At 41.1% G+C, this 57,671-nt stretch carries 59 protein-coding genes, 1 tRNA gene and 1 pseudogene (2 of these 61 cut by a window edge); 34 read left to right on the top strand and 27 right to left on the bottom strand.

Features of this window, described 5'->3' with window-relative positions; translation table 11 throughout:
- The 3 genes and pseudogenes from NSTC731_RS04500 to NSTC731_RS04490 form a co-directional block, all read right to left on the bottom strand.
- Window positions 1-57, bottom strand: the 5' portion of a protein-coding gene (locus NSTC731_RS04500; protein WP_445629800.1) for a type II toxin-antitoxin system RelE family toxin. The gene continues 207 nt to the left of window position 1, outside the view; the window shows 57 of its 264 coding nt (coding positions 1-57); it begins with the start codon at window positions 55-57; its stop codon lies off the left edge, out of view.
- Entirely contained in the window at window positions 58-267 is a 210-nt protein-coding gene (locus NSTC731_RS04495; RefSeq protein WP_445629799.1) for a hypothetical protein, read from the bottom strand.
- Between the two features lie 117 nt (window positions 268-384).
- Window positions 385-592, bottom strand: a pseudogene (locus NSTC731_RS04490) (type II toxin-antitoxin system RelE family toxin); the annotation flags it as partial.
- Between the two features lie 308 nt (window positions 593-900).
- On the opposite strand from NSTC731_RS04490, the gene NSTC731_RS04485 reads away from it, so the two are divergent.
- Window positions 901-1,164, top strand: coding sequence for a hypothetical protein (locus tag NSTC731_RS04485; RefSeq protein ID WP_445629798.1), 264 nt, complete (start codon window positions 901-903; stop codon window positions 1,162-1,164).
- Window positions 1,161-1,358 (top strand): hypothetical protein, encoded by a 198-nt coding sequence (locus NSTC731_RS04480; RefSeq protein WP_445629797.1) that lies wholly within the window; start codon window positions 1,161-1,163, stop codon window positions 1,356-1,358. Before NSTC731_RS04485 ends, NSTC731_RS04480 begins: the two co-directional genes overlap by 4 nt.
- A gap of 41 nt (window positions 1,359-1,399) precedes the next feature.
- Here NSTC731_RS04480 and NSTC731_RS04475 read toward each other — a convergent pair whose 3' ends face one another.
- Window positions 1,400-1,900 carry an acyl-CoA thioesterase gene (locus NSTC731_RS04475; RefSeq protein WP_322697481.1) on the bottom strand — a complete coding sequence of 167 codons (501 nt, stop codon included), beginning with the start codon at window positions 1,898-1,900 and terminating at the stop codon, window positions 1,400-1,402.
- A gap of 116 nt (window positions 1,901-2,016) precedes the next feature.
- Between NSTC731_RS04475 and NSTC731_RS04470 the strand changes: the two genes are divergently transcribed.
- Window positions 2,017-4,086: a CHAT domain-containing protein gene (locus tag NSTC731_RS04470; protein ID WP_445629796.1), complete on the top strand. Its 2,070-nt coding sequence runs from the start codon at window positions 2,017-2,019 to the stop codon at window positions 4,084-4,086.
- A gap of 188 nt (window positions 4,087-4,274) precedes the next feature.
- On the opposite strand, the gene NSTC731_RS04465 is transcribed toward NSTC731_RS04470, so the two are convergent.
- The 5 genes from NSTC731_RS04465 to NSTC731_RS04445 form a co-directional block, all read right to left on the bottom strand.
- Window positions 4,275-4,763, bottom strand: a complete 489-nt coding sequence (locus tag NSTC731_RS04465; protein WP_445629795.1) for a hypothetical protein — start codon at window positions 4,761-4,763, stop codon at window positions 4,275-4,277.
- Between the two features lie 919 nt (window positions 4,764-5,682).
- Window positions 5,683-6,027 (bottom strand): DUF1815 family protein, encoded by a 345-nt coding sequence (locus NSTC731_RS04460; RefSeq protein WP_094350113.1) that lies wholly within the window; start codon window positions 6,025-6,027, stop codon window positions 5,683-5,685.
- Between the two features lie 1,030 nt (window positions 6,028-7,057).
- Window positions 7,058-7,273: a DUF2839 domain-containing protein gene (locus tag NSTC731_RS04455; protein ID WP_445629794.1), complete on the bottom strand. Its 216-nt coding sequence runs from the start codon at window positions 7,271-7,273 to the stop codon at window positions 7,058-7,060.
- Between the two features lie 21 nt (window positions 7,274-7,294).
- Window positions 7,295-7,429 (bottom strand): hypothetical protein, encoded by a 135-nt coding sequence (locus NSTC731_RS04450; RefSeq protein ID WP_445629793.1) that lies wholly within the window; start codon window positions 7,427-7,429, stop codon window positions 7,295-7,297.
- 216 nt (window positions 7,430-7,645) lie between these two features.
- Window positions 7,646-9,196, bottom strand: a complete 1,551-nt coding sequence (locus NSTC731_RS04445) for a helicase C-terminal domain-containing protein (protein WP_445629792.1) — start codon at window positions 9,194-9,196, stop codon at window positions 7,646-7,648.
- Window positions 9,197-9,328: 132 nt separating this feature from the next.
- On the opposite strand from NSTC731_RS04445, the gene NSTC731_RS04440 reads away from it, so the two are divergent.
- Window positions 9,329-10,291: a M48 family metallopeptidase gene (locus NSTC731_RS04440; protein WP_445629791.1), complete on the top strand. Its 963-nt coding sequence runs from the start codon at window positions 9,329-9,331 to the stop codon at window positions 10,289-10,291.
- 221 nt (window positions 10,292-10,512) lie between these two features.
- Here the strand turns inward: NSTC731_RS04440 and NSTC731_RS04435 are convergent, their stop codons facing one another.
- Both NSTC731_RS04435 and NSTC731_RS04430 read right to left on the bottom strand, forming a co-directional pair.
- Window positions 10,513-11,397: a lysostaphin resistance A-like protein gene (locus NSTC731_RS04435; RefSeq protein ID WP_445629790.1), complete on the bottom strand. Its 885-nt coding sequence runs from the start codon at window positions 11,395-11,397 to the stop codon at window positions 10,513-10,515.
- A 148-nt stretch (window positions 11,398-11,545) separates the two neighbouring features.
- The gene (locus NSTC731_RS04430) at window positions 11,546-11,983 is read right to left on the bottom strand and encodes an AbrB family transcriptional regulator (protein ID WP_094350106.1); all 438 of its coding nucleotides are present in this window, start codon (window positions 11,981-11,983) and stop codon (window positions 11,546-11,548) included.
- A 1,471-nt stretch (window positions 11,984-13,454) separates the two neighbouring features.
- Between NSTC731_RS04430 and NSTC731_RS04425 the strand changes: the two genes are divergently transcribed.
- A complete protein-coding gene (locus NSTC731_RS04425; RefSeq protein ID WP_445632015.1) occupies window positions 13,455-14,459 on the top strand; it encodes a succinate dehydrogenase/fumarate reductase iron-sulfur subunit in 1,005 nt (334 codons plus the stop codon).
- 79 nt (window positions 14,460-14,538) lie between these two features.
- On the opposite strand, the gene NSTC731_RS04420 is transcribed toward NSTC731_RS04425, so the two are convergent.
- The 4 genes from NSTC731_RS04420 to psbX form a co-directional block, all read right to left on the bottom strand.
- The gene (locus NSTC731_RS04420) at window positions 14,539-15,063 is read right to left on the bottom strand and encodes a TolB family protein (RefSeq protein ID WP_445629789.1); all 525 of its coding nucleotides are present in this window, start codon (window positions 15,061-15,063) and stop codon (window positions 14,539-14,541) included.
- A gap of 75 nt (window positions 15,064-15,138) precedes the next feature.
- Window positions 15,139-15,699, bottom strand: coding sequence for a TolB family protein (locus NSTC731_RS04415; protein ID WP_445629788.1), 561 nt, complete (start codon window positions 15,697-15,699; stop codon window positions 15,139-15,141).
- Window positions 15,700-15,746: 47 nt separating this feature from the next.
- Window positions 15,747-16,664, bottom strand: a complete 918-nt coding sequence (locus NSTC731_RS04410; protein ID WP_445629787.1) for a Ycf66 family protein — start codon at window positions 16,662-16,664, stop codon at window positions 15,747-15,749.
- A 248-nt stretch (window positions 16,665-16,912) separates the two neighbouring features.
- Window positions 16,913-17,032 carry a photosystem II reaction center X protein gene (gene psbX, locus NSTC731_RS04405; protein WP_013189728.1) on the bottom strand — a complete coding sequence of 40 codons (120 nt, stop codon included), beginning with the start codon at window positions 17,030-17,032 and terminating at the stop codon, window positions 16,913-16,915.
- Between the two features lie 289 nt (window positions 17,033-17,321).
- Here psbX and NSTC731_RS04400 point away from each other — a divergent pair, with 289 nt between their 5' ends.
- Window positions 17,322-17,615 carry a YggT family protein gene (locus NSTC731_RS04400; protein ID WP_094350101.1) on the top strand — a complete coding sequence of 98 codons (294 nt, stop codon included), beginning with the start codon at window positions 17,322-17,324 and terminating at the stop codon, window positions 17,613-17,615.
- Window positions 17,616-17,693: 78 nt separating this feature from the next.
- Here NSTC731_RS04400 and accC read toward each other — a convergent pair whose 3' ends face one another.
- Window positions 17,694-19,037 (bottom strand): acetyl-CoA carboxylase biotin carboxylase subunit, encoded by a 1,344-nt coding sequence (gene accC / locus NSTC731_RS04395; RefSeq protein ID WP_445629786.1) that lies wholly within the window; start codon window positions 19,035-19,037, stop codon window positions 17,694-17,696.
- 474 nt (window positions 19,038-19,511) lie between these two features.
- Between accC and NSTC731_RS04390 the strand changes: the two genes are divergently transcribed.
- The 5 genes from NSTC731_RS04390 (at window position 19,512) to NSTC731_RS04370 (ending at window position 24,537) form a co-directional block, all read left to right on the top strand.
- Window positions 19,512-19,592: transfer RNA gene (locus tag NSTC731_RS04390), tRNA-Leu, on the top strand.
- Between the two features lie 182 nt (window positions 19,593-19,774).
- Window positions 19,775-20,404 (top strand): chorismate lyase, encoded by a 630-nt coding sequence (locus tag NSTC731_RS04385; RefSeq protein ID WP_445629785.1) that lies wholly within the window; start codon window positions 19,775-19,777, stop codon window positions 20,402-20,404.
- A 479-nt stretch (window positions 20,405-20,883) separates the two neighbouring features.
- On the top strand, window positions 20,884-22,653 hold the full coding sequence (locus NSTC731_RS04380; protein WP_445629784.1) for a DUF3352 domain-containing protein: 1,770 nt from the start codon (window positions 20,884-20,886) through the stop codon (window positions 22,651-22,653).
- Window positions 22,654-22,894: 241 nt separating this feature from the next.
- On the top strand, window positions 22,895-23,956 hold the full coding sequence (ccsB, locus tag NSTC731_RS04375; protein ID WP_445629783.1) for a c-type cytochrome biogenesis protein CcsB: 1,062 nt from the start codon (window positions 22,895-22,897) through the stop codon (window positions 23,954-23,956).
- 272 nt (window positions 23,957-24,228) lie between these two features.
- Window positions 24,229-24,537: a KGK domain-containing protein gene (locus NSTC731_RS04370; protein ID WP_322697496.1), complete on the top strand. Its 309-nt coding sequence runs from the start codon at window positions 24,229-24,231 to the stop codon at window positions 24,535-24,537.
- 85 nt (window positions 24,538-24,622) lie between these two features.
- On the opposite strand, the gene NSTC731_RS04365 is transcribed toward NSTC731_RS04370, so the two are convergent.
- Entirely contained in the window at window positions 24,623-25,966 is a 1,344-nt protein-coding gene (locus NSTC731_RS04365) for a TMEM143 family protein (RefSeq protein WP_445629782.1), read from the bottom strand.
- Between the two features lie 353 nt (window positions 25,967-26,319).
- Here NSTC731_RS04365 and NSTC731_RS04360 point away from each other — a divergent pair, with 353 nt between their 5' ends.
- Window positions 26,320-27,069, top strand: coding sequence for a Uma2 family endonuclease (locus NSTC731_RS04360; protein ID WP_445629781.1), 750 nt, complete (start codon window positions 26,320-26,322; stop codon window positions 27,067-27,069).
- Between the two features lie 603 nt (window positions 27,070-27,672).
- Here NSTC731_RS04360 and NSTC731_RS04355 read toward each other — a convergent pair.
- The 3 genes from NSTC731_RS04355 to NSTC731_RS04345 form a co-directional block, all read right to left on the bottom strand.
- Window positions 27,673-29,313, bottom strand: a complete 1,641-nt coding sequence (locus tag NSTC731_RS04355; protein WP_445629780.1) for a tetratricopeptide repeat protein — start codon at window positions 29,311-29,313, stop codon at window positions 27,673-27,675.
- A gap of 105 nt (window positions 29,314-29,418) precedes the next feature.
- A complete protein-coding gene (locus tag NSTC731_RS04350; protein WP_445629779.1) occupies window positions 29,419-29,715 on the bottom strand; it encodes a hypothetical protein in 297 nt (98 codons plus the stop codon).
- A gap of 78 nt (window positions 29,716-29,793) precedes the next feature.
- The gene (locus NSTC731_RS04345; protein WP_445629778.1) at window positions 29,794-30,687 is read right to left on the bottom strand and encodes an ATP-binding protein; all 894 of its coding nucleotides are present in this window, start codon (window positions 30,685-30,687) and stop codon (window positions 29,794-29,796) included.
- 162 nt (window positions 30,688-30,849) lie between these two features.
- Between NSTC731_RS04345 and NSTC731_RS04340 the strand changes: the two genes are divergently transcribed.
- Window positions 30,850-31,434 carry an Npun_F5749 family FMN-dependent PPOX-type flavoprotein gene (locus NSTC731_RS04340; protein ID WP_445629777.1) on the top strand — a complete coding sequence of 195 codons (585 nt, stop codon included), beginning with the start codon at window positions 30,850-30,852 and terminating at the stop codon, window positions 31,432-31,434.
- A gap of 114 nt (window positions 31,435-31,548) precedes the next feature.
- Here NSTC731_RS04340 and cysE read toward each other — a convergent pair whose 3' ends face one another.
- The 3 genes from cysE to NSTC731_RS04325 all read right to left on the bottom strand — a co-directional run bounded on the left by cysE (window position 31,549) and on the right by NSTC731_RS04325 (window position 34,984).
- Complete coding sequence (gene cysE, locus NSTC731_RS04335) at window positions 31,549-32,313, bottom strand: serine O-acetyltransferase (protein ID WP_322697504.1); 765 nt, start codon at window positions 32,311-32,313, stop codon at window positions 31,549-31,551.
- A gap of 200 nt (window positions 32,314-32,513) precedes the next feature.
- The gene (locus tag NSTC731_RS04330; protein ID WP_445629776.1) at window positions 32,514-33,005 is read right to left on the bottom strand and encodes a hypothetical protein; all 492 of its coding nucleotides are present in this window, start codon (window positions 33,003-33,005) and stop codon (window positions 32,514-32,516) included.
- A gap of 317 nt (window positions 33,006-33,322) precedes the next feature.
- The gene (locus NSTC731_RS04325; protein ID WP_445629775.1) at window positions 33,323-34,984 is read right to left on the bottom strand and encodes a DUF3352 domain-containing protein; all 1,662 of its coding nucleotides are present in this window, start codon (window positions 34,982-34,984) and stop codon (window positions 33,323-33,325) included.
- Between the two features lie 158 nt (window positions 34,985-35,142).
- Here NSTC731_RS04325 and NSTC731_RS04320 point away from each other — a divergent pair, with 158 nt between their 5' ends.
- The 7 genes from NSTC731_RS04320 to NSTC731_RS04290 all read left to right on the top strand — a co-directional run bounded on the left by NSTC731_RS04320 (window position 35,143) and on the right by NSTC731_RS04290 (window position 41,112).
- On the top strand, window positions 35,143-35,475 hold the full coding sequence (locus NSTC731_RS04320; RefSeq protein WP_322697507.1) for a rhodanese-like domain-containing protein: 333 nt from the start codon (window positions 35,143-35,145) through the stop codon (window positions 35,473-35,475).
- A 466-nt stretch (window positions 35,476-35,941) separates the two neighbouring features.
- Window positions 35,942-37,114: an HrcA family transcriptional regulator gene (locus NSTC731_RS04315; protein ID WP_445629774.1), complete on the top strand. Its 1,173-nt coding sequence runs from the start codon at window positions 35,942-35,944 to the stop codon at window positions 37,112-37,114.
- 119 nt (window positions 37,115-37,233) lie between these two features.
- Entirely contained in the window at window positions 37,234-37,908 is a 675-nt protein-coding gene (locus tag NSTC731_RS04310; RefSeq protein ID WP_445629773.1) for a DUF2834 domain-containing protein, read from the top strand.
- Between the two features lie 254 nt (window positions 37,909-38,162).
- Window positions 38,163-39,245 carry a photosystem II q(b) protein gene (psbA, locus tag NSTC731_RS04305; RefSeq protein ID WP_445629772.1) on the top strand — a complete coding sequence of 361 codons (1,083 nt, stop codon included), beginning with the start codon at window positions 38,163-38,165 and terminating at the stop codon, window positions 39,243-39,245.
- Between the two features lie 174 nt (window positions 39,246-39,419).
- Window positions 39,420-40,508, top strand: a complete 1,089-nt coding sequence (gene aroC, locus NSTC731_RS04300; protein WP_445629771.1) for a chorismate synthase — start codon at window positions 39,420-39,422, stop codon at window positions 40,506-40,508.
- 159 nt (window positions 40,509-40,667) lie between these two features.
- Window positions 40,668-40,877 carry a DUF29 family protein gene (locus NSTC731_RS04295; RefSeq protein WP_445629770.1) on the top strand — a complete coding sequence of 70 codons (210 nt, stop codon included), beginning with the start codon at window positions 40,668-40,670 and terminating at the stop codon, window positions 40,875-40,877.
- Window positions 40,852-41,112, top strand: a complete 261-nt coding sequence (locus NSTC731_RS04290; RefSeq protein ID WP_445629769.1) for a DUF29 domain-containing protein — start codon at window positions 40,852-40,854, stop codon at window positions 41,110-41,112. Before NSTC731_RS04295 ends, NSTC731_RS04290 begins: the two co-directional genes overlap by 26 nt.
- A gap of 30 nt (window positions 41,113-41,142) precedes the next feature.
- Here NSTC731_RS04290 and NSTC731_RS04285 read toward each other — a convergent pair whose 3' ends face one another.
- Both NSTC731_RS04285 and NSTC731_RS04280 read right to left on the bottom strand, forming a co-directional pair.
- Window positions 41,143-41,895: a Swt1 family HEPN domain-containing protein gene (locus tag NSTC731_RS04285; protein WP_445629768.1), complete on the bottom strand. Its 753-nt coding sequence runs from the start codon at window positions 41,893-41,895 to the stop codon at window positions 41,143-41,145.
- 272 nt (window positions 41,896-42,167) lie between these two features.
- A complete protein-coding gene (locus NSTC731_RS04280; protein WP_445632276.1) occupies window positions 42,168-42,317 on the bottom strand; it encodes a hypothetical protein in 150 nt (49 codons plus the stop codon).
- Between NSTC731_RS04280 and NSTC731_RS04275 the strand changes: the two genes are divergently transcribed.
- From NSTC731_RS04275 to NSTC731_RS04260, 4 genes are read left to right on the top strand one after another with little or no spacing between them, the layout of a single operon-like run.
- Entirely contained in the window at window positions 42,244-42,441 is a 198-nt protein-coding gene (locus NSTC731_RS04275) for a SemiSWEET transporter (protein ID WP_445632014.1), read from the top strand. The genes NSTC731_RS04280 and NSTC731_RS04275 overlap by 74 nt on opposite strands.
- A gap of 21 nt (window positions 42,442-42,462) precedes the next feature.
- Window positions 42,463-44,109: a B12-binding domain-containing radical SAM protein gene (locus NSTC731_RS04270; RefSeq protein ID WP_445629767.1), complete on the top strand. Its 1,647-nt coding sequence runs from the start codon at window positions 42,463-42,465 to the stop codon at window positions 44,107-44,109.
- An 11-nt stretch (window positions 44,110-44,120) separates the two neighbouring features.
- A complete protein-coding gene (locus NSTC731_RS04265) occupies window positions 44,121-44,309 on the top strand; it encodes a CPXCG motif-containing cysteine-rich protein (protein ID WP_012411100.1) in 189 nt (62 codons plus the stop codon).
- 19 nt (window positions 44,310-44,328) lie between these two features.
- Entirely contained in the window at window positions 44,329-44,772 is a 444-nt protein-coding gene (locus tag NSTC731_RS04260; RefSeq protein WP_445629766.1) for an SRPBCC family protein, read from the top strand.
- A gap of 28 nt (window positions 44,773-44,800) precedes the next feature.
- Here NSTC731_RS04260 and NSTC731_RS04255 read toward each other — a convergent pair whose 3' ends face one another.
- Window positions 44,801-45,619, bottom strand: coding sequence for an SDR family NAD(P)-dependent oxidoreductase (locus NSTC731_RS04255; protein ID WP_445629765.1), 819 nt, complete (start codon window positions 45,617-45,619; stop codon window positions 44,801-44,803).
- A 349-nt stretch (window positions 45,620-45,968) separates the two neighbouring features.
- Between NSTC731_RS04255 and NSTC731_RS04250 the strand changes: the two genes are divergently transcribed.
- The 8 genes from NSTC731_RS04250 (at window position 45,969) to NSTC731_RS04215 (ending at window position 54,962) form a co-directional block, all read left to right on the top strand.
- On the top strand, window positions 45,969-46,109 hold the full coding sequence (locus NSTC731_RS04250; RefSeq protein WP_445629764.1) for a high light inducible protein: 141 nt from the start codon (window positions 45,969-45,971) through the stop codon (window positions 46,107-46,109).
- Window positions 46,110-46,490: 381 nt separating this feature from the next.
- A complete protein-coding gene (gene crtW / locus NSTC731_RS04245; RefSeq protein WP_445629763.1) occupies window positions 46,491-47,252 on the top strand; it encodes a beta-carotene ketolase CrtW in 762 nt (253 codons plus the stop codon).
- 113 nt (window positions 47,253-47,365) lie between these two features.
- The gene (cofG, locus tag NSTC731_RS04240; RefSeq protein WP_445629762.1) at window positions 47,366-48,346 is read left to right on the top strand and encodes a 7,8-didemethyl-8-hydroxy-5-deazariboflavin synthase subunit CofG; all 981 of its coding nucleotides are present in this window, start codon (window positions 47,366-47,368) and stop codon (window positions 48,344-48,346) included.
- Between the two features lie 295 nt (window positions 48,347-48,641).
- The gene (locus tag NSTC731_RS04235; RefSeq protein ID WP_445629761.1) at window positions 48,642-49,967 is read left to right on the top strand and encodes an ATP-binding protein; all 1,326 of its coding nucleotides are present in this window, start codon (window positions 48,642-48,644) and stop codon (window positions 49,965-49,967) included.
- Window positions 49,964-50,575: a hypothetical protein gene (locus tag NSTC731_RS04230; RefSeq protein WP_445629760.1), complete on the top strand. Its 612-nt coding sequence runs from the start codon at window positions 49,964-49,966 to the stop codon at window positions 50,573-50,575. The genes NSTC731_RS04235 and NSTC731_RS04230 overlap by 4 nt, the downstream gene beginning before the upstream one ends.
- Before the next feature lie 22 nt (window positions 50,576-50,597).
- On the top strand, window positions 50,598-51,572 hold the full coding sequence (locus tag NSTC731_RS04225) for a tetratricopeptide repeat protein (RefSeq protein ID WP_445629759.1): 975 nt from the start codon (window positions 50,598-50,600) through the stop codon (window positions 51,570-51,572).
- Between the two features lie 327 nt (window positions 51,573-51,899).
- Entirely contained in the window at window positions 51,900-53,645 is a 1,746-nt protein-coding gene (gene hflX / locus NSTC731_RS04220; protein ID WP_445632013.1) for a GTPase HflX, read from the top strand.
- A gap of 435 nt (window positions 53,646-54,080) precedes the next feature.
- A complete protein-coding gene (locus tag NSTC731_RS04215; RefSeq protein WP_445629758.1) occupies window positions 54,081-54,962 on the top strand; it encodes a 2OG-Fe(II) oxygenase in 882 nt (293 codons plus the stop codon).
- A 477-nt stretch (window positions 54,963-55,439) separates the two neighbouring features.
- On the opposite strand, the gene NSTC731_RS04210 is transcribed toward NSTC731_RS04215, so the two are convergent.
- Window positions 55,440-55,805 carry a hypothetical protein gene (locus NSTC731_RS04210; protein WP_445632275.1) on the bottom strand — a complete coding sequence of 122 codons (366 nt, stop codon included), beginning with the start codon at window positions 55,803-55,805 and terminating at the stop codon, window positions 55,440-55,442.
- Here NSTC731_RS04210 and NSTC731_RS04205 point away from each other — a divergent pair.
- Complete coding sequence (locus NSTC731_RS04205; protein ID WP_445629757.1) at window positions 55,771-56,970, top strand: XDD4 family exosortase-dependent surface protein; 1,200 nt, start codon at window positions 55,771-55,773, stop codon at window positions 56,968-56,970. The genes NSTC731_RS04210 and NSTC731_RS04205 overlap by 35 nt on opposite strands.
- Before the next feature lie 520 nt (window positions 56,971-57,490).
- Window positions 57,491-57,671, top strand: partial view of a glutaredoxin 3 gene (gene grxC, locus NSTC731_RS04200; RefSeq protein WP_190893995.1) — the 5' portion only. It continues 92 nt past the right edge of the window; 181 of the gene's 273 nt are visible here — the first part of the coding sequence; the start codon lies at window positions 57,491-57,493; the stop codon falls past the right edge of the window.

Here is a 57,671-nt window from a genome sequence, read left to right as displayed (position 1 = left end):
AGTTTCATCTCTGATTTTACTCACATCTTTTTCAAAGCTCTTTTTGAACTCACACATTCATCCTTTATTTCCCAAAATCTTAAAAATCGCCTCCCTGCTGACTGTTTCTGTATCCTCACTTTCTTTAATAGCTTTTTCTAAAGCTATATCTTCAATAATTTCTGCTAACAAATCAGCAAATACTTCTTTCTGTTCTTGGATAACTTCGGTGAGTGCGGTTTTAAATAGTTGCTTAATTTTTTCTTCGTCAAGGTTAAGTTCTGTCATATAAATTCCTTAAGCTTTGGATTGATACTAGCATGGCGATCGCCCTTCAATACCATAAACCTCAATAAATGCGTAGACACACAGCGGCTTGTCGTCTGACATCGCCCCTATAAATCTCTAACCCAGCAAACGTTTGAGTTGCTTATAAACTTTATCGTCGTTACGTTTACCTACTAAAATCACTTCAACCAAATCTGCATCTATATCAAAGCGGTAAACAATACGATATTCTCTCTTATTCTACGCGATAGTATCCTGGATAACCAGTTAATTCTTTATAATCTGCGGGTAAGGGGTCAACATTCAGTGACATTGCTTTATTTGCCCTTCATCCCATCAACAATAAATGCATAGACGCATAGTGGCTTGTCGTCAAACATCGCACTTCATCTCATCAACAATAAATGCGATCGCAGTCCCTCCCAAAGTACTAAAATGCGATCGCACTTTCACAACATCACAAATGCGTAGCGTGGCTATTTACTTTCAGGGCAAATTTCTTTTCACCAATCGGGACGGGAAGCGAGGTATTCTTTTAAATGGTTGCAACCTCGCGTTAGTATACAACAGCCTTTTCAGTCTCAGGATGTTTTCAAAAATCAAATCGGAGTCCTAATCTAACTATTGTATCTTGTGATTATTGATACAAAAATTTTAAAAAGTCTTTCCAGTAATTTTGCCAAATTGCCAAATAAGTTGCCTTTTACCCGAATAATTGGATCATTTTCAGCTAATATGGCATTGGCACAGCTAGACAAAAATCTTAGCTTTAGTATCTATTCCAAATTAGGTTTAATAGCTTTAGCAATAGTAATTTTGACTTCAGATAAAAATTTAGCCTTTCTAAATAAAGATATTCTCAGACTAGGGCAATTATTTAGGAATGAATATATATGATTATTACGTTGATTATAGCTTGGATAGTTTTCATAATATTATGGAAATTGCTGAAAGCAACCGTGAACACTGCATTAACTCTTGCGGCAATCCTTGTTTTATTAAATATTAGTTTTGGCATTACACCCCAAGATATTTGGCATTACGCAACACACTTTGCTCAAAATCTGTCACAGATCCAAATCGGCAAGTAAAAAATGAATTATGAATGCAAAATTTAGAATTAATTTTTTGGTCAATTGTTATTTAATGCTGAAATCTTGGCTAATGCATCTTTAAAACTCGGCGGTAACTGACGCATAATCTTCCCTCTTTCGCGATCTAAAGCGACTAAAGTCACCTTAGCTGTGACGTACAATTGTTGTCCATCAGTTGAGATAATGGCGTAATCCCAATTGATTCGCACACCAGTCACCTCAGCCATGCGGGTTTTTACCAGCACTGCCATACCCAATTGAATTGAACGGTGATAGCGCACCGACAGTTCTACAACTGGTAAATCGCAGCCTATAGCAACTAAATCAGCAAATTCAATCCCTATAGATCGCAAGCATTCAATCCGCGCTTCTTCCATCCAAGCTATATAGGAACCGTGCCAGACAAGACCGGCATAGTCAGTGTGGTGGGGTTGGACTCTGACAGGATATTCAAACCAATTCCCAAACTCATGACTGGATGGATTGTCAAGAGCGCTGGTTGGTGGTAGTTTTGGTCGGCTGGGTTTTTCTTCTGACATCTTCAAATTTCTCAGTGTTTATAAATTTTCCAAATTATTGAATAGCATAAAAATTAATTGCGTTGCCGGACTTATTGATTTAATATTTACCTTCCGAGCATAGGGAGTGTTTTGTGATGCAGCCTAATCTCCGGCATGTGAGTGTTGTTACTTTATCTCTACTTAGCTTACTAGGTTTTGGGATGGTATATCCAGACCATAACCAGGTAAATACAAATGCAAGGTTGAGGTACGAATCTGGAGAAAAAGCTCAAGCTTTACCCAAGAATAATCAACTCTCAGAAATTGCAAGGCTCAATGAAGAAGCTATCAAAGAATCTCGTCAAGGTCAATCAAAAGAAGCGTTGCAGAAATTACAGAAAGCATTAACCATCAGTAGAGACCTTGGAGAGCGCTCTTGGGAAGCGGTAACATTTAACAATATTGGCAGAATCTACCAAAGTCAAAAAAAGTATCCTGAAGCACTTCAATCCTATCAGCAAGCCTTATTGATTAACAAAGAACTTGGGGATCTGGTTCGACTTGGCAAAACCTACAGTAACATAGGTTACTTATTCGATATCCAAAACCAACCAGAGTTAGCAATTTTTTTCTACAAGCATTGTTTGATTAATCGTGAGAAAGCTCGCTTGAATCCATCAGCATTGAGTGCGCCGCAACCAGATGCTTACAACATAACTGTTAGCCAGACATATCGCATTTTGGGCGAACGATTGCTCAAACAAGAACGTGTTGCTGAAGCACAAAGGACAATGGATTTACTCAAAGTTGAAGAACTAGAGGAATATCTCCAGAATGTGCCAGGTAATCAACGTACTGTCAAAGGTATTAATATAGCGGCAACAGAAAAACCAATTAAACAAAAGCTGGATCAAAGTGTGGATAATGCTGTTGTACTGGGTAAAGAATTAACAATACTACGCAAAATTGCCCCCGAACAGCGATCGCTCAAACAGAAACAACGTATCGAGCAACTAGTCTTAAATCAACAGCAACTTCTAGATGGATTTAACGAATTTATCAATAGTCCTTCAGTGAAAGCACAGGTAGAGCAAATTAGCCGTACAGCTAGGCGGCAAAATTTGGATTTGGAAAGTCTTAACGAACTTCGAGATAATTTGGCGCGATTACCGCAAAAATCGGCATTACTCTACCCACTGATTTTAAAAGATAGTTTGGAATTGGTATTGGTAACTCCTGAATCCCCACCAATCCATCGCACCGTTGCTGTAAAGCGCGAAAACTTCTATCAAACAATTGATGCTTTCCGTCAAGCTTTAATCAATCCCAGTCGAAATATCAAAGCACCTGCACGCCAATTATATGACTGGCTAATTAAACCGATAGAGAAAGACTTGAAGGTATCAGGTACGCAAACTCTGATTTACGCTCCAGACGATCGCTTACGCTACATTCCTTTAACTGCTTTATATGATGGTAAACAATGGTTAGTGCAGCGCTTCAATGTGAATCATATTACATCCGCTAGCCTGACTAACTTAAACACCCCAAAACAATCTACTTTGCGGGTTTTAGCGGGTGCTTTTACTAAAGGTAATTATCAAATCAAAGTTGGGAATCGACAGGTTGCTTTCGCTGGCTTACCCTTTGCAGTGCGGGAGGTGGAAAGTCTAGCAGCAGCGGTTCCTGAAACTACGAAGCTTTTAGACGATGCCTTTACTCCTAAAGTCGCTGTACCCCAAATGGATGATTATACAATTGTCCATTTAGCGACTCATGCAGCCTTTGTGGTTGGTAAACCAGAAGATTCGTTTATTTTATTCGGGAATGGCGATCGCGTTAATTTTAGAAATGTCGCCACTTGGTCACTCCCGAATGTAGATTTGGTAGTGTTGAGCGCCTGTGAAACCGGCTTGGGAGGCAAGTTAGGTAATGGTGAAGAAATTTTGGGCTTTGGCTATCAGATGCAACAAACTGGCGCTAGAGCCGCGATCGCCTCTTTGTGGTCTGTAGATGATGGTGGTACACAAGCAATCATGAGTGCTTTTTATCATATTCTCTCTTCTGAGAAGTTGACTAAAACTGAAGCTCTACGACAAGCTCAAATCTCATTAATTACTGGAAACTGGAAGGCGAGAAATGAGAATACATCTGCAACGCCAATTAGTAATTTTAGTCATCCCTACTACTGGGCACCGTTTATTTTGATTGGCAATGGACTTTAATTTTGGATTTGAAATTTTGGGTTATGGCAATCCTATTTCAGTTGTGAAAAATATCCGTTATCGGTATTGACTGTTAACCTTTGACAGTCAACAGTCAACAAAGTTTATATGATAATATTTTACAAATTATTTAGAATCGACACATTCAGCATGTCTTTAGTTAGAAATAACAATTCAATGCCCAGTAGCTACGGCTGCTCTACAATCTTTGTCCAACCAGTAGAAAAAGTTCCCGTAGAGCTGTTTAATTGTGTGAAATTACCAAAGCGATCGAAAACACCAAAAGCAGTTACACCATTGCTAGCGTTGTAGAAGAAGACGCCCCTTGGTGTATTAACTATTTGTGACCAACCAGTAGAAAAAGTTCCCGCAGCATAGCCCTTTAATTGTGTGAAATTGCCAAAGCGATCGAAAACACCAACAGCACCCGCACCATTGCTAGCGTTGTAGAAGAAGACGCCCTGCGGTGTATTGACTATTTGTGACCAACCAGTAGAAAAAGTTCCCGCAGCATAGCCCTTTAATTGTGTGAAATTGCCAAAGCGATCGAAAACACCAACAGCACCCGCACCATTGCTAGTGTTGTAGAAAAGCTCATCAGCTAGAACTGATGACATAGGTGTAAGAGTTGCAAAAGTAGCAAGAACACCAAATCCTATTTTCCAATTTGTTTTCATCAGCTTCCAGTCCTTCTTCATCTGATTAGAATCGAATTTTTAGCTTGAGTTTTAGAATTAGAAATCATGCCCTAAGTGTCCAAGCGCCGCACCAAATTCAGGGTTCGATGCGTTAGACTGAAGTCGTAACGCACTTTACAAATACTTAATTTTATTCAAAAATCAAATTCGGATTTTTATAGTTAAATTTTTTCAGTAATTAAACCACGATTCGCCAAATCTCAGCAATTCTTAACATAAAAATTGACTTATTAGCCCTTTTTTATTACTCTCATTAAAGAAAAATTATAACCTTTTATTTTTATAGGTTTTGAAGAATCTAAATGTAGCGACTGTCTTGATTTTCAAGACAGTCGCTACAAATATTTTTATTTTTTTAGAGTAATAAAAGAGCGTTAGACACTCGTATACTTTTAGATAATGCCCTAACGAAAACTGCGATCGCGTTTTGATAAGATTTTCCCACATGAGGAGCGATCGCTTTTCATGTTGCAGAATTGAGCAGCTATATACGCCACCTCTGGCGGAAGAATAAAAGGATATAAGTCCGATGATTTATGGAAAAATTAGAAATAATTGTGCTGCGATGCGTAAGTACAAAGCACAAAGAGTCCTTGTTTCAAGCCCCATTATTTATGGGGATTTTATGAGGTGAATGAGAGAATTTTGAATTCCCCGTTCGCGTAGCGTCTTTACAGGAGAAGGGGTTGAGTGTGGTGCGTTTTAACACCTGATAACTCAAGGTTAACAATTTGGCTTGTGAAATTTTGGTAGATACAAAAAAGGATGCGATAGGCTAATAAAGTGCCAATCACTTAATGGTAACGGAGAATCAGTAATGAGCGATCGCTAACTAAGCCACTTTTACCGATTAACAGTTACCTAATCAATTTCTAATTTGCTATCGACCTCTGAAATCTTAATACTTCTTGGCAAGAGTTTTAGAGCCTGTATCACTTTGCATAGATTGCTTGACAAGATCGGCCAATTCATCTAGTTGGCTAATTGCCTCTGCACCCTCTAGCTTCATTAATTCGCGGTCATCCCGCATTTCCGTCCAAGTAATGCCGTAATCGGACACTAAAAACCGAATCAGATGGTTATCGCCCAAGCTAACCATAAATGATGCACTATTCATTTGATCGCCACAGGTATAGCAAGATGCAGGATACCCACGCCGCTCTAATACAATCGCCAAGGCTTGCAGGTTCATTACTAAGTCTTGGACGAATTGTCGATGTTGATGTGCTAGTCTCAGAAACACTTTTGTCCTCCAGACACCACAGTAATTTGAGTTTCTTTTATATTTTCTTTAGATTTTCTCACCCATTGGTATTGTAAACTATTCATTACAATTACCAGACACATGATATTGAGTCATGAATTGACTACTTTGTTTAGGGTAGTGGATCGGGATTTTGAGGGCCGTATCAAACTATTCAGTTTGCAAATTCAAAATCTCGGACAGAATTGCTAAATTTAACTATATCTTTATACACTTCTGTCAGGGTAGATTCTTAGAGCAAGAGATCCGCTTTAAGAGTAACTTAAATTTAGCACTAGTCAACTACAGAAAAGCTACATATTTGGTTTTTATTGGCTATGTGCAGTCAAATACACTGTTATTAAACGCTATAATGTAGTTTTCCATCGTTATACTGTCTCATGCTTAGATGTTTAATCTGTTCTGTTTATAACGTAGATTTTGGTATAGACAAATGATTACTTATACTAAATTCCTTCCTCCTATATATATAAAGTTAAGCAGATAACAGTGCGAATTCTAGCCTAAGTAGTTGCACAAGCATAAACTAAATAGTTTATACTCAGGTTACGTACATAGGAGACAACTGTGAGTGTAGAATCCACAATGGGAAAACTTAACACTGACAATATCTAAACTCAGCAAAGTATTGTTGCCATTTAGGCAATATTTCTAGTTATTTTGAGATTATTTTCAAAAACTTGCACAAACCAAAGCACGATAATTTAGAAGGATTCTTATCTTAATTTGGTTTTGCCAAATTTAATGCATATATAATATATTTCGATTATCTATCCAAAATGAGTAATTATTTTTTATTAATAACTCAGTTAACTAATTCGTAATTCCTCATAATGCTTTTTACAAGAGGCTACGCATAGCTTGCTTTCCATAGGGTACGCAAACTCCCCACCGTTGCGCTAATGTAATTTGTAATTATTGGCAAGACACTTGGGCGTTATTGTCTTTTTTAGCAGCCTTGAATTAGTTGGAGCCTAGATATCCAACTAATTCAATTATGAATTAAGAATTAATAGACTACTTGCCACCAACCGAAAGCTGGACCGATAAAACGGATTGTTAACCATCCAACAATCATCAGACCAATGCCTATCCAAGCACCACGAGTAGTCCAAGTGACAAATTGTTCGCCTTGAGTTTTTGTGATCGGAACCCAAGATAAGATCCGAGTATCTTTACCGTATGTTTCCCCTAGTGCGGTTTTACGACGTTTTGCTTCACCCATAATCAGCAACTCAAATTTTACTTAGGTTCTAAATTTATTTTGCCAGGAATCATGCCTACTCCAAAGGCGATGAATCGCATCACCTTCCATAAGCTGATAATAATATCTTGCTTCTTTGCGATCGCGCTTTGCTTCGTCAAAATTTAAATTAGGCATTGGGGAGCCACTGCGGTCTTCTCCCTTGGCGCTAGCCTCTCACGAATGGGAGAAGGGGAGACGCTTTAGCGCATAGCGTAGGCGGCAAGCGAGTCCGCGAGCGTCTGGGGTCTCCCCAAGTGGAGGAGGCAGTGCGGTCTTGGGGTCTCCCCAAGTGGAGCAACTGCCGTCAACTGCCGTCAACTGCCGTCAAGTGGCGTCACTGGTAACTGAATTTTAAGCAGAGTTTTCCTCATCGGTATTGGAAAACAGGCTGGGATCGAGATAGTTAATGCGTGCTAGAGGACTTAAAGCTGCGAGAATTTGAGCGCCGTAGCTACGGTTAACTACACGACTATCAAGTAAAGCTACAATTCCTTGACTTTCTCGTACTGGAGCGATCGCCCGTTGTAATTCATTCAAGGCTGCTGGCAACAAGTATAAACGGAACCAATCTTGATGCGATCGCTTATAAAGAGCTACCCTACCAGCTACCAGAGGATTTTCTAAAGATGGTAGGGGCAAAGTCGCAATGATTAACAGATGAGGTGCTGGCAAAACTCGTTGATGTTCTCGCCAAAATTCCCAACCGCTAATCAAAATACCATTCTCATCTAAACAAGTTTTTTCTACTTGCACCCGCGAACCAAACTCTGAAGCCAGAATTGCCGCAACTTGAGCCTTTAGTGGTACATCCCCCACCAAGACAACCGTTAATCCTGGCGCTGTCGCACTTAGACAAACCAGTGTGCGGACTTTGTGAATAAATGCCGCTTGAAATTCTGGCGTGTTGGGTAGAGGCAACTTATAGGGTACATACAGTTGAATTGCTTCCGCTTGATTTTCCGAAGAGAACTTCAGGCAAGTTAAATCGTCCAAACCCAAGCGCTGGCGGAAAAGGGGAGCCTCAGTTTCCGGTTCGATAGCGCTGCCAATTAAAACTACTGGTTGTCGCTGCCAAATCGGCGAGAGTATTTCCCCTAATTCCATTGGGGCGTAGTGCAAAGAAAATAAACCTTGTCGATGGGCAATAGTCGCCCAAAAGAGAGCAGGGGGGGAAAGATTTTCATCAAGGGTTTGAAATTGTTGCCAGAATTTTTTCCAAGGTTCTGGCAGTGCTTGTACTGACTCTAAAGCCAAATACAAACGGCCTAAAATTTCTATTTCTGGCTGGGAAATTAAATAACACTGATATGGATTTGCAGGATGCTGAAAAAGTTCGTGTGTTAGTTGTATCCGTGCTTCGCGAATTGCCTCAGCTTGGTTTGGACAAGCCAGCATGAGTTGCTCCCAATCATCGGGTTGAATATCTTGAGTAAGTTGATGACGCACCCAATCTTCAAGATCGTCTACCCCATCAATAATTGTGGGAATGCCTTGGGGAAAGCGTGAGTCACCAGCTAACTGTCCTTTTAACCAAGCTTCTGGGGAGGTCAACAGTAGCCCTTGGAACTGGGCATCAGGCCAAGCATCACCTGTCCTAATCGATTTATTGGTTGGTAGCCACTGCTGTAGACGGGGAATTTCCACCCGCAGCAGAAGTTGCTGCACTGTTTCTTGAGCAACAATAATTACAGGACCATGCCACATCAGGGCTGATGCTACAAAACTAGTACGATACCGCCCTTGATAGCCACTAACTGCCCCTACTTGAATTAGGGCGCTACGTCCCAGGCGCAAGGCGCGTGCTACCAACCGTGCCATCGTCAAATGATGGGGCCAGGAAGGGAACCCCGCTTGCGATCGCAAAAAGTTATGTAGTGACAAATGAACTTCTGCCTCAATCACACGCTTTCAATTCCATACAAAGTGATTTTTACTTCCAATTGCCCCATTTCTATTATCTTGTCATTTGTCATTTGTCCTTTGTCCTTTGCTAATGACCAATGACCAATGACCAATCACCCAATATCCTAAATTATGCCAACTTACACAGGAATTTCCAGCGAAGCCTTCAGGCATCCACTAGATCGCCAAGCGGAGCAAGCTTTACGAAATTTGCCAGGATTTGATTTAATCGCTCGTAAATTTGTGGAATTTATCTACGAACGCCCTCAATTAGTCTATCTAATGGGTAACAGCATCCAAGTCGGGCCGCGTCAATATTCCACTATTTACCAGATGTTTCGGGAATGCGTCCGAGATTTGGACATTTACCCAGAACCAACACTGTTTGTCTCGCAAAATCCCCAAGCAAATAGCTATGCGCTGGGGCAAGAGAATCCTTACATAGTCATAAATACAGGGATACTAGACTTACTAGACGAAGCCGAGATGAGGACGGTGCTAGCTCATGAACTAGGGCATATTAAATGTGGTCATACTATTTTAATTCAAATGGCGATGTGGGCGATGAGTGCTGCTTCGGCCTTTGGAGAATTGACCTTCGGCATCGGTAATATTCTCACACAAGGCTTGATTTACGCCTTTTTTGAGTGGCGGCGCAAAGCGGAGTTATCGTCAGATCGCGCTGCACTACTAGTGATGGATGACTTAAATCCTGTGATGTCAACGATGATGAAACTTTCTGGTGGTAGTAACAAATATGCCAATGAATGTAGTTTACAAGAGTTTATCAAGCAGTCAGAAAATTATCAGGCATTGGATGAAGATGGACTGAATCAGATATATAAATTCTTGATCTACAATGGCGCTCAGGGTATGATGTTGAGTCATCCTTTCCCTGTTGAACGTTTGCATTACTTACGGTCGTGGGCAGTATCTGAAGAATATCAGCAAATTCGCCGAGGAAATTATCAGCGATCGCCTGCTTCCGGATCGGTAAATGTTTCAGCAGAATCTTCCGAAAATCAAACAGAAAGTTTGCGCCGCCAAATTGAAGAATTACAACGAGAAATCGACAGAATCCGAAGGTCTGAGTAGTTTTGAGTACTAAATAAAGATTAGTAGGGTGGAATACAATACTTCTCGCTTTGTGCATTTCTAACTCGGAATCGGGTTTGGGTTAAAGGTTTTTCCTTTCCCCTTTTCTTCAAAATCCGAGAGTATAGGGGTGGAATAGTACCTTCTAAATCGTTGGATTTAAATTCCCGACTTCTTGAAGAAGTCGGGGATTTGCGTTAACAGACATCATCTATGGGAAATTAAAATATTTGAGAGTTGAACCAGATAATTACTCCAGTTCCCAATACACAAATAATTCCCGCCAAGCCAGCTAAGGGTTTTTTATTTTTACCTGTGAACCAGTCAGAGACAATACCAGTGTAAGTAATTAGTTCTGCTGTATCTATGGTAGCGATCGCCCATACCCATCCTGCGTGCAATCCCCAAGCTAAACCCAAATTACCGCTAGAGGCAAAGCGTGCTAACACTAGCACCATTCCCATCAGCCATAATCCAGGAAGTTGGGGTACAGTTTCACGTTGCTCCCAAACCAAGTGTAACAAGGCAAAAATCAAGCTAGAAATTGCTGCTGCTACCCAAGCTGGGTAATCCTGTGCTAATTCTGTGAACAGGAAACCGCGAAAAATTAACTCTTCTATCCCAGCGACTAACAACGCTATCAAGAAAATCGGTAGCAAGATGGGTAATACTAACTTGAAATTCGACTTCTCAAAAGAACACCAACCTAACCCGAATTGCCCACTAAAGACAATAGTTAGACTCAGCACTCCCAAACTAAAACCTATTGCTAAAAAACCAAGAGTTGAAAAATTGACAACAAAGCCGTAATCTGAAAAAGATTTATTAGTCAACCAAACAACTCCCCAGAGGATCGGGGGAGCTAATAGATAAAGTGACACCAATAACGGCATTTTTTGCTCTGGCTGTAAAGGTTTAGGAGGTTGCCAATTAAGCAATATTGCTGATACTGTTGCTACTGGCAACCAGCAAACTATCCAGCAAACAAAAAATGCCGTCACTATAACTAGTGGCGGTGCATTTTCTCTAAACGCCAGTAAGGCATTGCTCGAAGACTCAAAGAAAGTTATCAAAATAAACAAAAAAACACGATAGACTTCTTGCATTATAGATTTCTTGCTGATTAATCAAGACTCTACTAATTTTGGTAAATTCTGCAAGGGGTCTAATCGTATTTTTTACCTGGCTACCAATTTGCTGTCGGGGTAAGGACAAGTTATCATAACCTGAAACTTATCCCTACCATTAGCAAATTTACTCTTCGTCTTCTAAATCTTCGTCTGATTCGTCAGAATCTATATCTTGTGAGGTTAGTTTTTTATCGCTTTCACCTAGTTGAATCAGGTGAATATGTTTGTATCCCAGCCTAATTTCAAACTCATCTCCAGCCTTCAAGCCCATTGCTTTGGTATATGTAGCACCAATTACAATCTGACCATTTTGATGGACACTAACCCGATATGTCGGTTCACGACCACGACCATCTTTAGGCGCTTCTGGACTTAGAGGAATTCCCCTAGCAGATAGCAAAGCGTCATAAAAATCGGTGAGATTGACACGAACTTGATTATTCTTAGTAACAGTGTAATAGCCGCACTGTTTAGCTCTTTCTCGGCGTGGTAATGTGGAAAGTTCTTTTACTTTAGCAAGTAGTGCTTTTCCAGTTAATGGCGCGGTTGCAGTTTCAGTCATTATGCTCAAATTTTCCTTACTCTCTCCAAACTGATAAACTATGTAGTCTCATGCCAGCATTTAATTTTTTAGCATTTGCATAGAGCTACTGAAGACCCTAATGTAACGGGTGAATTCCTGCCGATAGGAGCCAAAAGCACTTCTATATATGGTTGTCTACAACCAACTAGAGGCCATAGTTGCCACAGACATTAATTTTGGTGATGTTACGGCACTTTTAACCATTATTAGCCATCAGAAAGAAAACTATTTTCTTCTTTAGCGCTACTGTAGCGGTGTAACTTTCAGCCACCATTACAAATGAGGTTAGGTTCTACTGCAAATAAGTCGTAGACCCAAAAAATTGCAGGTTTTTCACTTTCAGTGCTTGCCTTTCTTGCCAATGAGCAAGTAGAGTTTTCTCCACTCGTCCTTTCAAGCTTAGGACAGCATAGTATTTCAATAGAGTCCTACGGGTATACACCCTTTTGTTCTACCAGTAGAGACGCGAATTTTCTTGTCTCTACATTACGAATCAACAAAGCAGTAGTAACCGCGCTGATACGGCTATTGATTCTGGTTTTGCTACTTCGTAATTTTATATTAAATACTAGCATGGACTAATAATAGCAAAATAGTTGTTTAATTTTGAATTAAAGTTGCTGGTAAATTTTTATTTAAATTCCTGGACTTGAAAGTTGAAAAAAGCAGTGACGATTTTCTTAACCCTTTATGATTACAAGCGCGAGCATTGCTATCTGGCTTTGAGAAAAATTTATATATTGAGACGAGCAGTTTTGACCAATGAGTTCAATCCCATATTTTGTTGATTGAGAGCAAACCAAAAAGCGAAAAGTCTGGCACCTGTGGGTTTCGCGGTACTCTAACTTTTTTGAAAGTGGTGAGGATTTTTCCTCGGTTTATTATCTTCAGGTCAAAAGCGGCCAGAGGATTTTGCACGTCTGTCTATGGGATGAACAAATCTCTTAACATCTGCCTAGTGCTTGATTGCCACTACTATATATTAAACATGGGCTTTCAAACTTCTATATAATCAAAAAATTCTGTCAAGTGGTAGCGAAGGTGGAATTTTACTGTCAGGACTGCTTGACTCAAGTTGACATCAAGACATATTGCTAACTTCCCATGCATTTCATTTGGATAGGATCGCTAGATCAAAGATCAACTGAAGTTACTTTTGAAGGAAACTCTCTTTCCTTTAGATTGCCAAACAGGTAAATTCAATGCAAAGCTGCGATCGCATTTTTGGCGTTTTAACTGAGAATTTGACAAAAATCTTGCTTACAGCGCTACTACAAGTAAAATTTTAATGGTTATCCTTAAACTAGAATCAGTCGCCCTTTAATCGTCAGCCTATTAACACCAGGGTTTGAATTAGGGGCAAAAAGTATAACTCACTTTTCGCAACTAGCTGCTTTGACTCATGATTGTTGAGGCTGGTGAAGTAATTTTAAAATTTTGGTTAGTAGTTATGGAAGTTATTTTTAAGGTCATTCGACAGCAACAAAATTCCTCCCCTGTTGTGCAAACCTACATTGTAGAGGCCGAACCAGGTAATACAATCTTGGATTGCCTCAATCAGATTAAGTGGGAGCAAGATGGAACTTTGGCATTTCGCAAAAATTGCCGCAATACTATTTGTGGTAGCTGTGCTATGCGAATTAATGGGCGTTCGGCTTTAGCTTGTAAAGAAAATGTTGGGAGCGAACTTGCCAGATTACAACAAATACCATCATCTCAAAGTAAAGTAAATGCTATTGATGAAATCACGATCGCACCTCTTGGCAATATGCCCGTGATTAAAGATTTGGTTGTAGATATGAGCAGCTTTTGGAATAATCTAGAGGCAGTTGCCCCTTATGTGAGTACGGCAGCACGACAAGTACCAGAAAGAGAGTTTTTGCAAACACCACAAGAGCGATCGCGCCTCGATCAAACTGGTAACTGTATTATGTGCGGTGCTTGTTACTCTGAATGCAACGCTCGTGAAGTTAATCCAGACTTTGTAGGTCCCCATGCCCTTGCCAAAGCTTACCGAATGGTAGCAGACTCCCGCGATAGCGATACCGAAAATCGTTTAGCAAGCTATAACGAAGGTACTAAAGGCGTATGGGGTTGCACTCGTTGTTTGTACTGTGATTCTGTTTGTCCAATGGAAGTTGCACCATTAGAACAAATCACCAAAGTTAAACAAGAAATTCTCACCCAGAAAAAAAATAGTGATAGTCGTTCAATTCGTCACCGGAAAGTATTGATAGATTTAGTTAAAGAAGGTGGTTGGATTGATGAACGTCAATTTGGTTTACAAGTAGTTGGTAATTATTTTCGGGATTTAAAAGGATTACTCAGTCTTGCACCCCTCGGTTTGCGGATGATCCTCCGGGGTAAGTTTCCTTTATCATTTGAAGCTTCTGAGGGTACGGAACAAGTGCGATCGCTTATTGAATCTGTGCAACAAGTAGAAAACAAAAGTTAAAAGTGAGGAGGGAGTAGTGAGGAGTTAAGAGTTAGGAGTTAAAATTCTTCACTCTTAACTCTTAACTTCTAACTGTTGTTCAACGTGGCTCTTGAGGTATATTTAACGGCTGTCCATAACGGTCATATACTAAAATATCCCACTGCCCGTTGTTACTGGATTCAAAAGCAATCCTGCTACCATCAGCGCTAATTGTAGGGTTGCGGACTTCCGCTTGCAGGTTATTGGTCAAATTCCGTGATTGGCGTGTTTCTCGGTCGTAGAGAAAAATAGCCGATCGCCCCTGACGGCTAGCAGCAAACACAATATAACGACCATCTTGTGAAACGCTAGGATGATTTGCGATCGCATCAAAGGAATTTAAACCTGGCAAATCAACCAAATCACGAGTTACCGTATCAAACATATAAACATCTTGGCTACCGCGTCGGTCAGTAATAAAAACAATGTATCTCCCAGAAATTTGGGGGTTTAATTCCGATGCTAAACTATTAAGACTCCGACCCCCTGGATCAAAGGGATAACTCAAAATCCGAGGGTAGCCAAAACACCCAGTCAATAAACTTAAACAGAAAAATATAGGTATAAAAAAAACACGTTTCATATAATTTAGTCATTAGTCATTAGTAATTAGTCAATAATCTCACAACTCCTAACTCCTAACTCCTAACTTTCTCCCCTACGGAGGTGAACCCACAGTTGCACCGTTGGGAATATCTAACTCAATATTTGGCCCTCGGTCTAGAACTTCAATATCCCACTGACCACGAGTGGCGGTTTCAAAGACAACATAACGTCCATCTGGACTAATATTTGGTTTTCTGATCCAGCCGCGATAAATTGGCGTGACAATTTGTGACTGTTGCGTGGCGCGATCGTAAAGCGCTACCACTGGTCTTCCCTGGTCACTAGTAAGATAAGAAATATAACGTCCGGTGTAGCTCAAACTAGGACTTTCGGCAATTGTCTCCTGTCGGTTTATCCCCGGTGTACTAATAAACAGTTGCCTCTCCAAATCGTACATTAGTAGCTGCTGATTACCATTCCGATTAGATACAAACGCTAAAAAGCGCCCATTTCCACTCAAAGCAGGTTGCTCCTCGGTGTAGCGACTGTTAAGAGAAGTAGGCCCTATAGGAATATCGTTAGAACCACAAGATACAAGCAAACTTGTTAAACCAAAAACCAGGCTCCAATGAATTGGTCTTTGGAGCCAAAATGCAGGCGTAAATTTTTCCACCTCAACTGTTTTCCGTCGCCTTTAAACCTATTTGCACGCCAACTGTTTTAAACATCGTCATCAAAATCGGTCAAATTATCTGGCCCCTCATTTGGTTTTTCAATTGGGTTGTATGGTACATAATCGGTTGGGATCGCATCATCATCTTCGCGCGGTCTTCGAGAAGTTGAGTCAGTGGGGGGACGACGCCTTCTCGGTCTGGGAGAAACATCATCTTCACGACTTTCGGGACGCTGTGACCCGTTATTACTACGGCGAGAAGGTTTTCTAACTTCCCCACCTGAATTTTCCCAATCATCAACTTGCCTAGAAGAAGAACCCCAGTTCTCTTCTTCAAAGCTTTCAGAAGGGCGATTTACAGGACGCCCAGAAGTCCGCCGGCGGGTTCTATCAGATGGAGTCTGTCTTTCACTAGTGCTGCTGTTGCGGCGTTCTGTACGACGGGGAGGTTGTTCCTGATAGTAGTCATCACGAGTTGAAATCTCATCCCTGCTACCGCGAATCCGGGGACGCACTGGGCGTTCTTCCTCGTCTTCATAAGGCAGTGGATCTAAGTCTGCCTCCATCTCAGCCTGATAGTTTCTGCGATTATTGTACGAATAGCGATCGCTAACTGGTCGGTCTTCGTCCACAATCGGAGTGTTGCGCTTTGCTTGCTGAGTAGCTATACTTCGCAGACGAATACTTTCAACTGCAAAAAACACAGTTGTGCCAACTAAAAGCAGTTGACCAAATTGTAAAATCGGGTCTAGCCGCCATCCTTGAAAGACGAGAATAAAGCCGCAAAGTAAGCCGACTGCCGCAAAAAAGATATCTTGATCCCGTGACAATTCCGGACGCACAGTGCGGAGAAAATACAGTGCTGCCCCAGCCACAGCCAGGAAAATTCCTAGAATACTGGCTGAGTTTGCCCCAAAATTTACCTGAGCCAGAAAACTGGCTGAGTTCAGCCCAAAATTTATCATTGCTGTTTTCCCAATATCAAATCTATGTTAGCGAGTCACAATTAAAATCACTACTGTAATTAGGCACGATATATTGAAGCTTCAAAGCCTCTGGCAAAGAAGCTCTGAAGCTATTCACCGAAAAGTAAAAACGTCTATGTCTGTCAGCTACAACTGCCACCAGTCGCAGTTTATGCTGCTTTTAGTGCAATTTAAGTAGATACTTGACAGACAATCGATTACGAGAGCTAATTTAACTCTCATAAGCATTATGAACGCTGTATTTTATCTTTTTGGCTAATGAAAATTAGACCAACAGTAGCGGGTATTACAACAATTGCTGTACCCCATACCAGACTCCAAAGAAAATTTGCTAAAGAAGGCGTCATACTTCTCAACCTTTTTTTACACACTTCATCCTAATTTTAATAGTGTATTACTTTCTTGAGAAGCCTCTAACTCTGAACTGCCAAACTTGGTAACTTCTTTCACCAGTTATTGAGTTAACTACATGGGCGAGTTCGCTTTTCTATTTCAGAAAGAAGTGACAGCATTTAGTTAAAATGATGATCGGAGTGCTTTACAAAGCTTAAAATTTTGTAGCTATGTCTACGCAAAGCGCAACTTGCCTGTGCCTAAGTTTTTTCTTTTTTTACAGATAGATAGTACCTAAAACCGATGACTGGTGTTAACCTGACTGCTTGGATTCTTGGCCCTGTGTTAGGGGTTATGACATTCTTATTTATATTTCGTATCATTCTCACTTGGTATCCGCAAGTGGATTTGAATCGTTTGCCCTTTAATTTAATAGCTTGGCCAACTGAGCCATTTTTAATACCTTTGCGAAAGCTGGTGCAACCTATAGGTGGGGTAGATATTACACCTATTATTTGGGTTGGTATCTTCAGCCTGCTGCGAGAAATCCTGTTAGGTCAACAAGGATTGTTGACTATGCTATCTCGTGTTAATTAGGGTACAGGTTACAGGGGACAGGTTACAGGTTATAACCCTGTCCCCTGTAACCTATAACCTTTTTCCTTTCCTACTCTCCTACCCGTTCATTTCCTGCACAAAATTTGTATAGACATTACCCTGTAAAAACTGTGGAGTTTCCATAATTTTTTGATGAAACCCAATGGTGGTAGGTAATCCAGTAATGGCACATTCCCGCAGCGCGCGTTTCATCCGGTTAATAGCAGTGGATCGGTCTGGTGCCCAAACGATTAACTTGCCGATTAAGGAATCGTAGTAAGGTGGAATTTGGTAATCTGTGTAAACGTGGGAATCAATCCGTACACCAGGCCCTCCGGGGGGCAGATAGCTACTGATCCGTCCGGGAGAAGGGCGAAAATCATGGTCGGGATCTTCGGCGTTGATTCGGCATTCGATCGCATGACCTCGTAATACTACTTGGTCTTGGGTAAGCTTGAGTCTTTCACCTTGAGCAATGCGGATTTGTTCGGCAACTAAGTCTATCCCAGTAATCATTTCTGTTACAGGATGTTCTACTTGAATCCGGGTATTCATTTCCATAAAGTAGAATTTACCGGATCTATCCAAGAGAAACTCAATAGTACCCGCCCCACTGTAGTTAATGAATTGGGCAGCTTTGACAGCAGCTTGTCCCATTTTTTCACGTAGGTCTTGGTCGAGAGCTGGACTTGGAGCTTCTTCTAACAGCTTTTGATTCCGGCGCTGAATTGAGCAATCCCGTTCGCCTAAGTGGATGACATTACCGTAGTTATCCGCCAAAATTTGAAATTCGATGTGGCGGGGACGTTCAATAAATTTTTCTATGTAAACGCCAGAATTCCCAAAAGCTGCTCCTGCTTCGCCTTGGGCTGCGAGAAAAAGTTTCACAAATTCGTCTTCAGAACGAACTAGGCGCATACCCCGTCCACCGCCACCTGCTGTAGCTTTGATCATCACTGGATAGCCGATATCCTTGGCGAATCCTAATCCTTCTTGCTCGGATTCTACCAATCCCTCACTACCTGGTACCGTCGGGACTCCAGCTTTTTGCATGGTTTCTTTGGCAGTGGATTTATCGCCCATCTGTCTCATAGCTTCTGGAGTTGGGCCGATAAAAGCAATATGATGGTCGGCACAGATTTCCGCAAACCGGGCATTTTCTGCCAAAAAACCATAACCTGGATGAATGGCAGTAGCATTGCGCGTCAGTGCAGCAGCAATAATATTGGGAATATTCAAATAACTTTTACCGCTAGCAGGTTCGCCAATGCAAACAGCTTCATCAGCAAGTTGGACGTGGAGAGCATTACGGTCAACGGTGGAGTGAACCGCAACTGTGGCAATTCCCATTTCTTCACAGGCGCGGAGAATGCGAAGGGCGATTTCTCCCCGATTGGCAATTAATATTTTGTCAAACTTCATTTTTTAGTTTCGATATCATTACCAGTAGATTGACATTTTCTCTGATCCAACTTGAAACAACGCTTCCGCATTATTTCAAATTATTGCAGGAGATTCGCCACCCTGATCCTAAGCAAACTCGCATATTGCAGGCTTGCTGCGTCTACGAGTCTTACTACACTAACAACATTGCTGCTGTAAGTCTTGGCTAGACTACCAAGCTGGGCTTTTGCGAAGCCGATAGCGAGTCAGACGCTCCTACGTCGCTATCGAGCGTCATAGCCTGTCGTCGACACCACCTACAGCAGACGGATACGCGATCGCACCCCGCCGAACACAGTAGCTCTACCCTTTTCAATATCACTTGTACAGCTGCTAAATTTCTGTCAGTCTGATACCGCCTTGAGAAAATTTATATTTTTGAAGCAACTGAATTTAGATATCACCTTACTATAATTATTTTCTTATGCTATAGTCTATCTTTAGAGAAACCATGCGGATGTGGCGGAATTGGTATACGCGCACGCTTGAGGTGCGTGTGGCTTTGCCTTGGGAGTTCGAGTCTCCCCATCCGCATTTTTGCTTGTTTAAGTATAGGGTCAATAGTTATAGGTTAAAAAACCTTAGACTGTTGACCCTTAAATATTAAGTTTGCTTTTGAAGCACTTCAGTGCTTACTAGATATTAAGTAAAGTTGCCTTGTCAAAGTACTAGTCCTTTATGCTTTTATAGAAATAGGTGAAGTTTTGTAAAAAGCATTGACTATTTCTTTTACGCCGACAAACAACCTAACATCGCCACCACCTTGGCATCGCCTCACTCCGATTTGGCAAGGAGGGGAGGAAATAATTCAACAAAGTTTACCCCACACTCAGCTAGCACCTGCATGGCAGCTAATGCTCTTGGGTGACGGCTCTCCAACACGTCACTTAGAATTGCTCACAGGTGAGCCTGTAGAAGTAGATATCATTGATATGTCATTGATTGGTATCGACTTGGATGCTGCTCCTGAGTTAATCCAAGCTGTCCCAGAACCGCGATTACGGCGACAAGTATGGCTGCGTACCGCTTCTGGTCAACGATTAGCTTATGCTACTTCGTGGTGGGAAGCCAGTCATGTCGATGAGTATTTACAAAACCGTTCATTACCAATTTGGGCAAGTTTAGCTCGTCTTCGCACAGAATTGTATCGGGATGTTCGAGGAATTTACTACGGTGACTCATTGGCACTAGAGTCCGGTTTTGGTGTCACTGGGCCTTTTTGGGGTCGTCACTACTTGTTTTGGCATCATGGGCAGCCACTGACATTAATTTATGAAGTTTTTTCACCTTATTTAACCAAATATTTGGGGCCTATGCAGTTGAGTGCTGCTAATGCTGAGGCATAGTATTTTTGTATCTTTTACAGTGCGCCCCAGAGTATAGGAATTTTACATTAATGACTTTGAAGATGGGTAATCTATGTAAAATCCCGGACGCTAAGTTGATCTTACTTAAATCAAGTCAGTACCACAGATAGAAGCTCTATAAATAGAAGGTAGTCTGGGTTACAGATGACTTGCAGCTTTTTCAAGTTAGTTATATCCTCAAAGTGCTTGAAATGAACTATGTTAACTTTCGGAGACTTTCTAAAAAAGACAGCAGTTTTTAGAAATGTCCAGCGAAATTCAAGAAAGCGTGTTAAAAAAGGTAACTAACCATTAAAACACCGCTTTGAAACAGTAAAGAACGGTTAATTACCGAAATATCATCAATGTCTATGGTGGAAAAATTTATGAAATTAACTACCTTAGATCGCAAGAAACTTTTTGGTTGACTTAACCAATTTAGCAAGTAATGAGTTTGGAAATATGAGGTACAGGTTTCAATGGCACCGCCTCTTGTGTCTGTTCAGATGAAGAAAAATAAGAAACCGTCTTTGGTGCTGACGCTCTCGGCTGCTGGGTTATTGATTGGTGCGGGGAGTGTGGCCTACTGGTTGTTAGCCCAGAGACAAATATCTTCTAGCGATTTGCTAGTAGGTGCAAATATTATTCCTGGTGATGCCCTGTTTGCGGTTTCCTTAACAACAGATCCCCAGCAGTGGCAGAAATTGCGGCAGTTTGGGACAAGAGAAACCCAAACAGAACTGGACAAAAATTTAGTCCAGTTACGCGATCGCTTTCTGACGAATAATGGTTACGACTTCCAGAAAGATATCGCTCCTTGGGTAGGCGATGACGTGACGATCGCAATTCTTGCCCCAACAATAGGGAATAAACCTGCACCCAAACCAGTTACCACCAATGAAGATGCTGCTAGCGATCAGCAGTCGATGGTAATGGTATTGCCAGTAAAAAATTCAGAAATCGCCAAAAGTATTTTGGCACAACCCAAAATTCTTAAACAAGGCAAATGGAGCGATCGCACTTATCAAGGGATCGCCATTAAACAAAGTGAGGGACAAGCAGGGCAAAACTTCTCGGCTGCATTACTAGATGGGCATTTTTTAGTCATAACTGATAGTCCCAAAGCCACAGAGCGAGCGATCGATGCTTACAAAAATAAAACATCCCTAGCGACAACGGGCGGCTTTGCTGAGAATTTCCCAAAAATTGCCAATTACCAACCCTTTGGACAGTTTTATGTAAATGTGCCAACAGCAGCGAAAATAGCCGCGGCTTCTCCAAACCGCCCTTTGCCTGCTCAAGTTTTGGCTCAACTGCAAAATAACCAAGGTTTAGCAGGGACAATAACTTTAGAGTCAGAAGGAATCCGCTTCAAGGGCGTTTCTTGGTTAAACCCTAATAGTCAACGCGTGCTGACAGTGGAAAACAAAGCTGGGAAAATGCAAAGCCGCATACCAGCCGAAACCTTAATGATGCTTACTGGTGGTAATTTACAGAGGTTGTGGAGAGACTATGTTTTAACATCTCAGGGAAATCCTTTATCACCGATCGCACCAGAACAGATTAGAGGTGGGATAAAATCTCTTACCGATCTCGATTTGGAGAAGGATTTGCTTAGTTGGATGAAAGGGGAGTTTTCTTTATCAGTAATTCCTGCTACTCCAAAAGAAGGTTCACCAAATGATTTTCGTGCAGGTTTGCTGTTCATGGTACAGACAAACGATGACTACGGCGGGCAAAGCCAACGCAAATTAGCTGAAGCATCCATCAGCAAGCTGGATGAAGTGATGAAAAATCAATACCAGTTCCAAGTGCAACCGGGGAAAGTCGCAGGTCAACCCGTTGTTAACTGGGTATCACCTTATGGTACGTTAACTGCTACCCACGGTTGGTTAGATGGAGATGTCGCTTTCTTGGTAGTGGGCGCTCCCATCACCGATAAAATTGTTCCCAAACCTAACTACACACTAGCTGGCACTCTTCCCTTCCAACAAACAGTTCCTACAGAACCCAATCCGACAAACGGTCAATTTTTTCTGGATGTGGAACGAACTGTGAAAAATTTCCCTTTACCAACTCTAATTCCCAATCAAGAAACTTTGCTAGATGCAACGCGCACAATTGGGATGACATCTGCTGTCAGCGACAATCGTAGTAACCGTTACGATATTTTTATCGAACTTAAAAAAGTTACTAACGCAACTACATTGCCTAGTCCAGAAAAGAGTAAGAGTAACTCTGTTAGATAGGCAGTGGGAGGAGGGGAGCAGGGGTGCAGGGGAGCAGGGAGACAAGGGAGACAAGGGGGAATTATTGAACAAGTCTCTCTCTTGTCTCCCCCCTCTTCCTTATCTCCCTTGTCTCTTCTTCATGTTCAATGCCCAATCCCCATTCCCCATTCCCAATCCCCCATTCCCGATTCCCCTCTAAACATATAGGATCAAAACAGTCAGAATCGATATTTTAAATCATCCACGGAGAGAAGACTTTATGAATTTGGTTGTACTCCAGAACTGGCTGGACAATGCGTCCTTTGCCATATTATTCCTGACAATGCTGGTGTATTGGGGAGGAGCGGCTTTTCCAAATCTGCCTTATCTAGCCGCTTTGGGGACAGCTGGGATGGCGATCGCAAATTTGTGTATAGCTACTCTACTAGGGGCACGATGGATCGAAGCTGGTTACTTTCCCTTAAGTAATCTCTATGAATCTCTGTTTTTCTTAGCTTGGGGAATTACCGCTGTTCATCTGATTGCCGAAAATAGTAGCCGTAGTCGCTTAGTAGGAGTTGCGACATCTCCGGTGGCAATGGCTATTACTGCTTTTGCTACTATGACACTACCATCTCAGATGCAAGCGTCAGAACCCTTAGTACCTGCTTTGAAGTCAAATTGGCTGATGATGCATGTCAGCGTTATGATGCTGAGTTATTCTGCTTTGATGGTGGGTTCGTTATTAGCGATCGCTTTTTTAATTGTCACTCGCGGTCAAAACATCCAACTACAAGGCAGTTCTGTTGGTACTGGTGGCTATCGCAGCAACGGCTACCGCTTGCACAAAGCATCTGAACTAATTTCTCAACCACCAACCCCTGCTGTCGAAAATAACGGCTTTGCTCGTTTTGAAACTAGTAGCAACGGCAACGGTAACGGAAACACCGCTGTTTTGAATTTAGTAACTACCCCTGAATCGCCAGCCGTTGCATCTGCTGAACCTCTTTCACCCCAGCGCCTTAGCCTTGCCGAAACTCTCGACAACATCAGCTATCGCATCATTGGACTAGGTTTTCCCCTGCTGACAATTGGCATTATTGCCGGTGGCGTTTGGGCTAACGAAGCCTGGGGTTCCTACTGGAGTTGGGACCCGAAAGAAACTTGGGCATTAATCACCTGGTTAGTCTTCGCTGCTTACCTTCACGCCAGAATTACTCGCGGTTGGCAAGGGCGCCGTCCGGCAATTTTAGCCTCTGCTGGTTTGCTTGTAGTTTGGATTTGCTATCTCGGTGTGAATCTTTTGGGTAAAGGTTTGCATTCTTACGGTTGGTTTTTCTAAGAACCTCACTAAGACAGTACTGAGTGTTGAGTATTTTACTTTTACTAATAACTCAGGACTCAGTAAAGTCTTGCGTAAAACTATGGTGAGTTAAGTATTTAAGTTGAAACACAGAGGGGTGAAGAGTTTTTCTTTGCCCCTTTGTGCAACACACAAATTATTACGATAATAACCAAGGACTAATGACTAATGACCAATGACTAAATTATCATTTTATTTCGGATGAACTGTTATATCTCTGGAAAATATAAATTGATTAACAGGAGATTTTTATGGAAGATGGATTCGAGATACTAAACCATGATGAAGTTGTGTCTATAAAACCGGACACTTTTAATAAGTTAAATATTGCTAAAACTTTTAAAGTCCGCGATTTGATTACAGCAATTAAGGAATATATTGGAGCAGAAGAAACCGATGAAGTAAATTTGTATACTCAAGGATTAAATTGTGAAGTTTTACAATTTAGTAATTTGGGATGGAAAAAAGGAAAAGTGAGACTTGCTTTAGAGTTTTGTCCTGATGAATCTGAGTCACCACTTGATGAAATTTTTCAAAAACTCAAACAAGTGGAAAATTAATACTCAATAAGCAAAATATCCCCAACTTCTTCAAGAATTGGGGGATATGCGCCTCTTGATGTTTACAAATAACCGAGAGACTAAACTACAAAATTATCCCGTTATATCGAAAAGCATTATCCCAAACATAATCAATTACTGCTTTAGCTTCATCCAAAGGTAAAACGTGACATGCTCCTTGGCGATCGTAGGCTAGTAAAGGGACTTCTGGTACTTTGTCTGTTGTTTTGCTATTTTGAATTACTTGGCCGCGAATATCTTCTAGATTGCTTAGAGGCCCTTGAATATCAAAGTTAATCTTTGTGCCTAATTTATTGTCCATCCAAGTTTCAATGCGAGAATCTAATTGTTGAGGAGTTAATGGTGTGGGGCTAGTCAGTAAGTGATAATATGCCAGAATAATTTCTTTACATTCTTCTTCTTCTGCTAATTCCAGAAACATTTGAAAAACACTATGATTGTTCCCTAAATTCTTGAAAAATAGCGTATCAGTTACAATTTTTTGAAATTTAATTTTTTTATTTTTGTAATTAGTGTATTGCGTAAAGGCAAATCCACCCAAAGCGATCGCTAATGATAAAGCTGCCACCAAGACGGGCATAAAATTTCTGACTTTATCCAACTCTATATTTAATGATTCAACCCAAAAAGTAACGTTTAGTACTAGTAAAATTGCAGCAACTATTAATAATAAATTCGGCAACGTTCTTAATATCAAAGGAATTGCCGCGCCAATCGCCGGAATTCCAAATAGTAACCGATCTTTCCAGGTCATACTTGTTTTGACATTGGGAAAGATTAAGTCAACATCTAGTTTGGGAATATTTTTGTAGAAGTAAACATACATCTTACCGGGAATGAATTTTAATTCTTGGATCTTGTCTTTCTTGGCCCGAAAGTAAGCTGCTTCTTTGAACTTGACTAATAAAACAATCCGTTCAAAAATATCAATCGTCTTTTCTTCTTGCCAAAAGAAGAATTTTTTTACCGAAATTTTTTTAGAACTATCACCCCGGTAATAACAAATCAAGCGATCAAAATCCTCAAAATTTACTTTAGTTTTCAATTCAATAAGAGATTTTGTTGCCAGCGCTCGTTTGAGAATCGATTCAGGTAAAAGAATATAATTAGCTCTTTCAACAATATGCCCAAAGGCTTCAACTACTTTCAACTCCATGTCATCATATTGCTCGAATGTTGGTGGAGTTACTGGTTGAATCTCTGCATTAGGGTTAAAGGGTACGTAGTTATCTTTGATAACTTCTAAGGTTTTGTGGAAGCGAAAGTGATAGTAAGCAATGAGGATTTGGCAGAAATCTTGAAATTTTTTGACATCAGCTTCATCTAGCTGACCGTCTTGCAGGCAAAGTTTGATAATATCACTGCGAGTGTAGGGAATAAACGCTTCTCGATTTTCGGAAACAGTCATATTCAAAGATGAATCAGAATCTAACTAGGGTTTGCCACATCCCACGAAAACGTCGGCCATAAGACATTATCTCTTCATTGGCAACTAAATTCTAGTATCTTGGGTGGTAAATCTAGCAGTTTTTTCTTGAGTCGAGGGAAAAAGTGAGTAGGGATATTTGCTTTGCCTTCCACATCTCCAATGCGTTCTGTTATTTTCAAAGACTGATTGAAAAGTGCGTAGGCGTGGCCCGCACTTCGAGTGAGCTTCAGTGACCATCGTAGACATCGCTCGGCATAGATCCAGATTCTCTCACCTAAATTACCATCAAGATTCATTTATAAAATAAATAACTGAGAAACGGTAAATCCATCATGGTAAATTACGATCCATCAGCTCGTTTGCCCTCTTCAAAAGAACTACCTGACTCTGACGATACTCCAGTAGATAATCAATTACAAAAATCAATTCCTGATTTACTCAGAAGCGTATTAGCAATGGCTTGGGCAGAACGCATGGATTGGTTTTTTGGTATTCGCATGGGTATTTATTATGACCAAAATTTACCAGCGATAGTCCCAGATGCGTTTTTGAGTTTGGGTGTAAAGCGATTTTATGATGAAAACCTCCGTCCCAGTTATGTGCTTTGGGAAGAAAATAAACTACCGATATTAGTATTTGAGGTGGTATCTCAGATAGATCGTGGTGAGTACTCGACTAAGAAAGCAGAGTATGCAAGATTGGGGTTTTTGTATTATGTAGTTTACAACCCATTTCGTTGCGACAAGCCACGTTTAGAAGTTTACAAATTAGTTAATAATGCTTATGAATTACTTAATAGCGATCGCATTTGGTTGCCAGAGATAGGTTTAGCGATTGGCATAGAACGAGGAACTTATCTAGGCATTTCCCGCGAGTGGTTGTATTGGTATGACGAGCAAGGTGAACGGTTTTTAACACCAGAAGAACAAATGAAACAAGCTCAACAAGAAGCCCAGCAGGTTCTGCAAGCACAGCAAAAAGCTCAACAAGCAGAACAAAAAGCTCAACAAGCACAGCAACGCACCCAATTATTAGCAGAACAGTTGCGATCGCTTGGCATAGATCCTGATTCTCTTTCCTGAATTGCTGTAAAAACTCATTAACGAAGCTCAAAGGTTCATTAACGAAGCTTTGAGGTTCACGAATGAAGCTCCGAGGTTCATCAGCAAAGCTCTGAGGTTCACGAATAAAGCTCAAAGGTTCATCAACGAAGCTCCAAGGTTCGCGAATGAAGCTCAAAGGTTCATCAACGAAGCTCTGAGGTTCACGAATGAAGCTCTGACGTTCATCAACGAAGCTCCGAGGTTCATTAATGGGGTTCAAAGACTCGTCTGCGAGTATCAAAGACTCGTCCGCGAGTAAAAAAGACTCGTCCGCGAGTAAAAAAGACTCGTCGCCGAGTATCAAAGACTCATCCGCGAGTAAAAAAGACTCGTCGCCGAGTATCAAAGACTCATCCGCGAGTAAAAAAGACTCGTCGCCGAGTATCAAAGACTCGTTCACGAGTATCAAAGACTCATTACAGCAATTTTCATATATTTAAAAAACACTCTCGCTTTCTTCTCTGCGCTTTTGCGCCCACAGTTCGCGTAGCGTCTTCGATAGGAGAAGTTTTGATCGGCAAAAGCCGCGCTTCAAACTTCTCTCTGCGTGAGACAAAAAACTTTAGGTGCTGTAATTACGAATTACGAATTACGCATTACCCTATCAAGACTTGCACTCACACTTTCAGCATACGGTGACTGCAATCGTTGCAAAATCTCTAAAGCTGGTTGCAAATAGGATATCGCTTTAGTGTATTCACCCTGCTGTTCTGCCAAATCTCCTAACCTCCACAGAGTCATTGCTTGAGTTCGGACATCTCCAATGCGTTGAGTTATTTCCAAAGACTGATTATAGAGTGCAATCGCTTTATCCACTTCCCCTTTGTTAGCGTAGATATTTCCCAGACAGTTCAACGTCGCCGCTTTGCCTTGGACATCACCAATGCGTTGAGTTATTTCCAAAGACTGATTATAGAGTGCGATCGCTTTATTCACTTCCCCTTTGTTGGCGTAGATATATCCCAGATTGTTCAACGTCGCCGCTTTGCCTTGGACATCTCCAATGCGTTCTCTTATTTCCAAAGACTGATTGTAGAGTGCGATCGCTTTATCCACTTCCCCTTTGTCGGTGTAGATATATCCCAGTTCGTGCAACGTCGCCGCTTTGCCTTGAACATCACCAATGCGTTCATCAATTTCCAAAGACTGATTGTAGAGTGCGATCGCTTGATCTACTTCCCCTTTGTTGGCGTAGATACGTCCCAGTTCGTGCAACGTTGCCGCTTTGGTTTGGACATAACCAATGCGTTGACTTATTTCCAAAGACTGATTGTAGAGTGCGATCGCTTGATCTACTTCCCCTTTGTTGGCGTAGATCATTCCCAGTTGGTGCAATGTCGCTGCTTTGGTTTTGACATCACCAATGCGTTCTGTTATTTCCAAAGACTGATTGTAGAGTGCGATCGCTTCATCCACTTCCCCTTTGTTGGCGTAGATACGTCCCAGTTCGTGCAACGTCGCCGCTTTGTTTTTGACATCACTAATGCGTTGACTTATTTCCAAAGACTGATTGTAGAGTGCGATTGCTTCATCCACTTCCCCTTTGCTAGCGTAGATACCTGCCAGTTCGTGCAACGTCGCCGCTTTGCCTTGGACATTATCAATGCGTTCTTTTATTTCCAAAGACTGATTGTAGAGTGCGATCGCTTGATCCACTTCCCCTTTGTTGGCGTAGATACCTGCCAGTTCGTGCAAAGTTAACGCTTTGGTTTTGACATCACCAATGCGTTCTGTTATTTCCAAAGACTGATTGTAGAGTGCGATCGCTTCATCCACTTCCCCTTTGTCGGCGTAAAGAATTCCTAGTGCGTGGAGAACGCTAGCTTTGATTCCTGCTAAATTTTCATCTTCTTCAGTTAACTTTAAAGCTTTTAGCAAAAAATCTTTTGCTTTTTGTACCTCACCAATACTCCTATAAGCTACCCCTAACTCCTTCAAAATACTAATGCGAGTACGTACATCTGTTGATTCTTCCATTAGCAAGCGTTCAAGTAAATCAATCCGCTCTTGCCTTTCTGGTAAATCTAAACTTCCTAATATTCTCTCAGACTGAATAGTTTTTTCAATAGCCAACTCTTGAGTAGACTGGACTGTTTGAAAATAAAATACTCCTTTTCTCCATGCCCAAAAATCTGGGGCATATTTTGCCAAACGTGTTAGGGCATGATCTGGCAGAAATATCAGTATAGGGTGAGGAACACTATTAGTAAAAGCGTCTCGCACAAAGTTCAAGTCTTGCAGTACAGGCGGATATTCTCCAGATAAACCAATAGACTTTTCTAAGCCGATAACAATTAAAACTAATTTTTTATCTGGTTCTAAATGAATTTATTTTAAATCACGAATAATCTCATCCCTTAAAAAACGCAGATTAGGATCGGCAAAATTGAGAAGTTCAAACTGAATCTCATGACATTGAGGATGATTGTTGAGGATTTCAATTAAAGTATTTCTATCTTCTGCAAAGTTAACAGCAACGAACCCAATCGTTAACTGAGTGTCAGCAAAGTCAATAAAGGTTAACAGTTCCGCTAATGACTGCTGATTTATTTGCACAAAAGTTTCTTTTTCTAAATTTAACTCAGGGGTTACTTGTGACTGATTTGACTGCTTCTTGGAAAGCATGGATTTGCCTCACAACTGGATTAACATAATTCCAGCGATTTTTGCCGTTGTACTCAAAAACCCAAAGATTGAACAGCATTAACCTGCCGATTTCATCTTTAGAAACATCGGCACAATATTGGGTGTATCGAAGGAATTACTCAAATTATTTTCCGAATAGACTATAGAAATTGGCGCTGTATAGATAATCGTACAATGTAGACTTTGTAATTGAAATGCGTAATCACAAAATAAATGTTTAGCTACATTTGGAGGAACCCTGTCTAAGTTATCAAAAATAATTAAAAATCCCTTTTCGTATTCAGGATATTTTGATTTAAGCTTGACAAAAGCATCCCCTAGCAACAAATTTATATCCGCTTGTAAACGACCAATATCTTTTTGTAAATTCTGCCGAACCGTCTTTCTTTGTTTGTCAGCACCTTTAATTTGAGCTTGTATTTTACTCAAGAGCTTTGAAATAAAGGGAATCTTTATTCCTGCTTCTGCTTGAACACCAACACTTACTGACCTTTCAACTGTTTGTTCAGTTTCTTGAGTAATTTCTTTAAACCAAGACTCAAAATTATTTAAAAGTTGTGCATCAAAATTTAATTCCGATGCGTATAGTACATCAGCAACTTTTTTAATAATTACTAAATATAAATCTGTGTATTCTGCGTCTAATATATCTAGTTCAGCGTCAGCTTCTATATAAATAACCTTATATTGAGATTCCCATTCTCGTTGAATCTTCCTTAATTCTGTACTTTTACCGCATCCTCGATGTCCAGTAAATAGAAGGCTGCAAAATTCTGCGGGTTCAAGAAAACTTAAGCGAGTTTTAATAGTATTAATTGCTTCTGTCTTGCGAACTTTTGATAAATTAACATAATAACGTTCAATATCTCTATTCGTTACTAAAGGAGCTACATCACAAACACGAAAAGCAGCTTTAAGAGTATTAGCACGATTAGCGGGTAAGGAATTCATTAGGTATTATTTATATTAAGAATTTATATATATTACAGCAGCAAAATCTTAAAGCTTCTTGGCGTTAGAGAACTTTTAGGAATCACTAGCGCTCAACCAGGAGTATTGAAGTGGTAGGATGTTCAGCAATACCTGGCGTTAGATTACCAACAGAATTGTATAATGTCTCTTGCTCCTTGGCGAGGTGCGATCGCTCATGCACTCCATCGCAACCGCAGCCTTGTTTATGCCCGTTACCTGCAACTAGCAACGCTACAAGCTAATGGTCGCCCCACTAATCGCACCTTAGTATTTCGCGGCTTTCTAGAAGATACAAACCAGCTAAAATTTATCACCGATAACCGTAGCGCCAAAACCGATCGGATACAGCAGCAACCTTGGGCAGAAATTTGCTGGTACTTCCCCAATACACGAGAACAATTCCGCATCACTGGCTGTTTAACCCTAGTAAGCGGTGACGATCCCGATCGACATCTACAGTCAGCGCGGATCGCTATGTGGCAAGAATTGAGTGATGCGGCGCGTTTACAGTTTGCTTGGCCGCATCCTGGTAAACCCAGAAACCAAGAAGCAGGAGCCTTTGAGCCACCAGCACCCGATCCGGTTGAGCCAATGGCTAATTTTTGTCTACTGCTACTAGATCCGGTGCAAGTAGACCATTTAGAATTACGCGGCGAACCACAAAATCGATGGCTTTACCACCGTGATGACCAGCAAGAGTGGTCTAGCCAAGCGATTAATCCTTAAATATTGGAGTAGAGAGGCGATTAATTGCGTCTCTACAAAATGTTAGGAGTTGGAAATTGCAAACCTGCATTTATGATTTTTATTCCTCACTCCTCACTTTTAACTTCTCACTTTTTAAATGCCAGCACCATCTAGAAATTCCTGAATGGTCTTATCCTTGAGGTTGCACCAGCGAGTATCGTGGGTTGGTTCATCCTCTTTCGTTGCTAAACCACCCAATAAAACAGGAGTTTTGTCTGAAGAATTGTTGCGCTGAAGGGTTTGTATTTGTTCTTCCAACGCTTCAATCCGGTCTACTAAAGCACGAATTACTTGAGCTTCTGAATCTGGTAAGTTATTGTGTTCAAGAGGTGAAACCCGAACTCCAGAACGATACATAATGCGCCCAGGCACACCTACCACAGTACAGTCTGAAGGCACATCTCTGAGAACAACAGAACCAGCACCAATACGGACATTATTGCCAATTTGGATATTGCCCAGTACCTTCGCTCCAGCTCCAACTACGACGTTTTCGCCCACAGTAGGATGGCGCTTGCCACATTCTTTACCAGTACCCCCAAGGGTGACACCTTGATAAATTAGAGCATAGTCTCCGACGATCGCAGTTTCACCAATTACGACACCCATGCCGTGGTCAATGAACACACTTTGCCCAATTGTTGCACCAGGGTGGATTTCAATTCCAGTAAAAAACCGAGCCAAGTGAGAAATCAGGCGCGGAATAAAGGGAAGACCAACACTATACAACCAGTGAGCCAGCCTATGGAATAACAAGGCTTGCAAACCAGGGTAACAAAATAAAACTTCCAACCAGTTACGGGCAGCTGGGTCACGTTCAAATATGATACGAAAGTCAGCACGCAGTATAGATAGCACGAGATAGCACCCTCGGAAAGCACAACAAGCTACTCTCCCATATTATCCTCTCAGGTGTTACACCTAAAAATTGGGCATTAGGCATTGGGTATGGGGAATTGGGCATTGGGCATTGGAAATTGGGGATTAATTATTCTCCTCTGCTCCTCTGCTCCCACTTCGGCTACGCTCAGTGACCACCTGCTCCCATACTCCCCACTTCACTGCTGCTCCACTTTCAGAGTATAATCCCGCTTGACTCCAGGATTAAATGTACCTACCCAAATCCGATAAGTGCCCTTTTTCCAGTTGCGATCGCTAACACTAGCATCTTTACTTTTGCCAGTATCATCGCCGCAACGAATTGTTGTTTTATCTGGGCCTTGGATGATTAAAGTAGTGTCGTTGTTGTTGCTATCAACTTGGATTGTTAGCTGAGGAAAGTCCTTTTCCAAAACCATAATGTGATCTGGTTTGGGATCGGCAAAGCCAATACAGGCTTTTTGATCGCGATCGCGGTTACTTATGGCAGACAATGAGTAAGAACCACCTGTAAATCCCTGCACTGTTCCTTGTGATGAATCAAAGTTTGTTGATAAATTCAAAGTGGCAAAGTTTGCTGTCTGTGCGATTGCAGGGGTAGCTGTGATGGCGGTAAGTATAGCCAACAGCCAACCGCCGCAAAACTGAAGTCGGGGGCGACAGTATTTCATAGTAGCCCTCCAACAGGCTTTTAAATAAGTAGTGATATATACATATTCTAGTAAAAAAATTCCAGTGAAATTTCAGTTGGTTGTGCCACAATCAAATGTGCCACAGTTAATGTTTTTGAAAGTGGACTGTTAATTGCTTGGTTATTTCTGGATCTAGACAGCAACATTAAATCCCACCCGTTGATAGTGGGGAATTTTTGCAATCAAGACATTAGTTACCAAATATTACAGAATATCTACGTAAATATTATGAGGCAAGAAAGTAGAGAAGTGAAAAGAATTTTTTCCCTTCTCTACTTTGAGCTTTTATGAAAATCTCACGAATTATGGAGTTTGAAGAAAACGCCACCTTTGAGCGATCGCGTGTCAGTTCCATAACTACTGACTGTGAGCGATCGCAGGTTGTTAAAAAATGGTTTACCTAAGACTTCCACTAGTTTGAGAATCGGTACTTGACGCTCTAACAAATTCTGGCTCTTTGTCCAGTCGAGATATACATAACCTTGGTTTGGTAGGGGAATTGCAGCGATACTATCTTTGAAATTAGGATTGTTAATTATGGAATTATCCTTGGTTGTGAGAATTTCATTGATCGTCTCCAAGTCAGACGCAAAAATTTCGTAATTTCCTAAAGTTGTGTGCAATCCCCGCACTTTTGTTTCAATGCTGAAAGATGCTCCTTCTTTGACATCGCTTTTTTTTGTAGCTGTGGTTAACTCTGTCCAAGCTGAGATTTTTTGCTTATCTATAGTTAAGGGATTAATGCTGAGTCCGTTGGATGAGGCGATCGCATCTAATCGAGCAACACCTTTTTCTACATCCTCGGATTTTTCTACTACAAAAATCCAATGGGGGGTTATTTGCTCTTTATCAGGTAACAATGCTAGGGCATATTCTCCTTGTACCCAACTGAAAATATCCTCTGGGAAGTTTATACCCCAGCGTTTTTGAACATCCACCAAAGGTTTTGCTAATCGGGAAACTATATCTTCCCCAGAACCATATATAGTTGCTGTTGCTTGTTTCCAGAGTTTGGCTAAGTCACTATCAGCCAAATTACTTAAATTCGAGCCGGAAATTGCTAAACCTGCGGATGCTGGAACATACTGCAATGCTCCCACAGGTTTAGATAACGGTGCAGATGGAGGGACAATTTCCGATGAAGTCAAAATGCTGGTTTCTGCCAGCAATCCTTGGGGATTCAACACTAAGGATATAATTTGACTGTTATAAAGTTGTTCTGGTAACTCTAACCCTTGCCATTTTGCGACGATGGGAAGATTCAAGAAAGCTACAGCCAATTTCCCTTTGAGCTGTTCTTTGGTAGCTTTTTGGTATTCGGGTGAGCTAGTTAAATTCAGATCGGGCGCTTGGACGTTATTGATCGCATCTCGTAATACTTTTGGGTCGTTGGCAAATAAGACGAAGCTTTCACCGACAACAGCACCAGCAAGCAAATCTTGTTCTGGTTGAGAATTGTCAGAAATCAGCTTTACACCTTTATATTGTTCAACAGCTAAGTTTGCACCAGCTAAGGCCCGTTTGGAAAATAACAATTCGACAAACTCGCGGCTTTTCTCTGGTTGCTTGGTTGTTAGTGCTAACAGATACCCTGGCTGCTGTCCGTTTTCTGGATCGCGATCGATATCTAAGGTAGTAACCGCTAATGTAATTTCGTCCCCTAACCAGGGTTGAATGTCTTGTTTGTAATCTATGCCACTCTTGCCGAATAAACTGGTTTTGAGTTTAGATAGTTCTTCTTCACGCTCCAACGCCTGCAAACGGTCAGGATTGGTCAATAATGAAACCATTGCAGGGGAAAGTTTTGACACGAATATGGCTGCACCAGGCCCAGAGCTAGAAGCAATGAGGCTAGCTGGACTTTTGGCGAAAAACCAGTAAAAGCCTGCGATCGCAATTACTAGCAGGGCGATCGCCCCAGCGACGATAAAACCGATAAATGAACGTTGCCTATTCACATTAAACCTATTAAAAAAGACGGTTTACAGCCATTTAAGCAGAAAGCCTAGCAGAATTAATCAACCTTCTTGAGAATGGATACTCATGCAAAGGCAGAGATTTTCTGTCACCATAAATAGGATTAGGACTGTTTATCGGGAATTCTTTTAGTCAACCCATGAACCAAATTAGTGTAGAAGAACTGGCGCAACGTCTTTCTTCTAGTGATGTAAGTATTCAGCTAGTAGATGTGCGTGAACCAGAAGAATTGGCGATCGCTAGCATTGAGGGCTTTGTAAACCTACCTTTAAGTCAATTTGCCGAATGGGGAGATCGAGTACCTACCCTCTTCAATCCCGAAGCCGAAACCTTGGTGTTATGCCACCACGGCATCCGCTCTGCCCAAATGTGCCAGTGGTTGATTGCTCAAGGTTTTACAAATGTGCAAAATATTTCGGGTGGTATTGATGCCTATTCCCAGTTAGTAGACCCTTCAATTCCCCAGTATTAACTTCTGCTCGGATACATCATTCAGATGGAACTTACTCTTCCATCTAACTTTTGCTATGCTAAAGATAGAAGTAGATCGATTTAGACGCTTGCTGAAAAGTTTGAAATTTGGGCATCAGCTACATCTGCACAAAAATGTTAGATTGCTCTAAATTACAGTTCGGTAGTAGCCTCTGAAGAAAATACGTATCTAATAATACTGTTGCAAGCAAAGATTTATGCAAAAGTACGGTTAGAAAAAAGCATCGTAAGGGTACATTATAACTAGCAGCTTTTGCATAAAAATTGAGCTACTATTTCAACCTTAATCTGAAAAAATGCTTTGTACATAAACTTTAAAAATACTTATCATAATATAATTAGATAATTTGATACCTTAATAAATTATTAATATTTCCTGTTTTCGATTAAATCCACAAATTTCTTGAGAGTTTGATTAAAATTTGCCTTCAGCAAAACATACCATAATGGAAGTTCAGTTAACAAATCGACAACAGCATATACTTTGGGCAACGGTACGTCACTACATTGCTACGGCAGAGCCAGTTGGTTCAAAGGCTTTGGTTGAGGAGTACGATCTGGGTGTAAGCTCGGCGACAATTCGCAATGTCATGGGTGTTTTAGAAAAATCTGGATTGCTCTACCAACCACACGCTTCTGCTGGACGTGTACCTTCAGATTCAGGTTATCGCATTTATGTTGACCAGCTAATTACACCTTCTCTGCGTTCGCGCAGCGTGTCGCAGACAGACGCTCTTGCTAGCTTGCTTCCACGTTCGCGCAGCGTTCCACAAGGAAGTGGTGCTGAAACTTTAGGGCGAGAAGTAGAGATAGCACTGCAAAAGCATCTTCAGTGGGAAGATCGGAGTTTAGAAACCTTGCTGCAAGGAGCCGCGCAGATTTTAGCAACCTTGAGTGGTTGCATTAGCTTGATCGCGATGCCGCAAACGACTACAGCACTATTGCGACATCTGCAATTAGTGCAAATTGAAGCCGGACGGATCATGTTGATTGTCGTAACAGATGGTTATGAGACACATTCTAAATTGATGGATTTGTCGCCAACACCAGAAGAAACACAACGAGATTCAGAGGTAATCGATCGCGAATTGCAGATTGTTTCTAACTTTTTGAATACCCACTTGCGGGGGCGAAGTCTGTTGGAATTAGCCAACCTCAACTGGAGCGAACTAGATCAAGAGTTCCAACGCTACGGGGAATTTTTGAAAAACTCAGTTGCCGAATTGACTCGTCGCACTCTTGCGCCGACTGCAACCCAAATTATGGTTCGGGGTGTGTCAGAAGTTTTACGCCAGCCAGAATTTTCCCAGTTACAGCAGGTACAAACAATTATCCACCTGTTGGAGGAAGAACAAGACCAACTATGGCGATTAATATTTGAAGAGCCAGAACCGGAGGATGGTGGTAAACCAAAGGTAACGGTTCGCATTGGCGCAGAAAATCCATTAGAACCGATACGCACCTGCACCTTGATTTCTTCTAACTATTGCCGAGGTTCGATACCTGTAGGAAGTGTGGGAGTTTTGGGGCCAACGCGCCTAGATTATGAAAGTGCGATCGCAGTAGTAGCATCTGCTGCTGATTATCTCTCAGAAGCTTTCAGTTATTTCAATCCTTAATTAGCGATTAATCTTTAGGAACAAGCCGCTACGCCTCTAGGCGAGCAAACAATACCATAGCAAGCAGATAGCCGGATTTGTAACGGCAAAATCAATAATTAATACTACTTAAATCTTTCATGCTTAGAAAAATTGCCTTTAGTCTACTGTGGCTGGGATTTGTTGTCTATGCTTTTTTCCTCGCGCCTCCTGAGCAACCTGGTACATTCGAATTAATTAAAAACCTTTCTATTGGACAGTGGCAAGGCATTAACCCCTTAGTCATAGCACTATTCAACCTCATGGGCATCTGGCCTCTTATTTACAGTGCAGTAGTCTTTATTGATGGTAGAGGGCAAAAAATACCTGCTTGGCTGTTTGCTACTGTCTCTTTCGGAGTTGGTGCTTTCGCTTTGTTGCCGTACTTAGCCTTTAGAGAACCAAATAATCAGTTTGTCGGTAAAAAGAATATCTTGCTCAAATTACTAGATTCTCGTGTGACTGGTTTTGTATTGACAATAGCCACGATTATTCTAGTTACCTACGGTATAAGAGGTGGAGATTGGAGCAATTTTGTGCAAGAGTGGCAAACTAACCGCTTCATTCATGTGATGAGTTTAGATTTTTGCTTACTTTGCCTATTATTTCCCACATTGCTGGGGGATGATATGGCGCGTCGCGGTTGGAAGAATCCGCAGTTGTTCTGGTTAATAGCCTTGATACCGCTATTTGGGGCATTGGTTTATTTATCTGTGCGTCCACCTTTACAAGAAGTGGGTATAGAGTCCATATCCAAGCAGCCAGCAACGAATTGAAGAATAAAGTGCATTTTTCACAATCTAAAATCGTTCGATTAACCGTAGCGTTCCGCAGGAAAGTCTAAAATCCAAAGTGATATCACCCCAAGTCCCCGCTTTTTCAAAGGTTTGGGGATTTTCTGTGGGTGCGTAAATCCCAAGAGAAAATTTTTTCTGAAAGTACTTTACAAAACGCAATAAATTCTTTAAGATGTGTAACAGGTAGTCAAACCTACCTAAATTCATCTGCAAATAATCGCATTTATAAAACAATGACAACAACCTTACAACAGCGCTCAAGCGCCAATGTATGGGATCGATTCTGCGAATGGATCACCAGCACCAATAACCGGATCTACATCGGTTGGTTCGGCGTATTGATGATACCCACCTTGCTAGCCGCCACCGCTTGCTTCGTAATCGCCTTCATCGCTGCTCCTCCAGTAGACATCGATGGAATCCGCGAACCAGTAGCAGGTTCCTTGATTTACGGAAACAACATCATCTCTGGTGCAGTAGTACCTTCCTCCAACGCCATCGGTTTGCACTTCTACCCCATTTGGGAAGCAGCTTCCTTAGATGAGTGGTTGTACAACGGTGGTCCCTACCAGTTGGTAATATTCCACTTTTTGATTGGCGTATTCTGCTACATGGGTCGTGAATGGGAACTATCCTACCGCTTAGGAATGCGTCCTTGGATTGCTATTGCCTACTCAGCACCTGTTGCAGCAGCAAGTGCAGTATTCTTGGTATACCCGATCGGACAAGGTTCTTTCTCTGATGGTATGCCCTTGGGTATAAGTGGAACCTTCAACTTCATGATCGTGTTCCAAGCAGAACACAACATCTTGATGCACCCCTTCCACCAGTTAGGTGTAGCAGGTGTATTCGGCGGAAGCTTGTTCAGCGCAATGCACGGTTCACTAGTAACTTCTTCCTTGGTTCGTGAAACAACCGAAACCGAATCTCAAAACTACGGTTACAAATTCGGTCAAGAAGAAGAAACCTACAACATCGTTGCGGCTCACGGCTACTTCGGTCGGTTAATCTTCCAATATGCTTCCTTCAACAACAGCCGTTCGCTGCACTTCTTCTTAGCAGCATGGCCTGTAATCGGCATCTGGTTCACCGCCTTGGGTGTAAGCACAATGGCGTTCAACTTGAACGGTTTCAACTTCAACCAGTCAATCATTGATTCTGAAGGTCGTGTGATTTCAACCTGGGCAGATGTGATCAACCGCGCTAACCTGGGTATGGAAGTTATGCACGAGCGTAATGCTCACAACTTCCCTCTGGATTTGGCTGCTGGTGAAGTTGCTCCTGTTGCTCTGACTGCTCCTGCTATCAACGGTTAATTCTGAAGTTTAGCTGAATTAAGAAAGCGCCCTCTGGTAACGGAGGGCGCTTTCTCATTTGTATAGATAAAAAATAGGCTATACGTCAAACATTCCAAGTGCCAAAGCATAACAATTAACTTTCGCACAAACTCTAGGTAAAATACATAAGCCTCATCCTTTTTCTTTAAGATCATGGGCAACACTTTTGGTCATCTATTTCGTATAACTACTTTTGGTGAATCTCACGGCGGCGGTGTGGGGGTTGTGATTGATGGTTGTCCTCCACAACTAGAAATTTCGGCAGAAGAAATTCAAGTGGAATTAGATAGAAGGCGTCCAGGACAAAGTAAAATTACGACTCCTCGCAAAGAAGCCGATACCTGCGAGATTTTATCAGGTGTATTTGAAGGCAAAACCTTGGGAACGCCTATATCAATTTTGGTACGGAACAAAGATGCTCGTTCGCAAGACTACGACGAGATGGCCGAGAAGTATCGTCCTTCTCATGCGGATGCAACTTATGATGCAAAATATGGCATTCGCAATTGGCAAGGTGGGGGTAGATCGTCAGCGCGTGAGACAATTGGCAGAGTAGCAGCTGGTGCGATCGCTAAAAAAATTCTCCGTCAAGTTGCCAATGTCGAAGTTATCGGTTATGTCAAGCGCATCAAAGACTTGGAAGGTGTAGTCGATCCAAATACCGTTACCTTAGAACAAGTAGAAAGCAACATCGTGCGCTGTCCCGATGCTGAATGTAGCGATCGCATGATTGAATTAATTGAACAAGTTGGTAGACTTGGTGATTCTATTGGCGGTGTCGTAGAATGTGTAGCGCGTAATGTGCCGAAAGGTTTAGGCGAGCCAGTATTTGATAAATTGGAAGCTGATATCGCTAAAGGTGTTATGTCTCTCCCTGCTAGCAAAGGCTTTGAAATCGGTTCCGGTTTTGGCGGAACGCTGTTAACAGGAATTGAGCATAACGACGAATATTATATAGATGAAAATGGCGAAATTCGCACTGTAACTAACCGTTCTGGTGGTATTCAGGGGGGAATTTCCAACGGGGAAAATATCATTTTACGAGTTGCATTCAAGCCGACGGCGACAATTAGAAAAGAGCAAAAGACAGTAACTCGTGAAGGTGAAGAAACATTATTGGCTGCGAAAGGACGACACGATCCTTGTGTGCTACCGCGTGCAGTTCCAATGGTGGAGGCTATGGTGGCGCTAGTGTTGTGTGACCATTTGTTACGATATCATGGGCAGTGTAAGGTGTTGTAATTAATAGAGCGATCGCTTTTAAAAGATAGTCTCACATTCCTGACTTATTAAATAAGTCGGGAATATTATTGTTACTAGCTGTAGCGACCGCACAACAATCGCCGAACGGTGTAAGATGTTTAGTACAGCGTTGCATTAAGCAGAGAAGGGCGATCGTTGATGACTAAGGCAACGAGCTACGACCAAGATTTTCTGTTGTGGACACAACAACAAGCCGAGTACTTGAAGAAAGGATATTGGGCTGAGTTGGACGTTGAACACTTGGTAGAGGAACTAGAGGCTTTGGGTCGCAGTGAACAGAAAGAACTCGGTAGCTACTTGCAGTTGCTGTTAATGCACTTGCTTGCTCAAATGCCAGTATCAGCCTGAGCGAAGAACCAAAAGCTGGGATAATACTCTGTCAAACTGCCGAAATCAAATTCAAGATTGTTTGGAAGATACTCCCAGTTTGCAGCGTTTTCTTCAAGATTCAGTGTGGATACAAAAATATTATCGACCCGCTTGTCGTGATGCAGCTAAAGAAACTCAGAAATCTGTTGAAAATTTTCCTGCTGAATGTCCATTTATAATTGAGCAGATTCTTGATCCAAGCTTCTTAGCTTAAAATTGAAAATTTGATTTTTCAGGCATTCTATTACAAATTTTTATGCTGTCCTATTTGACGGCACCAATCTCTATAAGAAATGAACACTCTTTGGAAATCATCTTCAGATGGTAAAATTCCATGATGAGCAACAATATTTCGCAAATCCTCTAGTTGAGCAAATCTATTGTCAATAAAATTAATGTCTCCAATGTAAGGTAGGAATAGTTCTTCCTTCTTTTTAATCAATTTTGCTAAATCACCCCAATCAATACAATAAAGAGGTGAACTACCTCCTCTTGGGGAAACCCACTTGTTTTTTATTTCTTTATTTTTAACTCTTTCTACTTTCTTTAACATATCTGTATTTGCAACTTGTTCCCACCAATTATCTCCAAGTTCCTTTGAGAATATTTTTTCAATAAAACAACGAACCGAATTTTCGTAACAGTGGAGAATTACATATAAACTAGACATTCTATCGGCACTTAAAACATCTTCATGATTAAGATAGGGCGTATTAAATATTTCAGTAGTTTCTAGTTTATTAAGAATTCCTATAAGTGTAGCTTTTGCGATTGACATGGCTACCCATAGAGAGCCATCATCTGAATAAATTGTACCGTTTAGTGCTTTATTCCAACTATTTAATTCATCATTCATGTCAGCACCAGCAAGTATTTGTCTAACACTATCTATCCAGTTTGAAAAGTGCCGAAAAATAACATCTGGAGAGTCATAAAACTCTTCCATGCTAGATAAACCAGACAACAATGCTTCTATAATTTCTCGTTTATGTTTCATAAGCCTTAAGCAAATAGGTAATTAATATTATATTACGTATATTAGTAATATGTTAGTATTTGAACTCAGTTAAATAATGTGATGAAGAAAGAAGAAGAAAAGTAAAATTTTTAATTACTAGAGAATTAAAGTTTCTACCAGCCACTATTCACCCGACTTAAATATTTGTTTATCTATAAAATTCGATTATCTTGATATTTTGGTGATTTATTCATTTAAACAAGTAATTTGCAAAACTCAGGTAGAATTGCTATATATTATGGCATTGCAACTTAATATAAATAATTAAACATGGATTTTATAACAATTTTAGGGTTAGCGGCTGCCACAATAACCACAATCTCGTTTTTGCCACAGATGTTTAAAACCTGGCAAACAAAATCAGCAAAAGATGTTTCTTTGGTTACGCTAATTGCATTCATAAGTGGTGTTTTTCTGTGGCTAATCTATGGAATTTATTTACAATCCTTGCCAATTATTCTTGCTAACGCCGTAACATTGGTTTTTAACTTAATTATTCTATGGCTTAAAATTAAATATAGATAAACTCGCTTCTAACAAACCCCTGTGACATCATCTGTATTTGACTCTGAACGCCTTTTATTTACACCCACCACCCCAGATACCAACGCTATCCCTATAATCTTCGCCTTTCCTAACGAGTACAGCGTAGGTATCACTAGCCTTGGCTATCAGGTAGTTTGGGCAACCTTGGCAATGCGTGATGATGTGCAGGTGAGTCGCCTGTTTACCGATACTCACGAACAACTCCCTAGAAGGCCGGAAATTTTGGGATTTTCTATTTCGTGGGAACTGGACTATGTGAATATTTTAAATTTGCTGGAATCTTTAGAAATTCCGATTCGAGGAACCTCTCGTGATGATTCCCATCCGATAATTTTTGGTGGTGGCCCCGTTCTTACGGCTAACCCCGAACCTTTTGCAGATTTTTTTGATGTAATTTTGCTGGGGGATGGCGAAACCCTGTTAGGGAATTTTATTGAGGCTTACAAAGAGGTAAGAAATGCCTCACGACAAACTCAACTAAAAAGACTTGCACAAATACCAGGAATTTATGTCCCTAGTTTGTATGAGGTGGAATATCACACAAGAGATGGTGAAGTAAAGTCAATTAAACCAATTTCTCCCGAAGTTCCCGCCGTGGTACAGAAGCAAACTTATCGGGGAAATACACTATCGGCTTCTACTGTAGTCACCGAAAAAGCGGCATGGGAAAATATCTACATGGTGGAAGTGGTGAGAAGTTGTCCAGAAATGTGCCGGTTTTGTTTGGCGAGTTATCTCACACTGCCTTTTAGAACAGCCAGTCTGGAAGATTCATTAATTCCAGCGATCGCCAAAGGTTTAGAAGTCACAGATCGGTTAGGATTATTAGGAGCTTCTGTTACTCAACATCCAGAATTTGAAGCGTTGCTAGATTATATTAGTCAGCCAAAGTATGATGATGTCCGTCTCAGTATTGCTTCAGTAAGAACCAATACTGTAACAGTCCAGTTAGCAGAAACTTTGGCGAAACGAGACACGCGATCGCTTACCATTGCTGTAGAAAGTGGTTCTGAGAAAATCCGGCAAATCGTCAACAAAAAGCTGGATAACCACGAAATCATCCAAGCAGCGATAAATGCTAAAGCTGGCGGATTAAAAAGCTTGAAACTCTACGGAATGGCAGGAATTCCTGGTGAAGAAGCAGAAGATTTAGAGCAAACTGTAGCGATGATGCGTAATATCAAAAAAGCTGCACCAGGATTGCGCTTAACATACGGTTGTAGCACCTTTGTACCCAAAGCACACACACCGTTTCAATGGTTTGGAGTGAATCGGCAAGCAGAAAAGCGGTTGCAGTTTTTGCAAAAACAGCTTAAACCACAGGGGATAGAATTTCGCCCAGAAAGCTATAATTGGTCGATTATACAGGCTTTATTATCGAGAGGCGATCGCAGACTCTCCCAACTTCTTGAACTTACTCGTGACTTTGGCGATTCCTTGGGTAGCTACAAACGTGCTTTCAAGCAACTCAAAGGACAAATCCCCGACTTAGATTTCTACGTCCACGCCGAATGGTCAACAGAACAAGTATTACCCTGGAGCCACTTGCAAGGGCCTTTGCCACAGTCTACACTACTAAAGCATTTGGCTGATGCTCAGAGTTATATCAATCCATCTCTCAAAGAACTACAGCCATTGAATTCATAGCTGAAAACTTGATGCAAAACACAGCTGAGTATTACTGCGCCTATTGCGGCGAACCGAACTTAACTTTTATTGATTTGAGTGCTGGAGGACAGCAATCTTATGTAGAAGATTGTCAAGTTTGCTGTAACCCAAATATTTTGTATGTGCGGGTTGATGAAGATACCCTAGATATCGAGATAGATACCGAATCTGAAAGCTGAATTTTAGGTTTTTCTTTCCATGCTGCACTTTAAACATTCCTCAGTAATTAATGCCTCACCAGAAGTAGTTTGGAAATTTCACGAAAGGCCAGATATTTTACAACTGTTGAATCCACCTTGGCAGCCAGTCCAAGTGGTTCGTCGTGAGGGTGGACTGAATGTAGGCGCTATCACAGAATTTCGCCTGTTTCTCGGCCCATTACCATTAACTTGGTTAGCGCGTCATACTGAATGTGAAAAAAATCGCTTGTTTACCGACGAACAGATATCTGGCCCCTTTGAATATTGGGTACATCGACATGAATTTGAACTGGAAAATGGTAAAACTAGGCTGACTGATGCTATTTCTTTTTCTATGCCTGGCGGAGGAACAGTTGAATTTGTCAGTGGTTGGTTAGTGCAAGTGCAACTAGAAGCTATGTTTCGCTATCGCCACTATGTAACGAAACGAGAATGTGAGTAACAATAGCAGAATGTGCTGGCAGCAAAAATTAATTATCCTGATTTTTCAACCCTTGCCGCGAAACCCACTTTATCAAACCAGGAAACAAGCGATACAAAGCTTGCGAGAAATTCGCCGAACCAACCATCACTTCCGATTTCTTATTCTTGACTGCATCCCAGATAGCATTTGCCACATCTTCAGGCTTCTCCACTACCGGATTTTTCAGCACAACCTCAAGCTGTCCACGGCGAGTTTGAGCATCTTGCTTATCCTTGCCCCGAAAAACTGCCCGTTCCATTAAAGTACTCTTAATTAAATTCGGATAAATCCCACAAACATGAATCCCCTTTGGCTGTAGTTCTGCTTGTAACGCTTCCGTCAACCCTGTCACCCCAAACTTGCTAGCGCAATAGGGCACTAAGTAAGCAGTTGGTACCTTACCGCCAATGGAACTTAAATTAACTATAGTTCCACTACCCCGCTGGAGGAAATGAGGTAGAAGGGCATTAATTGTGTGGATATATCCCCATAAATTAGTGTCTATAATTTGATGCCAATCACTGAGAGAAAACTGCTCTACTGGCCCTGATGCGAAAATGCCTGCATTATTTATCAACACATCGATATAACCATAATGCTCCAATGCCTTTTGTACCAATGTGTCTACTTGAGATGCGTCAGTGACATCACAAGTGACAGTCAATGGTGCTGCACGACCAAGCCTTTGTAACTCCTGCGCTACAGCTTCCAAATGGTCAGCAGAACGAGCTGCAATTACAAGGTCATATCCTTGCCGAGAAAATAAAAGAGCTGTTGCTTTACCAATACCTTCAGAAGCACCTGTAATCAATACCGTAGGAGCCATACTATTATATATAAGTAGTGAATTTAAAAATATTATTTGCTCTTTCTTTATTATTATTTTGAGCAATAACATTCCAGAAACCTTCTAACTTTCGTTAGATTTTGATGATATCCAAAATAGTGATTTAACGATATTATAAGTTTTCATTCGCATCTGTTTGGTAAAAATACCTCTACTCTATAGAGTAATAAAAACTATTACTGAACTTTTGTTAGATAAGTATTTCCTAAATATCTTCAAAATCTCATTCTTTAGAGTTGTTTCTACTTTAGGACTAGAGACAGATAGCGCCAAATAAGTAATTTAAGTAATATGAACAATGTAATTAGCTTCTTAAGAAAACTTCACAATGGCACTTTATCCTAGTGATAAAACTGAAACTGCATACAATGGTAAAGACCGCAATGCTAGTGACCTTGGGTTAACTCCTCAGTCTGAACTTTGGAACGGTCGCTTGGCTACGATCGGTTTTCTAGCTTACCTACTTTGAAATCTCAATGGTTATAGCGTCGTGCAGGACGTACTTCACCTGATTTCTTAAACTCCCCGTTAATTATTGAGCGTCTTTGTTGCAGGCTTAGATTCTATCCAAAGTATCAAATATAAGGTATTGATTATAATAAATACTTATTTTACCAGTGTTTTCACTTATATCACCCAACCTTTTAACCAAAAACGGTTTTTAGAATAGCATCAGATTGTGTAATAATAGTTAAAGTATCTCAATATTTATACATATTTTTGTTTGTTGGCATTGTCCAGTGTAATACATTTACCACTAACACAGTTTTCTGGCTAGTAGTTAGTTGTTTTTGTAATGACTATATTTTATTTTTGGAATTTTCACCTGAATGCTAGGCGGAGTAAAAGTGTGATCGAGTTAGAACAACCACCCAGCGATCAAACAAAATTGACTTCATTAGTGAAAAGTAAATCTCACTTTAAAGGACTTTTCATTGCTATTGTCATTGTTAGCGTATGGATCATTAGCCTGAGTTTATTGCTTTCCCTTGACATCTCCAAATTAAAATTTTGGATGTTATTGCCCGTTATACTATGGCAAACATTTTTATATACGGGATTATTTATTACATCTCATGATGCCATGCATGGGGTAGTGTTTCCCCAGAACACCAAGATTAATCATTTTATTGGGACATTAACTCTATCTCTTTATGGTCTTTTACCATATAAAAAATTATTAAAAAAGCATTGGTTACACCACCAAAATCCAGCAACTCAAACAGACCCAGACTTTCATAATGGTAAAGACAAAAACTTCTTTGCTTGGTATTTTCATTTTATGAAAGGTTACTGGAGTTGGGGACAAATGATTGCTGTAACTCTTATATATCAGTTTGCTAATCACATGCTTCATATACCCCATACTAATCTAATAACTTTTTGGGTGCTTCCTTCGCTTTTTAGTTCATTCCAATTATTTTATTTTGGTACTTTCCTTCCACATAGCGAACCAATCTCAGGGTATATTCAGCCTCATTGTGCCCAAACGATTAACCGTCCAACTTGGTGGTCATTTCTCACGTGCTATCATTTCGGCTATCATCAAGAACACCATGAGTATCCTCATGTTGCTTGGTGGCAGTTACCAGAAATTTACAAAGCAAAATAGTTCTTATTCATCTAGTAAATAAGTGGACGTGAATAATTAAAGGTTTGTAGTCAGTGTCTATAACTATTAAAATAAGTCTGGGGCTGCCTACTAAGAGCAAATTTATTCTGCTTATGCCAATTAATAATTCTCGTCTTGTCACCTATAGCCCTGCTTATACAATCGTTCCCACTTACGAGTGCTTTAATCGGTGTAGCTACTGCAACTTTCGCAGCGAACTGGGTAAAAGTCCCTGGATGAGTATTTCAGATGCAGACAGTATTTTAAAACCACTTCAAAACGAAAAAGTCTGTGAAATTCTTATACTCAGTGGTGAAGTGCATCCCCATTCGCCAAAGCGTCAGGCGTGGTTTGAGCGGATTTATGATTTGTGTGAATTAGCGCTTTCAATGGGGTTTTTACCTCATACAAACGCGGGGCCACTGAGTTTTGAAGAAATGCAAAAGCTCAAGCGTGTGAATGTTTCGATGGGGCTGATGTTGGAACAGTTAACGCCAACATTGTTAAATAGTGTACATCGGCACGCACCGAGTAAATTACCAGAAGTCCGTTTACAGCAATTGCAATGGGCGGGAGAGTTGCAGATTCCCTTTACAACTGGGTTACTGTTGGGAATTGGGGAAACCGTTGATGATTGGTGGGAAACATTAACAGCTATATCTCAAGTGCATCAACGTTATCACCACATTCAAGAAGTTATCTTGCAACCTCATAGTCCAGGATATCAGCAAACCTTTGATGCACCACCTTTTGACCCTCATAAGTTACCAGAAGTAATTGCTAAAGCACGTCAGATTTTACCGCCAGATATTACGATTCAAATTCCGCCGAATTTAGTTAAGGATGACCAATGGTTACTTGCTTGTATCGCAGCTGGTGCGCGAGATTTGGGTGGAATAGGGCCAAAAGATGAGGTGAATCCCGATTATCCTCATGTTCAGGAACAGGCATTAAGAGGAATTTTACAACCTGCGGGGTGGGAATTGATGCCCCGTTTGCCAGTTTATCCGCAGTTTGATAGCTGGTTGCCGGGAGAATTACAAACAGCGGTGAGACATTGGCGAAAGACTTTAACCCCAGTTTCTCTTTTGTAAGAATAGGGAAGTAGAGATTTTCCCATCTCGTAGTAGTTTTTTGCTGACGAGTATTTGAACTGGATGAATCCACCTTTTATCTCCGTTGACGAGTATTTGAACTGGATGAATCTACCTTTTATCTCCGTTGACGAGTATTTGAACTGGATGAATCCACCTTTTATCTCCGTTAACGAGTGTTTGAATTGGATGAATCCACCTCTGAACTCCGTTAACGAGTGTTGGAATTGGATTCATCTACCTCAATTCTGTATGATCTCGATTATTATGAGCATCATTGCTATATTTTTTACCTATGGTTAATAGTACTGACTTACTCGCAAACCTCTACAACGCGTTTAACCCCTTTGAACCCTTACCCGCAGGCGATCCAAAATATGTAGATTGTCAGGATGTGCGGGGAGATGCGGATATTGAGCAAGAGTTGGGAAATCGAATGCGATTGGCAAATACAAATACTTGCCAATTGTATTCTGGTCATCGGGGTGCGGGGAAGTCTACAGAATTACTCAGGTTAAAGAAATATTTAGAAAATCGGCAATTTTATGTTGTGTATTTTGCGGCTGATGAAGAGGATATCGATTCTGAAGATGCCCAATATACAGATATACTCCTCGCCTGTACCCGCCGTTTGCTCAAAGATTTAAAAGAAATTGCTAGTCCTCGTCCAATACTTAACTGGTTAAAAAGTCGTTGGGAAGATTTAAAAGATTTGGCGCAGACTCCCATAGAGTTTGAGAGTCTGGAAGTAGAAACCCAACTTGCTCAGTTTGCCAAGTTGACGGCAAATTTAAGAGCTGTTCCTGAATTACGCCAGAAGATTCGCCAAAAAGTTGATCCTTACACCGTCACTTTAATTCAGGTGTTAAATGAGTTCCTGGTGGATGCAAAACAGCACTTACCTAATGGCTACAATAAACTGGCAGTAATTGTCGATAACTTAGACCGGATGGTGTTAGTCAAAGACGGAGAACGCACCAACTATGAAGAAGTCTTTTTAGACCGTAGCGAACAACTTCAAGCTTTAGATTGCCATTTGATTTATACTGTCCCTATTTCAATGGTCTATTCTACAAGGGCAACAGACCTCAGAGATATATACGGCGATCCCCAAATTTTGCCGATGATTATGGTAAACACTCTCAAGGGAGAAGTTTACCAACCGGGACTCAAGAAAGTTAAAGAAGTAATTAACAAGCGAGTCCGGCAAATTGCACCCGAACTATCACTAGAAAAAGAAATTTTCGACAGTCCCGAAACCTTAGACAGACTTTGTTTAATGAGTGGAGGTCATGTGAGGAATTTGCTATTGTTAACTCAAGATGCCATTGGACGCACTGAAGAGTTACCTATTTCAGAAAAGGCGGTGCGACGAGCAATTACTCAAGCCAGAGATACTTATCGCCGCGCTGTCGAAAATCATCAATGGTGTCTGTTAGCAGAAGTGTCTTGTTCTAAGCGCATTATTAATGATGACTTGTATCGGAGTTTGATGTATAATCGCTGTCTTTTAGAATACCGCTATTTGGATGATGATGGAGAGATGCAGCGTTGGTATGATATTCATCCATTGATTCAAGGAATTCCAGAATTTAAAGAAGCCGTAGCGAAACTTTCATGAACCCAAATTTAACTGATTGGGATGATGATTTACCCCCAGAACCAGAAGAAGCTTATCAAGATTTGCTTCGCGCACTGAAGCGAAAATCAGGATTTGGTTTGTTTTTTGTCCAATGTACACCTGTGGAAGCCGACAATTTGATTGTCAAACTACCTCAAGAGATTCCGCAGAAGAAGATTGAAGTTTTGCGCTTGGTTGAGGCGATTGATAATTTATATCAGCCAGTAGCAGAGTTTGTTAAAGACAAGCAAGTTGATATTTTATTGATTAAAGGCTTGGAATATTCTTTATATAAATATGAAAAAAGAAGTTTTGGCGAAATTACAGAGGGACAATTTAGCAATTTAACTAGTATTCCACATATTTTAAATCACTTAAACCAACAGCGAGAACGCTTTAGAGATGATTTTTCATTTAGCTTTGTTTTCCTTTTGCGTTCATTTTCGATAAATTATTTTATTCATCGCGCCCCAGATTTTTTTGATTGGCGTTCAGGGGTGTTTGAATTACCTACAACGCCAGAAGTAATAGAACAAGAATCAAATCGCCTGCTGTTGGAAGGAGACTATGAGGAATATTTGAAACTTAGCCCCGAAAAAAAAAATTGAGAAAGTTATAGAAATTCAAGACTTGCTGACGGAAAAACATCAGCCAGATAATCAGAAGCCACCTTTACTATTTGAACTGGGAAGTTTATTATATGCTGCTAAGGAATACAAAGCAGCGATCGCATCCTATGACCAAGCACTGAAAATAAAACCTGATTATCACTATGCTTGGGACAGAAAAGGTGATGCACTACATAAATTAGGACGTAATGAAGAAGCGATCGCATCCTATGACCAAGTACTGAAAATTAAAGCTGATGCTCACGAAGCTTGGAACAATCGGGGCATTATACTGGGCTATCTAAAACGCTACGAGGAAGAAGTAGTATCTTACGACAAAGCGATAGAAATTAAACCAGATTATCAGGAAGCTTGGTATCACCGAGGTATCGCGCTTAAAGACTTAGGTAAATGGAAGGAAGCTCTCGCTAGTTGGGAAAAAGCGATAGAAATAGAACCAAACGACCACTCAAGCTTGGACTGGCAAGGAAATGCTTTAGATATACTAGGTCAATCTGAAGAAGCAATAATCTGTTATGACCAAGCCCTTGCCCTCAATCCCAAACATCCTCATGCTTGGTATAATCGAGGCATTGCACTAGGCAATTTGAGACGCTATGAAGAAGCGATCGCATCCTATAACCATGCACTGAAAATTAAATCTGATGACTACGAAGCTTGGAACGGTAAAGGTAATGCCTTATTTAATTTAGGATGCTTTGAAGAAGCGATCGCATCCTATGAGCAAGCACTGAAAATTAAACAAGATGATTACGAAGCTTGGTATTATCAGGCGGCTGCATTAATTAAATTAGGCCGCTGGAGAGAAGGAAATAGCAGTATTAGCAAGTTAATTGAAATTAATCCAGATTTTGCCAGAGAAATGTTTCATATCCAGAATAAACAAATTGTCACTAGTTTGCTGCGAAAATTAGGATTGAAAAAATTAGCTCAAATTTGGACAAATTTCTTAACAAGGATTGGATTTAGGTGCTGATTTAGCAACCTTGATATTAGAGTTTATGGTTTTGAGAATTTTAGCTCATCTTGCGATCGCCTTCATAGTTAAACAGAAGAGGAACTTATATCTGATTTAGCGAATGCTTGAAAGTAATATAATTGTTAAATTTTGTTGTGAGGCGGCGCGTGTTGTTACCATTGCTCGATTTGTGAATTATTACCACCAAAATCGCTTTATTAAATAAATACCCATCGCGAACAAATTCACAATGCATCCCTCAAAGGAGAGAGATAGCAGCCTAAACCCTGTTGTAAAATAGACATATAAGAATTCGGGGGGCCATTTCACTGGTCATAAACGCCTATAGAAACTATTTTTGGAAATCTCCAAGGTCTGAAGTCCAGCCAGCTGAAGCAACTACAGCGGCTGTATCACCAGCGCATACCAGGCGATCGCATCACTACGCCTGAGTTTTCCCAGCGTCTGGCAGCAATTAGCACAGAAGTAAATCAGCCTGTGTGCGCCTACATCAACCGTCGCGGACAAGTGATTCGCGTCGGCGTAGGCACACCGCGTCAAACGCAAATACCACCGATGGAATTGCCGCGTTACGGTGCAGAACGACTCAGTGGTATTCGTTGTATTGCCACCCATCTCAAGCCAGAACCGCCCAATGAAGCGGCACTCACGGCTATGGCACTACAACGTTTAGATGCCCTAGTTGTCCTAAATATTACCGGAACCGGATTTACACGGCGGGGCGGCGGGGCAACTGGGTATGTCAAAGAAGCTTATCTAGCTCATCTGACACCCCAAGAGTCTCGCACCCTGATTACTAGTCCTGCTGCTCCCAAGGTAGAGGAAAGCCAAATCCAATCTCCAAGTTGGAATATATCGCCACCTCTAGACTTGGACGAGCTAGCAGAGCAGGATTTAGTAGACTTAGTGGAAAATCTGGAAGCAGAATTCCAGCGCGAATATGTCGCCCAGGAAGTAGATGCTGACCACGATCGCGTGCTGATTGTGGGGCTGATGACCAGTGAGATGACTCCGCTACAATTTCAAGACACCCTAGTAGAATTGGCACGGTTAGTTGATACCGCTGGGGGAGATGTATTACAGACAATACAACAAAAGCGATCGCGCGTTCATCCTCAGACAGTAGTTGGCGAAGGTAAGGTGCAAGAAATTGCCCTAACTGCCCAAACACTAGGAGTCAACCTCGTTGTCTTCGACCGCGATCTCTCACCCTCCCAAGTCCGCAATTTAGAAATGCAAATTGGTATTCGGGTGGTTGACCGCACCGAAGTAATTTTGGATATCTTTGCCCAACGCGCTCAATCTCGTGCTGGGAAGTTGCAAGTAGAACTAGCACAGTTAGAATACATGCAACCGCGACTGGCTGGTAGAGGTCGCACCATGTCCCGATTGGGTGGTGGTATCGGGACTCGTGGTCCTGGTGAAACCAAACTGGAAACTGAGCGCCGTGCAATTGGACAGCGTATTTCCCGACTGCAAAAAGAAGTAACTCAGTTGCAAGCCCATCGTTCGCGGTTACGGCAACGAAGACAGCATCGAGAAGTTCCTTCAGTTGCTTTAGTTGGATATACCAACGCTGGCAAGTCCACTTTGCTGAATGCTCTCACTAATGCAGAAGTTTATACAGCCGACCAGTTATTTGCCACTCTCGATCCGACTACCCGCCGTTTGGCGATTCCTTATGGCGAAACCAATGAACATCAGGAAATTCTGATTACAGATACGGTAGGGTTCATACACGAACTGCCTGCATCGTTAATGGATGCCTTCCGTGCCACCTTAGAGGAAGTCACAGAAGCCGATGCCCTACTACATTTGGTGGACTTATCTCACCCTGCTTGGTTGCGTCATATTCGCTCAGTCAGAGAAATTTTGGCGCAAATGCCAATAACTCCTGGTCCGGCGCTAGTGATTTTTAACAAGATCGATCAAGCCAATAGTGAGACACTAGCTCTAGCTAGAGAAGAATTCCCCTTGGCAGTATTTATTTCCGCGAGTCAGCGCTTGGGATTAGAAACCCTACGTCAGCGCCTTGCCAAGCTGATTGAATATGCTGTTGATTCCCTGTAAATACTGAAATAAATTTTTAATTTTCTAGTTGAAAATGCCGTAGTTAATAGGAACTATGGCATTTTCTATTAAAAATAATAGATACTTCTACTTTACTAAAGCTTTATCGGTTTATGTGGAATTTGCTGAATGACAATATTATAAAAGACGTGCTAAAACAATTAATTAATGGTATTTTTCTGGTTCGTAGCTAATACAGTAATCGATTTATCACTAAATAAATTCAATTACATATAAAGATTTAAGTATTGAACTTGTTCTTAATTAATTTTATACAGCAGAATTTAGAATTTAGGAGTAAAACACACTTTATATCTGGGTAACAGATTTAGCTTGTGTACCTCACAACTTTAAATCTGCTGTAAGTACTGTATTAATCTTTCAATATGACTTTTAGAGTTATCTCATTTATCAACATTATAGAAAGAAAGGTATATGCAATTAGCTTCACAGCAATTTGAGTCAAAAGATGTGAAAGTACAGCTTCTTTTAACTGGAGGACATCAATACACCGTTTATTTAAAATCAGATGCAACTGTACTGCATAGCCTTTTAACAACAGTTGTGGCTCGCGCCTACAAACAAGAATCTGAGTTACAGAATTTATTCCAAATTCCCATCAATGAAGGTCGCTCGGTTTTATGTTTTCCTAGCGAACATCTTATAGGTGTGGTTACAGAACCCCCAATCTTTGTACAGCAATCAGAGAAAGTAGAATTGCAAAATGATTATATTTTGGCTTCTGATTATATACAAATAGATAATTTTCTTAAACCAGAAGAGCACAAAAATTTACTCAAATACGTCCTTAAAAAAGAGTCTGATTTTTTGCCAAGCAATACTTCTACCAACGATGTTAACTATCGCCAATCAATGGTTGTCTATTCATTTCCTGAATTTTCTGAACTAATATTAAAGAGAATTCAAGCAATGATTCCTGATATTATGAGCAAGTTAAACTTACCATTATTTTCTATATCACAAATTGAAAGCCAACTAACTGCACATAATGATGGTAACTATTATAAACTTCATAATGATAATGGCAGTCCAGATACTGCTACTAGAGAATTAACATATGTTTATTACTTTTATCAAGAACCAAAATCATTTTCTGGTGGAGAGTTACTGATCTACGACAGCAAAATTGATAATAACGTATATGTAAATGCTGAGATATTCAAAACAGTTGAACCTCGCAATAACAGCATTGTATTCTTCCTCAGCCGTTATATGCACGAAGTATTGCCTGTGAGTTGTCCCTCTCAAGCTTTTGGAGATAGTCGATTTACTATCAATGGCTGGGTGCGTAGATAAGCAAATTCAGTATAATCACTGTACACTACCACAATGAATATTTAACTTTAGGGAAGGCGATCGCCTTCCCTAATTTCTTACAAACTCATAGCTAATCGACTTTCTAAGTAATATCTTTCATTGACTTATAAAGAGTTTATCAATATTGATTAAGTAATTTATTTATTATTTTTAAATAAAGATTTAATTTCCCAATTAGAACTAGAATTATTACGTAATTTTAATAGATTTTTTTGTAGTATAAATACTTAATCAGTATATTTGATTAAATATAAACCATTTATTGTTCGTGTATTAAATTTTTGATAAAGCTTAAAAAACACAGTACTAAATCTCTTTTTTGTGTGTCAATTTAGATTAGAAAATGATGTCCATGATGCTCGTATAAACATCATTATTAGGAAGCTTTTTCATATCTTGTTTAAGACAAAGAGGTTTGATTTACATGTCTCAAGCTTATTCAAAAAAAGTAATTGGTTATATAAGTTGTGGTCTATTATCATTCACCTTAGCTTTAGGGTCACAACTACCCCAAGCACAGGCCGGCAACGGTAACGGTAATGGTAACGGCAACGGCAACAAAAATACACCAGCACCTGCACCAGCGCCAGTACCTGCACCAGCGCCAGTACCTGCACCAGCACCTGCACCAGCGCCAGCACCTGCACCAGTTCCAGCGCCAGCACCTGCACCAGCGCCAGTACCTGCACCAGCACCTGCACCAGTTCCAGCACCAGCGCCAGTACCTGCACCAGCACCTGCGCCAGCACCAGCACCAGCACCTGCGCCAGCGCCTGCACCCAAGAGTTTGGGTTCTATAAGTTTTTCAGCTAAAGGAACCAATACCTACGACAAATCTAATGATCCTCTGGCAGCGTCAGTCCTCTTTAATTATCTAGACAATGGTTTATTGTCACTGACCCTGACTAACAATTCTTCTGTAGGAATTTCAAATCCTTCTGATGTTCTGACCTCAGTCTTCTGGGACTATGCTGGTTCTCCCCTAAACAATTTATCGCTGGTTTCGGCTCTAGCCCCGACAGTAACCTCAAGCGCAGGCTCTACCACTACAAAAAATGTTGATCTTCTCGCTCTAAATGAATGGAAATTGCCAAACACTAGTAATACTGGAGGGCTTCCTGGCATTGACCAACACTACGGTCTGGGTACAGCTGGCTTAGGCATTTTCCAAGGTGGCGGTGGACAGCAATTCAATTACGGCATCATCAGTGGTTACGCTAATGATGCAAATCCAGCCGTGAGTTCGGGGACTTTTGTTCAAAGTTCAGCTACTTTCCTACTATCAGGGCTAACTTCGGACTTTGACATCACTAAGATTGGTAACATCCGTTTTCAGTACGGTACATCACTAAGCGAAACTAGTATAAAACCTGCCACAGCGCCAGCACCTGCTCCAGCACCTGCTCCAGCACCTGCTCCAGCACCTGCTCCAGCACCTGCTCCAGCGCCAGCACCTGCTCCAGCACCTGCTCCAGCACCTGCACCCGCGCCTACACCAGCACCAGCGCCAGCACCCGCGCCAGCGCCAGCACCCGCGCCAGCACCTGCTCCAGCGCCAGCTCCAGCACCTGCACCTGCTCCAGCGCCAGCTCCAGCACCTGCACCTGCTCCAGCGCCAGCTCCAGCACCTGCACCCGCGCCTACACCAGCACCCGCACCAGCTCCAGCGCCAGCACCCGCGCCAGCACCTACACCAGCACCCGCACCAGCTCCAGCGCCAGCACCCGCGCCAGCACCTGCACCCGCGCCTACACCAGCACCAGCACCAGCACCCGTGCCAGTACCTGCACCCGCGCCTACACCAGCACCAGCGCCAGCACCTGCTCCTGCTCCTGAACCTGTACCATCAGTACCGCCTTACTATCAACCCCCTGCACCTCAACCGAAAAAAGTACCTGAACCCAGCACAACCGCAGCATTAGGATTATTTGCCTTGGGTGTTTTCAGACTCAAGAAGAAAAACAAAAAAAATATTTCCCAAAATTAAACCACACTGCTGAGTTTTAGTAAAAGAAAGCTTAAATATGGGTTTAGAAATGCTTATGCTCTTCTAAACCCATTTTTGTTAGAGGTAAGAAACGCTAAACTAAAACTCACCTCAATAATTCCTGCTTTTTAACTAGCACTTAGTAGCGAAAAAATTTGAGCGACAGAAACAATCTAAATATAATTACTGCTATTGCTAGCATTTCAACTGAAATATTATTAGATTGTTAGGTCAGATGCAAAATAAAAATAATCTACATAATATTTGGCTAGCTTAACCTTGGAGTCTAAATAAAGCTGCGTAAATAATTAAAGGTTTGTAGACGCTATGCATAGCTTGCTTTCCCAAAGGGGTACACTACAAACTAATATCAATATTTTTACATTACTTAACATTACTACTTTTCTTTTTGCCTAATTACATCAGCGCCTTCTGTAGATTAGGTTATGAAAGAATAAAGCAGCCACAGTCAGTGGCAAAGCTCTAAAATTAAAAAGTATTAAATCAAGTTGAGGACATCATGGCTGCAAAAGTAGAAATTTACACTTGGAGGACTTGCCCGTTTTGCATTCGTGCTAAAAGTTTGCTGAAAAACAAGGGTGTTGAATTTATCGAATACAGCATTGATGGGGATGAAGCAGCCAGAAATAAAATGGCTCAAAGAGCAAATGGACGCCGTTCTTTACCGCAGATTTTCATCA

Source organism: Nostoc sp. DSM 114167 (genome assembly GCF_052692655.1).
The sequence above is the reverse complement of the archived record's forward strand: the minus strand, read 5'-3'. Positions and strand labels throughout refer to the sequence as shown.

What these genes read in the sequence shown, in the direction of transcription:
- NSTC731_RS04495 (WP_445629799.1), bottom strand. Translation starts at nt 267, where the DNA reads ATGACAGAACTTAACCTTGACGAAGAAAAAATTAAGCAACTATTTAAA.
- NSTC731_RS04480 (WP_445629797.1), top strand. Translation starts at nt 1,161, where the DNA reads ATGATTATTACGTTGATTATAGCTTGGATAGTTTTCATAATATTATGG.
- NSTC731_RS04475 (WP_322697481.1), bottom strand. Translation starts at nt 1,900, where the DNA reads ATGTCAGAAGAAAAACCCAGCCGACCAAAACTACCACCAACCAGCGCT.
- NSTC731_RS04470 (WP_445629796.1), top strand. Translation starts at nt 2,017, where the DNA reads ATGCAGCCTAATCTCCGGCATGTGAGTGTTGTTACTTTATCTCTACTT.
- NSTC731_RS04465 (WP_445629795.1), bottom strand. Translation starts at nt 4,763, where the DNA reads ATGAAAACAAATTGGAAAATAGGATTTGGTGTTCTTGCTACTTTTGCA.
- NSTC731_RS04455 (WP_445629794.1), bottom strand. Translation starts at nt 7,273, where the DNA reads ATGGGTGAAGCAAAACGTCGTAAAACCGCACTAGGGGAAACATACGGT.
- NSTC731_RS04450 (WP_445629793.1), bottom strand. Translation starts at nt 7,429, where the DNA reads ATGCCTAATTTAAATTTTGACGAAGCAAAGCGCGATCGCAAAGAAGCA.
- NSTC731_RS04440 (WP_445629791.1), top strand. Translation starts at nt 9,329, where the DNA reads ATGCCAACTTACACAGGAATTTCCAGCGAAGCCTTCAGGCATCCACTA.
- NSTC731_RS04435 (WP_445629790.1), bottom strand. Translation starts at nt 11,397, where the DNA reads ATGCAAGAAGTCTATCGTGTTTTTTTGTTTATTTTGATAACTTTCTTT.
- NSTC731_RS04430 (WP_094350106.1), bottom strand. Translation starts at nt 11,983, where the DNA reads ATGACTGAAACTGCAACCGCGCCATTAACTGGAAAAGCACTACTTGCT.
- NSTC731_RS04425 (WP_445632015.1), top strand. Translation starts at nt 13,455, where the DNA reads ATGGAAGTTATTTTTAAGGTCATTCGACAGCAACAAAATTCCTCCCCT.
- NSTC731_RS04420 (WP_445629789.1), bottom strand. Translation starts at nt 15,063, where the DNA reads ATGAAACGTGTTTTTTTTATACCTATATTTTTCTGTTTAAGTTTATTG.
- NSTC731_RS04410 (WP_445629787.1), bottom strand. Translation starts at nt 16,664, where the DNA reads ATGATAAATTTTGGGCTGAACTCAGCCAGTTTTCTGGCTCAGGTAAAT.
- psbX (WP_013189728.1), bottom strand. Translation starts at nt 17,032, where the DNA reads ATGACGCCTTCTTTAGCAAATTTTCTTTGGAGTCTGGTATGGGGTACA.
- NSTC731_RS04400 (WP_094350101.1), top strand. Translation starts at nt 17,322, where the DNA reads ATGACTGGTGTTAACCTGACTGCTTGGATTCTTGGCCCTGTGTTAGGG.
- accC (WP_445629786.1), bottom strand. Translation starts at nt 19,037, where the DNA reads ATGAAGTTTGACAAAATATTAATTGCCAATCGGGGAGAAATCGCCCTT.
- NSTC731_RS04380 (WP_445629784.1), top strand. Translation starts at nt 20,884, where the DNA reads ATGGCACCGCCTCTTGTGTCTGTTCAGATGAAGAAAAATAAGAAACCG.
- ccsB (WP_445629783.1), top strand. Translation starts at nt 22,895, where the DNA reads ATGAATTTGGTTGTACTCCAGAACTGGCTGGACAATGCGTCCTTTGCC.
- NSTC731_RS04370 (WP_322697496.1), top strand. Translation starts at nt 24,229, where the DNA reads ATGGAAGATGGATTCGAGATACTAAACCATGATGAAGTTGTGTCTATA.
- NSTC731_RS04365 (WP_445629782.1), bottom strand. Translation starts at nt 25,966, where the DNA reads ATGACTGTTTCCGAAAATCGAGAAGCGTTTATTCCCTACACTCGCAGT.
- NSTC731_RS04360 (WP_445629781.1), top strand. Translation starts at nt 26,320, where the DNA reads ATGGTAAATTACGATCCATCAGCTCGTTTGCCCTCTTCAAAAGAACTA.
- NSTC731_RS04350 (WP_445629779.1), bottom strand. Translation starts at nt 29,715, where the DNA reads ATGCTTTCCAAGAAGCAGTCAAATCAGTCACAAGTAACCCCTGAGTTA.
- NSTC731_RS04345 (WP_445629778.1), bottom strand. Translation starts at nt 30,687, where the DNA reads ATGAATTCCTTACCCGCTAATCGTGCTAATACTCTTAAAGCTGCTTTT.
- NSTC731_RS04340 (WP_445629777.1), top strand. Translation starts at nt 30,850, where the DNA reads ATGTCTCTTGCTCCTTGGCGAGGTGCGATCGCTCATGCACTCCATCGC.
- NSTC731_RS04330 (WP_445629776.1), bottom strand. Translation starts at nt 33,005, where the DNA reads ATGAAATACTGTCGCCCCCGACTTCAGTTTTGCGGCGGTTGGCTGTTG.
- NSTC731_RS04320 (WP_322697507.1), top strand. Translation starts at nt 35,143, where the DNA reads ATGAACCAAATTAGTGTAGAAGAACTGGCGCAACGTCTTTCTTCTAGT.
- NSTC731_RS04315 (WP_445629774.1), top strand. Translation starts at nt 35,942, where the DNA reads ATGGAAGTTCAGTTAACAAATCGACAACAGCATATACTTTGGGCAACG.
- NSTC731_RS04310 (WP_445629773.1), top strand. Translation starts at nt 37,234, where the DNA reads ATGCTTAGAAAAATTGCCTTTAGTCTACTGTGGCTGGGATTTGTTGTC.
- psbA (WP_445629772.1), top strand. Translation starts at nt 38,163, where the DNA reads ATGACAACAACCTTACAACAGCGCTCAAGCGCCAATGTATGGGATCGA.
- aroC (WP_445629771.1), top strand. Translation starts at nt 39,420, where the DNA reads ATGGGCAACACTTTTGGTCATCTATTTCGTATAACTACTTTTGGTGAA.
- NSTC731_RS04295 (WP_445629770.1), top strand. Translation starts at nt 40,668, where the DNA reads ATGACTAAGGCAACGAGCTACGACCAAGATTTTCTGTTGTGGACACAA.
- NSTC731_RS04285 (WP_445629768.1), bottom strand. Translation starts at nt 41,895, where the DNA reads ATGAAACATAAACGAGAAATTATAGAAGCATTGTTGTCTGGTTTATCT.
- NSTC731_RS04280 (WP_445632276.1), bottom strand. Translation starts at nt 42,317, where the DNA reads ATGAATGCAATTAGCGTAACCAAAGAAACATCTTTTGCTGATTTTGTT.
- NSTC731_RS04265 (WP_012411100.1), top strand. Translation starts at nt 44,121, where the DNA reads ATGCAAAACACAGCTGAGTATTACTGCGCCTATTGCGGCGAACCGAAC.
- NSTC731_RS04260 (WP_445629766.1), top strand. Translation starts at nt 44,329, where the DNA reads ATGCTGCACTTTAAACATTCCTCAGTAATTAATGCCTCACCAGAAGTA.
- NSTC731_RS04255 (WP_445629765.1), bottom strand. Translation starts at nt 45,619, where the DNA reads ATGGCTCCTACGGTATTGATTACAGGTGCTTCTGAAGGTATTGGTAAA.
- NSTC731_RS04250 (WP_445629764.1), top strand. Translation starts at nt 45,969, where the DNA reads ATGGCACTTTATCCTAGTGATAAAACTGAAACTGCATACAATGGTAAA.
- cofG (WP_445629762.1), top strand. Translation starts at nt 47,366, where the DNA reads ATGCCAATTAATAATTCTCGTCTTGTCACCTATAGCCCTGCTTATACA.
- NSTC731_RS04235 (WP_445629761.1), top strand. Translation starts at nt 48,642, where the DNA reads ATGGTTAATAGTACTGACTTACTCGCAAACCTCTACAACGCGTTTAAC.
- NSTC731_RS04230 (WP_445629760.1), top strand. Translation starts at nt 49,964, where the DNA reads ATGAACCCAAATTTAACTGATTGGGATGATGATTTACCCCCAGAACCA.
- NSTC731_RS04215 (WP_445629758.1), top strand. Translation starts at nt 54,081, where the DNA reads ATGCAATTAGCTTCACAGCAATTTGAGTCAAAAGATGTGAAAGTACAG.